Source organism: Herbidospora sp. RD11066, from assembly GCF_054661255.1.
In genome coordinates, this window is record NZ_BAAGDO010000003.1 from 1 (window position 1) to 54,161 (window position 54,161).

Here is a 54,161-nt window from a genome sequence, read left to right on the forward strand (position 1 = left end):
CACCACATCCGGAGGTCTTCCATTTGATCAAGCATCAGCTACGGCGAGTCACCAACCTGATGGCCGAGTACATCTAGCGCCTCGTGAAGTCCATGGTCCAGTTGGTCACCCAGGTCTGGCCGCCGTCCTGGGAGAAGGCCTGCTCCCAGTGGGCGGAGTCGGCGGTGATGTCCGACCAGATGAAGCGGGCGTAGATCTCCTCGTCGGCGTAGAGGTCGTGTCCGAAGAACTCGCCGACGCCGCCGGTGAAGGTGCCGACCACGGGCGGCTGGAGCACCCCGTACTTGGAGTTCGACCAGTAGAGCGACCACTCCTTCTTGTCGACGTCGAACAGCCGCAGTGTGACGCCGGTGAACGTCGGGCAGACGATCTCGTCGATGTTGCCGCCGCCCTCGAACAGGCGCCGGCTGGTGGAGTGGCCGGTGAACTCCTCCCACTCGCTGTTCGCGTCGACGAAGTTCAGGCGGCGGCGGTTGAGGACGGTCCAGTCGCCGATGAGAAAGTCGAAGTCGGTCATCTCAGCCTCTTTCCGGGAGCGAGTCGGCCAGGTAGGCGGCCAGGTCGGGGTGGTCGGGCGCCAGGACATGGCGGACCCAGGCGTCGCGTTCGTGGGTGATGGGCGGCAGTTCGTACACGCAGCCGATGAAGTCGGGCGCCAGCCTGACGAAGTTGGCCGGGTCGTCGTCGGGACAGCCGAGGAACGGCTGGCCCCCGGCCGCCCCCGCGAACCGGAGGGCGTTGTCCCAGGCCCACGAGTAGACGTTGAGGTAGGCGCCGGTGTCACCGCCCCGGTGCAGCACGACGAACGAGGCGGGCGGGGTGCCGTCGGGCTCGGGCAGCAGGTCGGGCAGCAGCGCGTAGGCGGCCTTCTCCACCTCGGGCTCGGCGGTCCCGACGTGGTAGCGCTTGATGTGACGTCCGGCCACCTCGATCGGCGGCGGCACGGTGAAGGCTTTCTCCCTGAAAGGCATGCCTGGACGATAAGGAGACTCCACTGCCAAGGTGTGTCAGTGAAGTCGAGCCGACTGCTCGCGACGGTCCTGCTCCTCCAGACGAAGGGCCGCCTGACCGCCGCCGAACTCGCCGAAGAACTCGAGGTCTCGGTACGCACCGTCTACCGCGACGTCGAATCCCTGCACGCCGCGGGCGTCCCCATCTACGGAGACGCGGGCCACCAGGGCGGCTACCAGCTGGTCGCGGGCTACCGCACCCACCTGACCGGCCTGAACCCGGCGGAGGCCGAGGCCCTGTTCCTGTCGGGCCTCCCCGGCCCCGCGGGCGAACTCGGCCTGGGCGGCGCCCTGGCCGGAGCCCAGCTCAAACTCCGCGCCGCGCTGTCCCCCGACCTCCGCGCGCAGGCCGACCGGATGCGCGCCCGCTTCCACCTCGACGCGCCTGGCTGGTACGCCAAGGACACCTCGGTCCCTTTCCTCCAAGAGGTCGCCGACGCGGTCTGGCGCGGAAGAGTATTGGAAGTGCGTTACCGCAGATGGAAGGCGCCGGAGGAGGTCGACCGGGTGCTGGAGCCGTATGGCCTCGTGCTGAAGGCCGGACGCTGGTACCTGGTCGCGGCCCCCGGCCCGCGCACCTACCGCGTCGACCAGATCCTCGGGCTGCGCACCTCGCCGACGGAATGCGACGTACCCGACGACTTCGACCTCCCGGCCTACTGGCGCGACCACCAGGAACGCTTCCACGCCTTCCTCCACCAGGGCGAGGCCCGGGTCGTGATCGACGGCGCCGAGCAGATCGTCCCCATCGAGTCGATCCCGAAGGCGGCCCGCCACTTCCTGTCGCTCGGCCCGTCGGTGGAGGTCCTCGAACCTCGTGAGCTGCGCGAAGAGGTGGCCCGACTCGCGACCGAGGTGGCCGCGCTGTACGCCCCGCGCGCCTAACGTGAACCCGGTGCAGACCTTTCTGCCCTACGCCGATTTCACCGCGACCGCCCGCGTCCTGGACGACCGCCGCCTGGGCAAACAGCGCGTCGAGGCGATCCAGGTCCTCCGGGCGACGTCCATCGACGACTACGGCTGGCGCCACCACCCGGCGGCGAAGATGTGGCGCGGCTACGAGGAGGCGCTGGTCCGGTACGGCCTGGAGATCTGCGCCCAGTGGTGTTCGACCGGCCGCGCCGACACGTGCGCGGCGACCCTGCGGGAGGACCTCGGGCGGCTGAAGAGCATCACGAAGATCCGCACCCAGGCCGCCCTCGCGAAGGCGGGCCGGTTGCCGCCGTGGCTGGGCGACCCCGCGTTCCACCTGAGCCACCGGTCGGCGCTGCTGCGCAAGGAGCCGGAGTTCTACCGCCCGCTGTTCGGGGACGAGCCCGACGATCTGCCCTACGTCTGGCCCTAGCCTGGTGGCATGAGCGAGATCGAAGAGGTGGCGGCCCGGCTGCGGGCCTTCGCGGCGGCCCGCGACTGGGAGTCCTTCCACACGCCGAAGAACCTCGCGATGGCGCTGGCGGGCGAGGCGGGCGAACTCCTCGCCGAGTTCCAGTGGCTCACCCCCGAGGAGGCCGCGTCACTGGACGAGGAGTCCCTCGCCCGGGTGCGGTCGGAGATGTCCGACGTGGCCACCTATCTGATCCGGCTGGCCGACGTCCTCGGCGTCGACCTGATCGACGCGATCCACACCAAGATGGCCGAGGTCGAGATCAGGTATCCCCCGAAGGCGTAGTCTGCGCGGCCAGCAGGTCGACGACCGCCTTCGGCCCGCCCTCCGTCGCCGCCCGCCGCTGCCGTTCGGCCCCCGTGCCCGTTCGCCTGACCTCGGCCAGCAACCGCTCGACCTCGCCGAGTTCGCCTTCCTCCTCCAGCGCGTCCCGTACATGGGACAGCAGCCGGTCGAGCAGTCCCATGGCCGCCACCTCGCGTCCCTCGACCGGGCAGACGCCCACCCCGGCCAGCCCGTTGCGGGCCGCGTTGAACAGGGCGGCCGTGCCGACGGCCTCCGGGAGGTCGGGGCCCTCGCGTCCGGCGGCCAGGTCGGTCAGGGACGTCGCCACCAGGCCCCGGATGAGCAGCGCCAGGAGCAGGGCGTCGTCGACGGATCCGGCCGCGTCGGCGGCGCGGATCTCGATGGTCGGCTTGCGGACGCCGAGGCGGGCCAGCCAGAACGTCATCGCCGTGTCGACCAGGACGCCACCCTCGACGAGCTGGTCGATGGTGGCGTCGTAGTGGTCGGGAGAGGTGAAGCGGGGCGGGATGCCGGCGCCGGGGAACCTCATCTGCTCGGCGATCCGCCAGCTCGCGAAGCCAGAGTCGGCGCCCCGGTCGTACGGGGAATTGGCGCCCAGGGCCACGAGTGTCGGCAGCCAGGGGCGGACATGGTTGAGCACCGCGACGGCGGTGCCCCGGTCGGGGACGCCCACGTGGACGTGACAGCCGCAGCACTGGTAGTCGCTGATCGTGCCCCGATGGGTCCGGAGGATGTCGGCGTAGCGTTCACCGGCGGAGACCGGTGGGGCCGAGCCGGGCAGGACCGGGGTGCCGACCGAGACCAGGCGCAGGCCGTGGGAGTGGGCCGCTTCGGCCAGGACCCTTCGCGCACTACTGAGCTGTTCTCGCAGGTCGGCGAGGTCTTCGCAGATGCCGGACGCCGCCTCCACCTGGGTCTGGAACAGTTCGGCGCTGAAGATCCCGCCGGTGCCCGGATGGGGGCCGGCGTCGGCCAGCACCTTGTCGACTTCGGGGGCGGGCTGTCCCGTCACCCCGTCGACCAGCAGGAACTCTTCTTCGACGCCGAATGTCCGACTCATGCGGATCCCCTACCCCGTCCACGGGGGTTATGTGACGCGTAACCCATAGGTTACGCTTTTCCACATGGACCAGGCCGCTGAGGCGATCGCCGACCCGATCAGACGGGCGATTCTGCGCATGGTGCGCGACGAGCGGCTCACCGCCGGTGAGATCGCCGCCCGGTTTCCGGTCAGCCGTCCCGCCATCAGCCGCCATCTGCGGGTACTGCGGGAGAGCGGGCTGGTGCACGACGACCTGTCGGGGCGGCACCGCTACTACTCGCTCAACCCCCACGGCCTCGCCGACTTACACCAGTGGCTATCGACCCTCATGACCCCCGCGGGCTGGGAGCAGCGCCTCGACGCGCTGGAGACCGAGGTCCACCGCGCCCGTCGGGACAATCACGACAAAAGGGAGACCGCATGAGCCCGACCGGGCGCCTTTTCCCCACCGCCGAAGGTCACGACCTGCGCCTGACCCGCACCTTCAAGGCCTCCGCCGACGACGTCTGGGCCAGCGTCACCGAGTCGGAGCGCACGGCCCGCTGGTTCGGGCCCTGGCGGGGTGACGCCAAGCCGATGATCCAGGTCCAGATGACGTCCGAGGAGGGCGCGCCCTGGATGGACATGCGCGTCGAGGCGTGTGAGCCGCCCCGGCGGCTGGCGGTCACGTCGGTCGACGACCACGGGACCTGGCATCTGGAGGTCGTCATCACCGAGACCGACGGGGTGACCGAGCTGCTGTTCGTCCAGCACCTGACCAGCGCCGACGGCGTCGGGGACATCGGGCCCGGCTGGGAGTTCTACCTCGACAAGCTTGTCGCCTCGCGCGAGGGCGCGCCGGCGCCGGAGTGGGACGACTACTACCCGGCGATGAAGCCCTACTACGACGGGCTCCGGTAAAAGCGGCGGGGAGCCGCCCCAGGAGGGCGGCTCCCCAATCAGTGTTCGGGTAGATCCTGTGCGAGCCCACCTGCGGGCGGCTTCGGGGTGCGTGGCTCACGGACGCCCGCGGAACCGCCTCCGCGGTCGGTCATCCACACTTTGACTGTTCCCCAGCGCAGCACCCGGGCGCCCGGGAGTGGTTCCTGTTTGGTCACGATGCCGTGCATGACGGACTCTGGGCCATCGGGGTTCGGGCCGATCAGTAAGACGCCCGCGTCGTGGCCGAGAAGCCATGCGTTGAGTGCCTGCATGCCCCGGAAATCCGGGACTTGCACTTCGATCAGGTTCATGCAACCTCCCAAACCCGATCGTAAGTGCCATTTATGAACATGCACCCTTTTTAAGGAGTGGCCCTCCGGTCACCTTGTTGTCACACTTGATCGTGTTTCCGCCGACGGTGTCGTTGATTCCGACACCTCTTGCCCCGGAAAGATTGATGACGTTCTTCCGGAAGACGTTCCCGGTTCCCCAGCCGTCGACGATCTTGTGAGTCTGGAATCCGTCGAGCGGGGTGTTGCGGCCGCGGTTGCCCTCGATGACGTACTTGTTGCCCTTCACGTCGACCCACGAGTCGTTGGTGCCGTCGTCGACCAGCTGGGAGCCGTCGAAGACGTTGCCGACGATCCAGCCGCCGGTGGTGCCTTCTTTGATGTCGATCGCCTCGGCGGTCGACCTGATCTCGTTGCCGCGCACCCAGTTGCCGTCGCTCTGGTCCATGCGGCCGCCGGTGACGCTCTTCCAGTTCGACTCGGCGGTGCCGATGTAGACGCCCTCGCCGAACTTCGGTTTGCGCAGGCCGGTGTTGAAGATGCGGTTGTACTGGACGATGTTCGACCTGCTGAAATTGCGCAGATGAATGGCCTCGTCGCCGATGGAGTGCACGGTCAGCCCCTGGACGACCGAGCCGGTGGTGCGGTCGGCCATCACGCCTTTCTGGCTGTTCCTGACGGTGAATCCGACCAGGCGCCAGTAGTTCCCGCCATCGATGTGGAAACCGTAGCCGCCTTTCGGGCCGCCGCCGTCAATCACCGATGACGCGGTGCCGCAGACGAAAATGGGGCGGCTCTTGATGCCCGATTTCCTGGCCACGAATTTCCCCCGGTAGACGCCGGGCTTCAACTTGATCACATCACCGGCGCGGGCCGAGGCGAGCGCCCTGTCGAGCTGACTCGCGCTTCCCACGGTCTTGGTCGCACGCGGGCATTTCACCATTCCCGGCCCGGACGGCGCGGCGGCCTGGGCGGGGCCGGCGATTAAGACTCCACTGGCGGCAACGATCAGCGCGCCGGTCACATATTTGATCTCCACCTTCATCATCCTGTCAGTGGAGTCACATGAGTCACAAGTTTCGCCGGCCCCTGCGCATTATTAGAATCCTGGGAAAACCCTGCGAAGTTCGTCCAATGTGATCGAACCGGTGAGTTCGACGACGGGCGGGGTGTGCTCGGGCGCGTGCCGTCCGGTCACCAGTCGCAGCCACCATTCGGCGGGGGCGGTCAGCTCGCCGTCGGGCTCGGCCGGGACGTCCGTGATCTCGGCCTGCTCCCCGATCGCGAGCCCGAACGACCGCTCAGGGGCGGTCACGTGGACGGCCAGGGTGACCGCGCGGCCCAGCCGGTCGGCCTTGGCGGTCCAGCCGAGCATGCCGCCGATCCGGTCGAGCAGGAGGTCGGTGGCGTCCTCGCGGAGCGCGGCGGCGGGGTCGAAGGCGACCTGGACGTCCCAGGTGTGCAGGGCGAGCTCGCTCAGCCGGAACTTGGCGAAGTTCTCCACGTCGAGCGGGTCCATCGGGAACCACAGGGCGACGCGCAGGGTCTCGCGGGTCTCCGGGTCGAGCCCTTCGAGCCGGGCGATGTGGTTCTCGTTGGCGTCGAGGAAGGCGTTGGCGCGCTCGACCGGGGTCATCGCGTCCCAGCGGGCCCAGATGGCGCGGATCGCGTCGCCCTCGGGGGCGCCGGTGCCGTTGAGTGCGCCTTCCAGGGCGGCGAGGTTGATCTCCGCGCCGCTGCCGAGGTGACTGAGCACCTGGGAGACGTCCCAGTCGGAGGCGCCCGACTGGCGGACGAGGTCCTCCGGCGCGAAGGCGCGGACCTGAGCGGCGAGCTCGTCGTAGGTGGAACGCAGGGTTTTCGTCGCCTGGTCGGTCATGGGTGGAAATCTCCGTGTACGGGGGGAAGAGAGGGGTCCACAACGCGAACGTCACGAACCCCCCGGATCATCCCTAGATCTTCACCTCACGGACGAGCCGCGACGTCCACGGGCACCAGTGGCAGCCGGGCAGGAACGCGCCGCAGGCCTCGTCGAGGTGCTCTTCGAGGTAGGCGGTGTCGGAGTCGCAGACCTCGATCGCCATCTCGAAGAAGTTGATGGTGGCGGGGTCGAGGTGGAAGCTCCACCTCGGGTTGTAGGGCGCCGTGCGCTTCACGATGCGGCCGTGGACGTGGACCCGCTGCTTCTCCTCACCCTTGAGGATCTTCCTGGCGTGGTCGATCAGCGCCTGGTCCTCCAGCTTGATCGTGAACGGCTGCCCGGGGCGGGTCTCGAACTCGAAGTAGACGGGGGCGGCGGCCCTGCCCTTGATCGGCACGGCCGTCGCCTCGGCCGTCTGGGCCGCCTTACACGTACCGGAAGTGACCGCGACGGCCGGAGCCGCCGTGACGAGCGCGCCCGCGAGGACGGCGAGGGCGACGACAGAGGCCTTCAGCATGCAAATACTCCAAGATCAGGGGTCTCGTGGGCGGACCCACCGACCCCTGTCTCCCTCCGTCGCTCCAGCCTCACACGTCACTTGACCAAACCCTGATCAACAACCGAGCGCGGCGCCGATCCGGGCCCGGGGGTCGGTCGCGCCCGCGAGCATCCCCGAGGGCAGCACGTCGATCAGGTGGGCGTGGCCGAAGCCGTCGCCCCAGTTCTCCTCGATGACCCGGTGACCGCGCCCGGCCAGTTCCGGCCCCCACGGCGCGCCCGCCTCGACCTCGACGACCTGTTCCTCGGTCCGCCAGGTGTCGAAGCCGGTCTCCGAGCCGAGCACCCAGCGGGCCGCCCCGATCACCTCTCCCGGAGTCTGGTGGTGGACGAGCAGCCGGGTCACCAGCTGGAGAAGGATCTGCGGCTGGGCGTCACCGCCCATCGTGCCGATGACGGTCCGCAGGGAGCCGTCGGCGTGGGTGATGAGGGCGGGCGAGAGGGTGTGCGGCGGGCGGCGGCCCGGACCGTATTCGGCCGGGTGGCCCTCCTCCAGGGAGAAGCCGATGCCGCGGTTGTGCAGGTTGATGCCGGTGGACGGCTCGAACAGCAGGCTGCCGAACCCGGCGGCGTTCGACTGGATGAGCGAGACGCCCATGCCGTCGGCGTCGACCGCGCACAGGTAGGTGGTGTCGCCCTTCCTCCCCGGGGCGGTGAGGCCGGGCGTGCCGACCAGTGCCCGCCGGGCCTCGGCGGAGTCGAGGGGGGCGGTCGCGTTTTCGTACAGGACCTCGAGCCGGTCGTGGCCCGCCGCGCGGGCCGACCCGATCAGCAGGTCCGCCCAGGCGGGATCGGCCGGGTGGACGGGGACGTCGAGCCCTTCCAAGATCTTGAGCGCGAGCAGCAGCAGGTAGCCCTGGGAGTTGGGCGGGATGGTGTGGACGTCGTGGCCGAACACGCGGGCCGACAGCGGCGTCACCCAGTCGGCCTGATCCCTGGCCAGGTCGTCCTCGGTGTACTCACCGGCGCCCAGCTCCAGCAGTCCGTCGCCGAATTCGCCCTGGTAGAACCCATTACGCCCGTCCTTGGCGATGGCTTCGAGCGCCCGAGCCGCACCCGGCCTCCTGATCGGGTCGCCGACCGTCCGCACCGACGCGTAGTCGCTCTGCAGCGAGCCGATGAACGCGGCGCCCGGCGCCAGCAGCGGCGAGGCCGGGAAGCCGGACGCCGCCAGGCGGATCGCCGGGGCCAGCACGTCGGCGAGCGGAAGACGGCCGAACCGGGTGTGCAGCGCGAGCCAGCCGTCGACGCAGCCGGGCACGGGGACGGATCTGATGTCGTGCAGATGCGGCATGGTCGCGTGCCCCTCGGCCCGCAGCCGCTCCGGGTCCGCGCCGCTGCCGGCGCGACCCGAGGCGTTGAGGGCGTGGACGCCGGATCCGTCGTGGACCAGCGCGAACAGGTCGCCACCGAGCCCGCACATGTGCGGCGCGGTGACCGCGAGCACCGCGTTGGCCGCCACCGCCGCGTCGGCGGCGCTTCCACCTTTCTCCAGTACGGTCACGCCTGCGGCGGACGCGAGGTGATCAATAGTGCAGACCATGCCGTTCGGTGCATAACGGGTGGAAGTCATGAAATGACCCTAGGCCCACTCTGACATCGTGAAGAAGTGAGCTTCAGCATCTATGTCGGCCTGGTGAGGAGCGGCACCGTTCGCCACCCCCTGCGCGTCTCCGCACTCCGCTGCGCCGTCTCGCGCTACCGCCCGCTCGGCTTCCACGCCACCTGGGACTACCTCGTCAGCCGCGCCGGCCGGGTCAACAGAGACGAGGCCGCCCTGCTCCGCGCCCTGGAGACCCTGCTGACCAGCAGGAACGCATGGCTGGCCGAAATGGCCGACTACGCGGCCCACCGCAAGGTGGCGAAACGGACCCGCCGCGTCCCACCCCCGGGCGAGTATCGCCGCCTGACGGGCTTCCGCTGGCCCGGACCGGACGCGCACGACGCCACCCGATACACGGTCGAAGCCCTGTCGGCCCGGCTCCGGGAGGCGTCGTACTCCGACCCCCGTTCGGCGGAACTCCACCGGAGAGCCATGACCTGCGCCTCGGCCTATCTCGACGGCCGGCCCCACGACGACCTGCACGCCTGCCTGGCGGACCTGGACGGCGTGCGACTCGACTACCGCACCGAGGAGTTCGGCCACTTCCGCCGGCTCGGCAAGATGGTCGAACTCATCGTCCACGACACGCCATGAGCCCGGAACGCCTACCTCATACGTACGGTGACCAGATTCAACCGACGGTAAGTGCTTAAACTGACGAAATGGAGTTCGACGACGAGAGCTCGGACGCCCACGCCGAGTCCCCCGACTTCGCGGAGCTTGCGCCGCACCTCGCCGCGTTGATCGGGGCGCTACAGGGGCCTGCCGACCTGGGCGCCAACCATGATCGTTATCTCACCTATCCTCATGACGAGGATTCCGAACTGGTCCTCTCGTTGCGGCCTTCAACAAAGCCGACATGGATCACAGCCGCTGTGTTCGCTTCCTGACACAGAACTGGAGCAGGCTGGTGGTGCCGTCGCTTGCGGTGACGGAAATCTGCCATTTGCTTGCCGATCCGGTCCGACGTGGTAGCCCTCTCCTCGCGGCCGGGTTTTGCGCCGCCATCGCCAGCGACGAACTCCGTGTGATCGAGGTGACGCCTCACGACTACCGCCGGGTGTCCGAACTGATTTCGAGCTACGCCTCACTTCGGCTGCAAGTGGTCGATGCCTCCGTGATCGCTCTGGCCGAGCGTTTCGACCTACGTGAAGTCGCCACGCTGGATCAGCGCGATTACCGTGTCGTCCCTCCTCGTCATCTCCCCAGAGGGCAGCGGCTCACCGTTCTACCCGGCGACTGACGTACACACTCGGAAAAGAAAACGGGCCCGGCGGTGAACCGCCGGGCCCGTTCCTTGGAAGGTGTTACTGGACGGTGATCTTGTCCACTTCCTGGGTGACGCCCTTGACCTGGTCGGTCACGACCGAGGTCGTCACCGAGCCGACGCCGGTGATGGCGCCCTTGACCTTCATCGTGTAGACCAGCTTCTCGCCGGGCGCGCCCGGCGTGCTGTTGATGGAGTAGTCGGAGGTGACGCCGGTACCGGCCGGGATCTGGCTGCCGGCGGTGCCGTCACTGTTCTCCGCACCCACGGTCAGGCCGTAGACGTCGCCCGGGTAGGGCAGCGGGCCCGGGTAGGCGAACGAGACGTCCTCGACGCCGTTCGTGCCGATCCACGTCTGGAACGTCCGCACGCTGTTGGTGCCGTACAGGTTCAGACGCCACTCGACGACGATCCAGTCGTCCACGCCGTCGGTCAGGACCGTCGCGTAGACACCGGGGGCGCCGGTGCCGTCGAGGTCGGTCCAGTACGGGGCGAGCACACCGTTCGGGCGGGTGGCGTCGGGCAGGGTCTGCGGGGTGAACTGGATGTCCGCCGAGCCATTGCTGCCGCCGGCCACCAGGTAGCCGTTGGACGTGATGCCGACCCGGTTGAACGTCTGGCCCGCGTAGATGAACGACGGGACGGTGAAGTTGATCGCCTGCTCGTCGCCGATCGGCTGGGCGCCGGTGAACAGGTCGAGCGGGATGTAGCCGAACAGGCCGCCGGGGGTGATGACGGGCTTGTCGGGCTGGCGGCCGTGCAGCGTCGTGGTGACGCTGGCCTCCTGGGTGCTCACCTGGGTCGCGCCGGTGACGCTGTTGAGGCGCAGCTTGCCGTCGAGCACGCTGGTGGCGGTGACCTCGGTGTCGTTCAGGGTGCCGTTGTCGACGGTGACGGTGCAGGTCGTCTCGGCGTTCTTGGCGATGGTGCTCGGCGCGCAGGTCTGGTCGACCGGGATCGTGCCTTCCTGGCGGTAGAACGCCACCGGGATGCGGTGGTCCTTGTTGCCGTCCTCCTGGCGGAGGTCGATCTCACCGAAGTACTGGCCGTCGGCGACGTCCGGGGCGCTGATCGTGATGGTCAGCTCCTGGGTGCCGCCCGCGGGGACGGTGAAGCGCGCCGGCGTGACGTCGATGCTGGTGCCGGGGGTGGTGGTCTTGCCGCGCGAGGTGTACTCGACCTCGTCACCCGTGACGTTCTTGACGGTACGGGTGGTGGTGATCTGGCCCGGCATCGTGGGCGCGTTCACCGAGGGGATGTTGAGGTCGATGCGGTTCAGCGGGTCGTCGGCGGAGGCCGCGAAGTCGGCCGCGGTCTCGTCGATGGTCAGAACCGAGTTGTACGCCTGGCTCAGGTCGATGCGGCCGCCGCCCATGTCGAACGGGTCGGCCGGGGTGACCCGGTCCTGCTTGAGAACGTTGGTACGGGCCGTCGTCTCCAGAGCGGACTTGACCTGACCGGGGGTGAAGCCGGGGTTGGCCGCGAACACCAGCGCCGCCGCGCCCGCGACGTGCGGGGACGACATCGAGGTGCCGGCGATGACCTGGTAGAGGTTGCCGGGCGGGCCCTCGAGCGGGGACTCGGGGGTGGGGGTCTGACCGGCGAGGATGTGCAGACCAGGGGCGGTCACGTCGGGCTTGAGGAAGTCGCCGCCGGGGCCACGCGAGGAGAACGTGGTGATGACGTCGCGCTGCCACTGGGCCTTGGTGCCCTGGGTGAAGCTCGCGGTCGCGCCGGGGGTGGCGGCGAGGTGGGCGAGCAGGATGTCGGTCTGGGGCTTGTCGATGTGGACGGTCGGCAGCCAGTGGTTGTCGGTCATCACGTCGAGCGGCGTGGTGTTGTACAGGATCATGCCGGCGGCACCACCCTGACGCACGCTGAAGCCCTTGAGCACGCGGTTCGGGCCACGCTCACACGCCACGATCTTCCCGGTGAAGATGCCGGGAGGAGCCGGGGTGAGGCACAGCGGGTCGTTGTACGGCGGAGCCGAGGCCAGCACCACCGGGCTTGCGGTCGTGACGCCGGCCGTGATCGAGGCGCCCTTGATGACCGGGCCGCCACCACTGAAAGTGATGGTCGACTCGAAGAGGCGCTTCTGGGTGTTGGCCGCCACCGTGGTCACCCACGGCGAGCGGTGGTCGGTCGTCGAGGCGCCCGGGCCCGAGTTGCCGGCCGAGGCCGCGACGAACACGCCGGCCGCGTAGGCGTCGAGGAACGCCAGCTCGACCACGTCGGTGTACGGGCTGGCGCCACCGGAGATGGAGAAGTTGATGACGTCGACGCCGTCCAGGATCGCCTGGGCGACGGCGGCGGCCGAGTCGGTCGAGTAGCAGCCGTCGGCGCCACAGACCTTGTAGACCGAGATCATCGCGGCGGGCGCGACACCGTGGATCGGGCCGCGCGAGATGCCGAGCGGGTTGGCGTCCGCGACCGGACCACCGGCGGCGGTGGTGGCGGTGTGGGTGCCGTGGCCGTTCGAGTCACGCGCCGAGTCGGGGTAGACGTCGCCACCCACGAGCAGGTTGTACGTGTCCAGGAACGGCTGGCCGCCGATCAGCTTGTTGTTGCAGACGAAGACGTCGGTGGCCGGGGTGAGCGGGTTGTCACCGAAGTCGCAGGTCCGCGGGGTGCCGTCGGCCTTGGCCGGCGGGGTCGGCAGGCCGGGCTTGTCGGCGACCATCGGGTGCTCCGGCCAGAGACCCGAGTCGAGGATGCCGACGATGACGCCCTTGCCGGAGTTCGGCGCGCCGCCGAGCGCGTTGTAGACCGGCGTGGCGTCGATGGCCTCGCTCTCGTCGGTCGACAGCGGCTGCTCAAGGGTGTCCTTCTGCACGGCGGCGACGCCGGGCAGCTTGAGCAGGTCCTTGGCCTCGTTGGCCGGGACGGTCAGGGCGATGCCGCCGTAGACCGTCCGCAGCTTCTGACCGACCTTGGCGCCGGCGACCTCACCGGGCAGGGCGGCCAGGAACTTGTTCTCGATGCTCTCGATGTGCTCGACGTACTTCTCGGCCGCAGCGCTGTCGGGGTCGAGCTGCTTGCCGGTCGCGCTCGGGCTGGTCGCCGCGTAACCGCTGACACCGCCCTTGTACGCGGCCAGCGAGTCGTAGTCGAGTTTCACCGCGATGTTCACGGGGTCCGTCGAGGTCGCCTTGAGCAGCGACTCGTCGCTCTCGGCAAGCTGGCCGGTGAGCGACTTGGCCCCGTAGACCATCTCAGGGCTGGTCAGCGGGATCGCGGTGAACTTGCTCGGAGACGGCGTGGGATCGGCGATGGCCGACCCAGCCGGGACCAACGCTGCCACCAGGCCGACCGCTGCGGCCGTGGCGACGGTCAGTCTTAACCTTGACACGAAACCTCCATGGGTGCTGAGGGACTCGTCACCACAGCAGGAGAAATCGCGGCACCCCCGGGCAGCGTCCAAAATGGACACGCAAAAGGGCCGCAACCCTCCCCGGCTGGTTGACGATAACCGGACCGTTCGGCTTAGAACGTTCCGATCACTCACGGAGTTTAGTTAGCTGTCATATGTCCCGCTAGATGAGATATTGCCAACGAGGTGTCCAGATTGGGACGTTGCGCGGCTCACCTAACGGATAGCGTTCTACCTGCTGCTTTGTGTATTGACAGGCGGTGTGTCGACCACGGGTAAGACGCGTCGGCAGGCAGCATGGGAGCGTGACCAAGCGTTCGAGTGAGCAGATACTGCCGAGGCGTGACTGCGCCGCGACGGTATTGGGCGGCCCCACGACCGTCATCGACATGGGCGGCCTGCGCATCGTCGTAGACCCGACTTTCGACGACCCCGGCCCGCACGGCTATCTGACCAAAACCCTTCCTCCTGTGGTGGACGAGACGGCGTTGGGCCCCGTCGACGTGGTCCTGGTCAGCCACGACGCCCACCCTGACAACCTTGACGACCGGGGCCGCGCCTTCGCCTCGGCGGCCCGCCTGACCCTGACCGTGCCGAGCGCCGCTCCGGCCCTGAACGCCCGCGGCCTGGAACCGTGGTCGACCTTTACGGTCCTGCGCCCCGACGGCGGCGGCGACCTTTTCTTTCTCACGGTTCCGGCCGTTCACGGCCCGGAGGACGGCGAACGCGACTCTTCCGGCTTCGTCAACTGCGAAGTGACCGGTTTCGTCCTTTCTGGACGGGGACTCCCCACCGTTTATGTGAGTGGCGACAACGCCTCTATGCGCGTGGTGGGCGAGATCGCCCGGGGCGTACCGGAAATCGACGTGGCCGTGTTGAACGCCGGCGCGGCCCGCGTCAAAGGCAAGTTCCGCGAACGCCCCGTTTCGATGGACGGAAGCCGGGTGGCGGCGACGGCTGCGGTACTGGGGGTGCGCAGCGTCATTCCCGCGCACTATGACGGCTGGACGCATTTCACCGAGGGCCGGATGGAAGTGGAGAAGGCTTTCGACGAAGCGGGCCTGTCGGAGGTCCTGTGTGTGGCCGACCACGGCATCTGGACCGACCTACGCGACTGACCTCACGCCGGAGTCCGCGAACCGGTGGTTTCACCGATGCTACGCACCGGAGCGTCGGAGATCATCCCGACGTGCGGCCGCCGAGCCGGTCGTGCGGAAGGAGACAAGCGCATGGTGACAACGGCCAGAGCCGTCCTGACCACTGTGCTCGTGGCCGGTCTCGCGGTCGTGCCGGCCCCCGCCGCCCGCGCCGCCGCCCCGGTGCCCGTGCCCGTCGTCGAAGGGCCGCTCCCCGGTGAGGTCCCGGGCGATCCCAAGGCTTCCGACGTTCGTGACACCTATCCCTGGATGTCGACCGACGAGGATCTCGCCGCCCGCGGCTACGTCGAGCAGGAGTTCACCCTGTCGGGTGCGGCCGACGCCTATGACACGACCGGCCGGCTGCTGGCCTCCGATGTGCCGTACACGACCAGGATCGTCGTGCGCCGGCCGGCGCACCCCCTCGCCTTCAACGGCACGGTGCTGACCGAGTGGCAGAACGTCACCGCGGGCTATGACCTGGACGCCCTGTGGAGCCCCGACCTGATCATGCGCGGCGGCTACGCCTGGGTCGGGGTGTCGGCCCAGCGTGTGGGCGTCGACCAGCTCCGGGGCTGGAGCCCGGCTCGCTACGGCACCCTCGACGTCACCGGTGCGGGACGGTTCACGACCGACCAGCTCTCCTACGACATCTACTCGCAGGCCGCCCAGGCGATCCGCGCGGGCAAAGCGCTCGGCCGGTTGAAGCCGAAGCGCGTGCTGGCCATCGGGGCCTCCCAGTCGGCGGGCCGTATGGCGATCTACTACGACGCCGTGCTCCCCCAGATCGAGCCCGTCTTCGACGGTTACGCGAACATCGTCGGCCAGGCTCCCACCCGCGCGGGCGCCGAGCCGGTGTTCCAGGTGATGTCGGAGACGGACGTGCGCACTCCCGTCCGCCCCGCCGACACCGACCGGTTCCGCCGCTGGGAGGTCGCCGGGGCCGCGCACTCCGGCTGGGCCGGTCAGGACTACCGCCGCCCCATCCTCACCCGCGACCTGGGCGCCGCCCCTGAGTACACGTGTGGACGGCCGCCGTTCAGCCGCGTCCCGCTGCAGCACGTGCTCGCCGCGGCCTACGCGCACCTGTCCCGCTGGGTGACGAACGGCACCCCGCCGCCCACGGCGCCGCCGCTGGAGTTCAACCCCGACGGCACCAAGGCCCGCGACGAACTCGGCCTGGCCAAGGGCGGCATCCGCCTGTCGCAGGTCGCCGCCCCCACGGCGTTGAACACCGGCGAGAACACCGGCGAGACCTTCTGTGTCCTGTTCGGTACGCACATCCCGTTCGACGAGGCCCAGCTCAAGAAGCTCTATCGGAGCAGGGCCGCCTATCTGGCGAAGGTCGTCGTGACGGACGCGTCCAACATCCGCAAGGGCTACCTCCAGCCGGCCGACGCGATCCAGAACCTGCGCTGACCGTCAGGCGCGCCGGCGGATCAGGTAGGCGCAGGCGGCGACCCCGAGGGCGGCGCCCCAGACCACCCACAGCATCCCCGGCACGTTGACGGCCCACATATTGGGTTCGACGCCCATCCAGACGTTCATCAGCCCGGCGGGTATCAGCACGATCGCCACGAGAAGGGCGGGGACCACGGCCAAAGCCACCGGAACCCGCCGGCCCGCCCTGAACCAGATCCAGCGCGGATAGACCTCGCCCCACCGGCTGACCAGCCCGTGGGTGAGAACGGATCCGCAGATCGACGCGACGGCACCCCCGAGGCCGACTTCCAGCATGCCGGGCGTCTCCCGCATCATCCGGGCGAACTCGTCGGTGATGCCGAGGGGGATCCCGAAGTACCAGGCGATCCGGGTGATCTCGTAGGGCACGGGGGCGAGGCAGGCGACGTACACGGCCCATCGCCCCCAACGGCGGGTCCAGGTGAGGTCGGGCCGCTGGTAGGCGAAGGTCGCCAGCGCCCACAGCAGCCCGCCCACGAAGATGACGATCAGGTTGACCCGGTGCCAGTAGAGGATGTCCCCGATGCCGTCCTGCGGGCCGGGCACTCCCGTGAACGCGAACACCAGCAGCAGCGGCGCGAAGGCCACCAGCCCGAGCAGCGTGTAGTCGGGGATCACGAGGGTGAGCGTCCCGGCCAGCACCCAGCCGAAGACGGCCATCGCCGTGCGGGTGCCGCCCTGGCCCCACTTCCGCGCCATCGCCAGCGCCACGACCGCGCCGGCCAGTCCGACGACGGCCATGCCCGGCGCGACGACCCCGGCCCGGCTCCCCTCCAAAATCGAGCCCGTCGCGCGGTCGTCGTCGACCGGCGCGAACGGGAATCCGTCTCCGCCCAGCGCCCAGTAGAGCCCGAGCGCCCCATAGGTCAGCGACCACCCGGCCGCCGGGTATCCCGACCATTTCGACCAGCGGAACATCCGCCCACCACCTCCTCGATCCAGCGTCGAGGAGGCCGGGCCGCCGGCGCAGATGCCGAAAAGCCTGGTCGGAGCGGGACCTGGCCGGGTGAAATGTGCCGTTCGGCACGGGCGCGGGGGCCGCCGGATACCTAGGCTCGGGTCATGCGCACACGAAGCCCGATCGCGACGGTCGCCGGCGGCGCGGGGCTGGTGTCACTGGCCGCGACCGCCGCCGTCGTGCTGCTCGGTGCGCGGTCCCCCGCGACCGGCTGGATCGTCGGTGAGTCGGCGGTCCTGCTCGTCCTGATCGTCGTGGTGGTGCGCACCGCGCCCGCCCGCGCCGCGCTGGTAGCCGCGGGTCTCGCGGGCGTGGCCACCCCGATGCTGCTGCTCCGGTACGGTCTGGGCCCCCCGACCGTCGCGGCCCTGGCCGGATTCACCGTCTGGGCCCTGTCGGCCGCCCTCGCCGCCATGATCGGGCTCTACCTTCGTTCTCTGGACGACCACCGCACCCGCTCCATCGACGAGGCCCGCCGGGCCCAACGCACCCGGCTCGCCCGCGACCTGCACGACTTCGTCGCCCACGACGTCAGCGGCATCCTCGCCCTGGCCCAGGCCGGCCGCATCCTCGCCGACCAGGACCCGCAACGGACGGCCGCGGCCTTCGAGCGCATCGAGCAGGCCGCACTCCAGGCGTTGACGTCGATGGACCGGACGGTACGGATGCTGCACGACCCCGGCCGCACCCCGCTCCCGACCCTGACCGACCTCCAAGAGCTGGCCGACCGGTTCACCGTGGCCGTCGACCTCGACGTCGACACGGGCCTCGACGACGTACCAAGGGAGGTCACCGCCACGGCCTACCGCATCGTCGTGGAGGCGCTGACCAACGTACGCCGCCACGCGCCGACGGCGACCCGGGCGCAGGTGCGGGTCCGCCGGACGGGCACGACACTGGAGGTCACGGTGACGGACGACGCCCGAAGCGGCCCGGCTCCCACCCGGCGCGGCGGCGGTCTCGGCCTGGCCGGGCTGGCCGAGAGCGTCGAGGCGCTCGGCGGCACCCTGGCCGCGGGCCCGAATGATCCGTGTGGCTGGCGGCTGGCCGCCACCCTGCCGTTGGTGGCGGCATGATCCGCATCCTGATCGCCGACGACCAGGAGAACATCCGGCACGCGTTCCGGATCATCCTGGACGCCCAGCCCGACATGACCGTCGTCGCCGAGGCCGCCTGCGGGGTCACCGCCGTGGAACAGGCCCGCCATCTGCGCCCCGACGTCGTGCTCGCCGACATCAGGATGCCCCGCCTCGACGGGCTGGAGGTCACCCGCCTGCTCGCCGGGCCGGAGGTGGCCGACCCGATCCGCGTCGTGGTCGTCACCACGTTCGACCTCGACGAATACGTCCACACCGCGCTGCGCAACGGCGCCTGCGGCTTCCTGCTGAAGCGATCGAGCCCGACGATCCTGGCCGAGGCCGTCAGGGCCGCCATGTCCGGTGACACGCTCATCAGCCCGCAGATCACCGTGCGGCTCCTGCGCGATCTCACCGCGCGGCCCCAGCCCACGACCGCCCGGCTGACCGGCCGGGAACTCGAGATCACCCGCCTGGTCGCCCAGGGTCACACCAACGCCGAGATCGCGACCGCCCTGTTCATCTCCCCCGGCACGGTCAAGAACCACATCGCCGGGATCCAGCGCAAGCTCGGCGCCCGCAACCGGGTCGGCATCGCCTCGTGGGCCTGGTCGACCGGCCACGCTCAGCCGAAGTAGCGGCCCGCGACCAGGTCGTCCAGGAGAGTGGGCCCGACGGGCTCCCACGGCAGCAGTTCCCTGGTGAGAGTGCTCGACGCGGCGGCGTCCATCCCGATGATCGGCCCCAGCCAGCTGTACGACGCGGCGGCCTCCTCCGGCGCGAGCTCCACCACAGGCAGCCCGAGCCCCTTCCCGACGGCCTCCGCCACCTCCCGGAACGGCACCCCCTCATCCTGTACGGCGTGCAGAACCGCCCCGCCCGGAGCCTCCTCCAGCGCGAGCACGAACAACCGCGCCGCGTCCGACCGGTGCACGGCGGGCCAGCGCGCGTCCCCGACGAACCCGGCCGCCCCCGCCGCCCGCGAGAAGGCGACGTACGCGGCGATGAACCCGGGGTCGCCCGCGCCGTGCACGGTCGGCGGCAGCCGGAGCACGGAGGTGCGGACCCCGGTCTCCGCGAGCAGCCGCACCCGCCGGGCGGTCGCCATGCGCCCCTGGGCCTGCTCGGGCACGTCGCGCTCAGTGCCGACCCGCCCGGGAGCCAGCCCGAGCAGCCCCGACGCCAGCACGAACGGCCGCCCCGTGCCCTCCAGCCCGCCGACCATCGCCTCGACGGCCACCAGGTCGGCCTCGGTCGCCTCGGCGAAGCCGCCCGAGAAGGCGATGTCGTGCTTGAACGCCAGATGCACCACCCCGTCGGACGCCGCCGCCGCGTCCCGGAGCAGGTCGAGATCGTCGAGGGTCCCCCGCACGACCTCGGCCCCCGCCTCGACGAGCGCCTCGGCGGAGGCGTCGGACCGGGCGAGCCCGACGACGCCGTGCCCTCCGGCCAGCAGTTCCGGCACCACGGCCGACCCGATCCACCCCGACGCCCCTGTCACGAACACGCGCATGATCACTACCTCTTTCGATGTCATGAACTGACATCAGGCTATGCGATGTCAGTTCATGACATCAAGATGACAGTGACTGACATCGTCTAAACTTCGCGCATGGCGAGATGGGAGCCGAACGCACGCGGCAGACTCGAAGACGCGGCTCTCGACCTCTTCACCGAACACGGCTTCGACAAGACGACCATCGCCGAGATCGCCCAGCGCGCCGGCCTCACCGAACGCACCTTCTTCCGCCACTTCGCCGACAAACGCGAAGTCCTGTTCAGCGGCTCGGCCCTCCTGCGCGACCTCCTCACCGAAGCCGCCACCGAGGCCCCCGCCGGCACCCCGCCCCTGGGCGCCGTGGCCGTGGCCCTGGAGAAGGCGGGCGACCTCCTCCAGGAACGCCGCGCGTACGCCCGCCGCCGCCAGGCCACCATCAAGGCCAACGAGGAACTCCTCGAACGCGAACTCGTCAAGCTGGCGAGCCTGGCCGAGGCCTTGACCGAGGCCCTGAGATCCCGGGGCGTCCCCGCCCCCGAGGCCTCCGTCGCGGCGGAAACGGGCATCGCCCTGTTCCGCGCGGCCTACACCAGCTGGCTGGAGGAAGACGACACCGCCGACCTCCCCACCTGCATCCGCGCCGCCTTCACCACCCTCCGCACACTCATCTGACGTCGTCTTCGTCGATCACCTGGTCGGCGGCCGGAGCGGTGACGACCAGCGGAAATCCCCAGTCGCGGTAGCGGGTGTCGAAGATGGCGCCGAGCCTCTCGTATCCGCTGCCGGAGACGTCCCTGGTCCGGAGCCGGGTGGGCAGGCCTTGGGCGTCGGTCCACAGCCACCAGTCGATCTTGTCCTTGGGCCGGAAGCGGGAGGAGTAGCCCACCTGCTCGAGGGTGGCGGCACCGCGGTAGACGTACCCGCCGGGGACCGCTTTGCCGGTGACGCCCCGCAGCAGGCCGCGCAGCATCTTCGCGTCGAACAGGTCGACCGGCTGATCCGTGAAGTCCTGGGCCCAGGTACGGCTCGGCGCCTCCCGCACCCACGACTTGGCGCCGGGGAGAACACCGGCCTCGTAGTGCAGATATCTGACCCCGCCGACATAGGTGACGTCGTCCCAGTCCATCCCGGCGAAGGCGGCACGCTCGTCGACCTCCCGCGGATCCGCGCCCGGCCGAGGCATGGAATACCAGGAGGCGTCGTAGGCGACCGGCCCGCGGGGGCTCAGCTGGACCTGGGCGTGCATGCGGTCCAACGGACTGTGGTCCGCCCCGAAGATCCCCACGCTGAGCTCGGACAACCGCACCCCGTGGCCGTGACGCAACTGCTTCTGCACGGCCTTCACCGGATCGGGCGCCCCGGACCCCGCGACCGCCTCAACGGGAGCGGACACCACCACGGCCAGCAGGGTGGCCACGGCGCATCGCCATCTCTTAAAGATCACGAATGGCCATTATCACACCCGAATGATCCGGACCGTAATCGGCCTTTTCGCATAGCCGAAGGGTTGGCACACATAGTCAATGTTTGTCTTGTGAGTTTGTCGCATGATGGTCCCGTCGAGCCGAAGAACTCGACGGGGGAAATTCACCGAGGCTCCACCGAGAAAGCCCAAGGAGATTGGCAGTGAACCGACGGGGACGCATCATCGCCGCAATCGGGGCCGCCATACTGGCCCTGACGACCATGTTCACCGGAATCGGCAGCGCATTAGCGGAGACCCAGAATCCCGCACCGGCGCCCGCGCTCACCGATTCCCAGAAGCAGTCGCTCCAGGCGGAAGTGAACAAGCACCTGAAGGACTACGGCGGCGGCAGGCAGATCGCCATCAACGAGATCGCCTACCAGAACGACCGCCTCATCCTGACCCTGCCGCTGCCCGGCGAGAAGAAGGCACGCTCGCTCAGCGAGCCGGTGACCACCCTGGGCACCGCCAACTGCTCGTTCGAGTACGCCTGCCTGTGGACGAACACCAACTTCGAGGGCACGCGACTCTCCAGGTACGCCTGCGAGACGGTCACGCTGGCCGCACCCTTCACCTCCAGCGTGGGCTCGATCCACAACAACCAGACCACCGGCACGCAGACGATGCTCCTCAACGCGTCGCGCCAGATCCTGAACGCGACCCTGGCACCGAGCCGAGTCAACGACACGGGGGTCGGAACCCGTTACGCGTCCCGCTTCTGGGTCGTCTGCTAACGGACACGTAAAAGGCTCTGGCCGAGAGTGGCACCGCCACCTCGGCCAGACCCATTCCGCGATTCGGCCATTGCTGAGAAGTTCACAGTAAATGGGGAACGCGAATTCCCCGGCGAATACGGTGCGGGGTAGCGAAGCCATTCACGCACGCGGCCCACCGTGTCCGAAAATGCATCTCCCCGATCATGACCTGACTTCCCAGAGCACGCCGATGCCCCCCGACTACTGGATGGTCATGCGGAAGCCATGATCGGCGGACCGGGGACAGAGGAAAATGGTCAGGGCCGCGTAGCGACCGAGCCGGAGCGTGGTCGGTCTCACCGACTCCTTATATTCAGTCGAGCCCCTTTCGAGGTGGCGTTCTTCCATCGGACGCCATCGGGGGTCGCTACCGCCGTCCCATTCCGAGCTGTCCACTTTGAGAAGCGGCTCGGTTTCGGTGCCGCAAACGCCGCAGGGCAATGCGTACATGTCGGTGAGGTGCCAGGACTCCCACCCGCCGATCTTGCAACCCGGAGCAATGGACAACAGGAATGAGTAGGCGTAGCCGAACTCACCATCCCACGCCTTCAGCGCCACCTTGAGGCGCTCGGGAAGCTCATCGGCATGGGGATATTCGGTGACCCGTTCAGGGTGCAGCACGCAGGGACGCGGCAGGTAGCTCTCAGAGCCGAAATCGCCCGCCGGGGCGCCGTCGTCCCGCATGGGCGGTTCGACGAGGACGTCGGTGAGGTCGTCGGCGCGGCGCCACACCAGCATCGGGGCGGGCCCGGGCCCGATGTCCTCCATGTCGTGCTCGCCGGGACACCACAGCACCTGGAGCAGATCGGCACCCTCCGGAAAAGGGATCTCGGGGATGTCGCGTGCGTAGAACTGAGCGACGCCGACCATGGGGATCGGACTCTCGGGGACCCGATCCAGCATCGTCAGCCAGCCCCGCTCGCGGAAGGGCGCGGCCGCCACCTTGACCGTCCGCCCACACGTAGGCCACGGCTCATCGGACGGCCAGATCAGCGGTCCGCCCATATGACTGTCGTGCATGCTCGGTTTCCCCGGCCGAGGATGGAGACGGACGGCCGTCCTCGAGTACGCGTCCAGTACGGGAAACACGGCGGTGATGTCGACCGGCGGGCCGGGAGTGGTGCGAGCCATGCGCTGGAGCCTAGAGCTGTGACCATGTGACCCACGATCTACCGCCGGATCGGCCAGGATCGAGGTCGCCCGTCAGAGGCCGGTTGCCGCGCTCTCGTCGAGCGCGAGGAATGGCACGTCTTCCGGACCGAGCCTGGTGCGTTCCACCTAGCGGGGTCATGATCAGGCTGCTCTGTCCAGGTGAGTGTGGTGCCGCAGGCGCGTTCTCGGGGGCCGTTGCTCAACCGTGGGCGGGGCCGAGGTCGTGGACCGCCTGGGCGAGCGCTCGGATCAGGTCGGTTTCGGCCTCGGTCTGCCATACCAGGGCGTAGGTCAGATGTGGCATGTCCGGCATGGGGAGCCACTGCAGGTGTGCCATCGCCCAGTATCGGGTGACGTGGGCGGGGAAGCTGTGGACGATCTCGCCGGTGCTGACCAGGTTGATCAGCTCGTCGGGGTTGGTGATGGTTTCGACCCGTTCGATGGTCTGGCCGCGCGGGGTGTGGAAGGGGAGGTAGCTGTTCTCCCAGTAGTCCGGCATGTGGGGGGCGGCGGCGTGCCGGAAGCCGCCGAGCGCTTCCAGGGGCACGGAGGACCGGCCGGCCAATTCGTGCTCGGCGGAGACGGCGAGGACTCGCGGGTCGACGAACAGGGTCGGGCCCACGGTGAGATCGGGTTCTTCCACAGGTAGCCAGGCGACCAGTACGTCCATGTCGCCGTTGCGGAGCCCGGCGAAGGTGTCGACGAAGGAGGCACGGCGCAACTGCAGTTCCCATTGCGGGTGCCGGGCGCGGAAGGCCCGCCAGTAGGGATGCAGGTCGTGGACGTTGAAGGGCAGCATGCCCACCCGCAGCCGCGCCATGATGCCGCGGGCTGCCATCCGGGCGCGTTCGAGGCTTTCGTGTAGGCCGGCGTAGATCGGGAGCAGGTCGTCACGCAACTGTCGGCCGACCGGGGTCAAGCGGACCTGACGGCGGTTGAAGCGGTCGAACAGCGAGGTACCGATGCGGCGCTCCTGCTGGCTGATCGCCTGGCTGACCCGCGCCTGGGACACGTGGAGCCGGGCGGCCGTCCGGCCGAAGTGCAGTTCCTCGGCCAGGGTCAGAAAGATCTCGATGTCCCTGATTTCCATGGCGTCCCTCGTCGCGTCATAAGCGCCAAGTTATCGGATCGCCCGGAATCTCACGTTGATGCCGGCAGGCCGCCACTCCACAGTTGAGAACGCCCAAGCCCACCGTTTCTCATTAATGGAGTACGACATGAAGGCACACGTCAGCTCGATTCTTCTCGGCGTCCGGGACATGGCCCGGGCCAAGGAGTTCTACACCGAGGGGCTCGGCTGGAAGATCGAGAACGACTTCGGGGTCTCGGTGTTCTTCGCCTCCGACGGCGCCTCGCCCGTCGGCTTCTACGGCCGTGAGGGCCTGGCCGCCCAGGTGGGCACCGACCAGCAGGGCAGCGGTTTCAGCGGACTGGTCCTGACTTACGTCGTCCGCAGCGAGACGCGGGTCGACGAGATCATGGCGGAGGCCGAGAAAGCCGGCGCGACGATTCTCAAGCCCGCCGGTGCTCTGCCGTGGGGCGGGTACGGCGGCACCTTCGCCGACCCGGACGGCTACATCTGGAGTCTCGGCTACAGCGCCCAGGGCGCCGATCAGCCCTACGCGGAGTAGCCGCGAACGATGTCACGAAGGCACGGCAGTGCCCAAAGGATCAACAGGATGAGCGACGCCATCTGCGCCCATGACCACGCCTGGTCACCCGCGACAACGCAGCCCGCGCCCTGGACTCGCTGATACCGAACTCACCGAGCGGGGCCGTCAGCAGGTGCCGCAGATTCGGCCCGGCCCGCGCCCGGGGGCTCTGACATCGTCCGCCGGTACGTGGACATTTACGCCCGAGCTTGCCTCACGACTCAGGCACGGCCATCTCGCCGAGAAGTGACCAGTCGTCCTGCGGAAGCGTCGCGTTGACGATCCGGGGGGTCTCGGCAAGATGGCGGGGCAGCGTCTGCTGCGCCTTCCTGAAGTGATCGGACTGGACGTGCGCACCTCCCGCATCGCCATCCCGGAATGCCTCGACGAGGACGTACTCCGCCGGGTCCTCGACACTGCGCGACCAGTCGAACCACAGGCAGCCGGGCTCACCGCGAGTGGCCTCGGTGAACTCGCGTGTGATCTCCGGCCACTGGTCGGCGTACTCGGGCAGCACGTGGAACTTCGCCGTAATGAAGATCATGGAATGTCTCGCAAGTCAGTGAGATGGCATGGTACGACCGGCGTGACCGGCGCGTGATCCGCCGAGTCTAACCAGACGACCTCCACCCGCCAACGCCGGAGAAAATCGTCGCCGAACACACGTCTGGCCCAAGATCAGCTCCACTCACGGAGCCGACCAAGGGCCAGCAGTTCAGGCTAAAGCCGCAGCTCTACGCCTCACCAGAAGTAAGACCGACAGGGCAGGAAACCCCGGTCCCGCCGATCCCGCAGTACCCTCCCGGATTCTTGAGGAGGTACTGCTGGTGATAGTCCTCGGCATAGTAGAACTCCGGCGCCGGCCGCACCTCGGTAGTGATCGCCCCATACCCCGCAGCCGTCAGCACCTCCTGATAAGCCGCCAGCGAAGCCGCCGCCGACTTCTCCTGCGCCTCAGAGTGCGTGTAGATCGCCGACCGATACTGCGTCCCGACGTCGTTCCCCTGGCGCATCCCCTGCGTAGGGTCGTGGTTCTCCCAGAACACCTTCAGGAGCTCCTCGTAGGACACCCGCGAAGGATCGAACACCACCCGTACGACCTCGGTGTGCCCGGTGAGCCCCGAACACGTCTCCTCGTACGTGGGATTGGCGGTGAACCCGCCCTGGTATCCGACGGCTGTGGAGAGCACCCCGTCGGTCTGCCAGAACTTGCGCTCCGCGCCCCAGAAGCATCCGAGACCGAAGTCGGCGACCTCGGCCCCCTCGGGCCAAGGCGGGGTGAGCGACCCCCCGAGCACGAGATGCTTCTCAGCCACCGGCATCGCCGTAGACCGTCCCGGGAGCGCGTCGGCGGCGCTCACCATGGAAGCCTTGTTCGTACCGAAGATCCAACCCATGTCTACCTCCTGACCACCTCAACCATGCCACGGCAGGCTTTGTTCCGTTAGAACCACTTAACCATCAAGCCAACATCACTTATTTGTAATAAACAAGGTAAGCAGCCAAACTAGGGTTCATGCCTGATTTGCGCCGTGGAGTCTGGTACGGCATCGCCGCCTACGCCCTCTGGGGCCTGTTTCCCCTGTACTGGCCGCTCCTGAAGCCCAGCGGTGCCGTCGAGATCCTCGCCCACCGCATGTTGTGGTCCCTCGCCGTGGTGGTCGCCATTCTCGCGGTCACCCGGAACTGGTCGTGGATCAGGCGGATCTCCCGGCGGCAACTGCTCCTGCTCACCGGCGCGGGCGCGCTCGTCTCGGCCAACTGGGGCGTCTACATCTACGCCGTCAACAGCGGCCACGTGGTGGAGAGCGCCCTCGGCTACTTCATCAACCCGCTGGTCAGCATCCTGTTCGGTGTGATCATCCTCGGTGAGCGCCTCAGGCGGTGGCAGTGGGTCGCCGTCGGCCTGGCGGCGACGTCGGTCGTCATCCTGACCCTCGGCTACGGGCAGCTCCCCTGGATCGCCCTCACGCTGGCCTTCTCTTTCGGTCTGTACGGGCTGGTCAAGAAGAAGGCCCAAGTAGGTGCGGCCGAAAGCCTCACGATCGAGACCCTCGTCATGCTGATCCCCGCCGGGATCTACCTGATGACGCTCGGGAGCGGCAACACCTTCGGCAACCACGGCGCGGGCCACGCGATCCTGCTGATCAGCTCGGGCGTGGTGACCGCCGTGCCGCTGCTGTTCTTCGCGGCCTCGGTCATCACGGTGCCGCTGACGATCGTCGGGCTGCTGCAGTACATCGCGCCGATCCTGCAGTTCCTCGTCGGGGTGCTGATCATCAAGGAGACCATGCCGGCCGAGCGCTGGCTCGGGTTCGGGGTGGTCTGGCTGGCGCTGGCCGTGTTCACGTGGGACAGCCTCCGGCACGGTCTCGCGAAGAAGCCCGTACCGGAGAAGGAGCTGGCGAAGGTCTAGGCCGAGCGGTCGACCACGAAGTCGCACAGCGACAGCAGCGCGGCGCGCGCGGGGATGTCGGGCAGCTCGGAGAGCTGGTCCTTGGCGCGCGCGGCCCAGCGCTCCAGCTCGGCCCGCGCCATCTTCAGCGCCTCGGAGGCGCGCAGCAGCTCCAGCGCCTCCTCGATGTCGGCCTCGGGCACCGGGCCGGAGACCAGGGCGCGCAGCCGGGGGTCGTCGTCTGAGGCGAGGGCGTACAGGACCGGGAGGGTGCGGATCCCCTCGCGCAGGTCGGTGCCGGGTGTCTTGCCCGAGGTCTCGGAGGCGACGTCGATGATGTCGTCGCCGAGCTGGAAGGCCACGCCGATGGCCTCGCAGGCGGCCGTCAGGCGCAGCACGACGTCCTGGGGGGCGCCCGCGAGCATCGCGCCCAGGCGGCCGCTGGTGGCGATCAGGGAGCCCGTCTTGTCGGCCAGGACGTCGATGTAGTGCTCGATCGGGTCGACGCCCTCGGCGGGGCCGACGGTCTCGCGGATCTGGCCGCGGACCAGTCGGGCGAAGGTCTTGGCCTGGATGCGCACCGGCTCGGGGCCGAGGTCGGCCATGATGTCGGCGGCCTGGGCGAAGACGTAGTCGCCGGTGAGGATGGCCACCGTGTTGTTCCACCGGGCGTTGGCCGACGGCTTGCCGCGGCGCTCGGTCGCCTCGTCCATCACGTCGTCGTGGTAGAGCGTGGCCACATGGGTCAGTTCCATGACGACGGCGCCCGGGATGACCCCGGGCGCCGTCGGGTCGCCGAACTGGGCGGCGAGAAGAACCAGCATCGCGCGGAAGCGCTTGCCGCCGGCCTCTATGAGGTGCTTGGACGCGTCGGTCACGAACGCGTCGTCGCTCTCGACGGCCGAACGGAGTTGCTTCTCCACAGCCGCGAGGCCGTTGGAGATGTCCTCGGCCAGCCGCTCGTCGGCGACGGGCAGGTCAACAACGGGCGGCGCGGCCATAGAAAAGCTCCCTTATTGCACGAACAACGTCTTCGCAGCCGATTCCGCCAGATCAAGGACAGGCTGCGGGAAAACCCCCAAGGCTACCGTAGCGAATGCCGACAGTCCGACCACAGTTGACGTGGCCCACGACGGCGAGACGACGGTGGGACCGTCGGCCGAGGGGTCGCTGAAGAACATCAGCACGATCACGCGGACGTAGAAGAACGCCGCCGCCGCCGAGGCGATGACCGCCAGCACGACCAGGATCGTCAGCCAGGTCGAACCCACGGCGACCGCCGAGTTGAACACGGCGTACTTTCCGAAGAAACCGCTGGTGAGCGGGATTCCGGCGAAGGCCAGCAGGAAGAACGCGAACAGGCCCGCCAGCTTCGGCGACCGCTTGCCCAGGCCCGCCCAGCGCGACAGGTGCCACGCCTCGCCGCCCGGGTCGCGCACCAGCGTCACGATGGCGAACGCGCCGACCGTCGTGATGCCGTAGGTGAGCAGGTAGAACAGCAGGCCCGACAGGGCCAGCCCGTTCTGCCCGGCGTCGCCGACGGCCATGACGCCGATCAGCAGGAAGCCTGCGTGGGCGATCGACGAGTAGGCCAGCATGCGCTTGATGTCGGTCTGGGTGATCGCCAGGATCGAGCCGACGATCATGGTCAGGGCGGCGACGCCCCACATGACCGGGCTCCAGTCCCAGCTGTTGTTGCCCAGCGCGACCCAGAAGACCCGCAGCACGGCGCCGAAGGCGGCGACCAGGGTTCCGGAGGCCATCAGCGCGGTGATCGGGGTCGGGGCGCCCTGGTAGACGTCGGGCTTCCACGCCTGGAAGGGCGCGGCGCCGATCTTGAAGAGCAGGCCGACGCCCAGCATGGCCATGCCGACGGTCAGCAGGGTGCCGTTGCCGTTGGCGACGGCCAGGGCCTGGTTGATCGCCGACAGGTCGACCGAGCCGGCGAAGCCGTACAGGAGCGCCGTGCCGTACAGGAAGAAGGCCGAGGAGAACGCGCCGAGCAGGAAGTACTTGACCGACGCCTCCTGCGACAGCAGGCGGCGGCGCCGGGCCAGACCGCACAGCAGGTAGAGCGGCAGCGACATGACCTCAAGGGCGACGAACATGATGAGCAGGTCGTTCGAGGCCGGGAAGAGGAGCATGCCGCCGATGGCGAACAGGGCCAGCGGGTAGACCTCGGTGTGCGCCGCACCCTCGGTGATCGCCTGCTCCTCCTCGGCGGAGCCGGGGACGGCCGCCGCCGAGGGCACGAACTGGTCTTCGTCGTTGATCAGCAGGACGCTGACGAACGACAGCACCAGGATCGTGCCCCAGATGAACAGGGTCGGGCCGTCGACCGCGACCGCGCCCATCGCCGACGGGGCGGTCGGGACGCCGCGGATCGTCTGCAGGACGACCAGCGCGAACGCGCCGACCAGCGACAGCAGCGTCAGCGGGATGTGGATCGCCCGCCGCAGGTAGCGAGGCGCGAACGCCTCGACGAGGACTCCCACGATGGCCGCGCCCAGGATGACGAGCAGCGGCGCCAGTTGGAAGTACTCGATGGTGGGAGCCGTGATCACTGGCCCTCCTTAACAGCGACGACCGGAGCCGGGTCGGTGACCTTCACGTTGACGAGCGACTCCTTGACGGCCGGGTTGATCACGTCGAGAAGCGGCTTGGGGAAGAAGCCCAAGACCACGATCAGGGCGATCAGCGGCGCGACGACCCAGCGTTCGCGACCGTTGAGGTCCTTCATCTCGGCGACCGACTCGGCGGTGGGGCCGTTCATGGTGCGCTGGTACATCCACAGGATGTAGATGGCGGCGAGGATGACGCCGGTCGTGCCGATGATGGCCGGCACGGCGTAGCGCTGGTAGGTGCCCAGGAGCACCATGAACTCGCTGACGAACGTGCTCAGGCCCGGCAGCGACAGACCCGACAGACCGGCGATGAGGAAGGCGCCCGCCAGCAGCGGGGCGACCTTCTGCACGCCGCCGTAGTCGGCGATGTACTGCGAACCGCGGCGGTAGATCAGGAAGCCCGCGACCAGGAACAGCACACCGGTCGAGAAGCCGTGGTTGACCATGTAGAGCGTCGCACCCGAGGCCGCCGTGGTGGTCATCGCGAACACGCCCATCGTGATGAACCCGAAGTGCGAGATCGAGGTGTACGCCACCAGCCGCTTGATGTCGGTCTGGCCGATCGCCACGATGGCGCCGTAGACGATGCCGATCACCGACAGCGCGATGACGACCGGGGTCGCCCACTTGGCCGCGTCGGGGAACAGCTCCAGGCAGAACCGCAGCATGCCGTACGTGCCGACCTTGTCGAGCACGCCCACCAGCAGCACCGCGGCGCCGGCCGGGGCCTGCGCGGCGGCGTCGGGCAGCCAGGTGTGCACCGGCCAGAGCGGGGCCTTGATCGCGAACGCGATGAAGAAGCCCAGGAAGAGCCACTTCTGCGTCGTCGGGTCGGTGACCGCGCCGATGAGGTCGGGGAACAGGAAGCTGTTCTTGTCGGCCACGTTGTAGAGCGCGATCACGGCCACCAGCATCAGCAGGCCGCCGAACAGCGAGTAGAGCAGGAACTTGACCGCCGCGTAGGACCGCTGCGCGCCGCCGTACGACCCGATCATGAAGTACATCGGGATCAGCATGGCCTCGAAGAACACGTAGAACAGGAAGACGTCGGTCGCCGCGAAGACGCCGATCATCATCGCTTCGAGAACCAGGAGCAGCGCGAAGTAGGTGCGGACCGAGCGCTTGCCCTGCTCGGCGTCGTGCCAGGAGGCCAGCACGACGATCGGCACCAGAATGGCCGACAGCAGGATCAGCACCAGCGCCACGCCGTCGACGGCCACCGCGTAGTGGACGCCGAAGGAGGGGATCCAGTCGTAGGTCTCAGAGAACTGGAACCGGTCGCCGTTGGGGCTGAAAGTGACCGTCATGACCACGGTCAGCGCCAGCACGAGCAGCGAGACGCCGAGCGTCGCCTGCTTGGCGAGCTTGTCGTTCTTGAGGAACGACACGCCGAGCGCGCCCAGGACGGACACGCCCATCAGGATCGAAAGCCACGGGATGGCGGTCATCACAGGGTCCCAACCACGAACCAGGCGCCGACCAGCACGGCGGCACCGACGAAAATGGACAGGGCGTACGACCGCACGTAACCGGTCTGGATCTTCCGCAGCCTGCCGGACGATCCGCCGACACCCGCGGCCAGGCCGTTGACCACGCCGTCGATGCCCCGGTTGTCGAAGAAGACCGCAAAGCGGGTCAGCCACTGGCCGGGGCGCATGAACAGCGCCTCGTTCAGGGCGTCGCCGTAGAGGTCACGACGGGCGAAGACGGTGAGGAACGAGCCGCGCGGCTGCACGACGGGCACCTCGGCGCGGCCGTACTTGGCGATCGCGATCCCGGCGCCGATGGCGACCAGGGCCAGCGTCGTCAGGCCGGGCACGCTGAACGGGTGGAAACCGGGGAGCTCCGCGGGCAGGCCGACGGCCGGGCCGAGGAAGACCATCAGGCGGTTGCTGAGGATCAGGTAGGCGCCCAGGCCGATCGAGAAGACCGACAGGATGATCAGCGGCCAGGTCATCACGGCCGGTGACTCGTGCGGGTGGGCCTTCTCGTCCCAGCGCTTCGGGCCGAAGAAGGTCATCACCACCATGCGGGTCATGTAGAAGCCGGTGATGCCGGCGCCCACCACCGCGAGCCAGCCGAGGATCGCGTTGTGGTGCATGACCGACTCGATGATGCCGTCTTTGGTGAAGTAACCGGACAGCAGCGGGAAGCCGATGATCGCCAGGTAGCCGATGAAGAAGGTGACGAAGGTGATCGGCAGCAGCTTGCGCAGGCCGCCGTAGCGCCGCATGTCGACCTCGTCGTTCATGGCGTGCATGACCGAACCGGCGCCGAGGAACAGGTCGGCCTTGAAGAAGCCGTGCGAGATCAGGTGGGCGATCGCGAAGGCGTAACCGGCCGGGCCGATGCCCGCGGCGAGCATCATGTAGCCGATCTGCGACATCGTCGAGCCGGCCAGGCCCTTCTTGATGTCGTCCTTGGCGGTACCGATGATCGCACCGGCGAGCAGCGTGGCCACACCGACGATCGTCACGACCAGACCGGCCGTGCTGCCCTCGGGGAAGAAGGCGGCGCCGGAGCGGACGACCAGGTAGACGCCGGCGGTGACCATCGTCGCGGCGTGGATGAGGGCCGAGACCGGGGTCGGGCCCTCCATCGCGTCGAGGAGCCACGACTGGAGCGGGAGCTGCGCCGACTTGCCGCACGCGCCGAGCAGGAGCAGCAGGCCGATCGCGGTCGACACACCCTGGGTGGCCTGACCGGCCGCCGGGAAGACCTCGGCGAACTGCAGGGAGCCGAACTGGGCGAAGATGATGAACATCGCGACCAGGAGGCCGAAGTCACCGACCCGGTTGACCACGAACGCCTTCTTCGCGGCCACCGCCGCCGACGGCTTGTACTGCCAGAAGCCGATGAGCAGGTAGGACGCGAGGCCCACACCCTCCCAGCCGATGAACAGGGCGACGTAGTTGTCGGCCAGCACCAGCAGCAGCATCGCCGCGACGAACAGGTTCAGGTAGGCGAAGAAGCGCCGCCTGTCCGGGTCGTGCGACATGTAGCCGATGGAGTAGATGTGGATCAGCGAGCCGACGAACGTGATCAGCAGGCAGAAGCTGATCGACAGCGGGTCGATCAGCAGCCCGATGTTCGCCACGCCGGGGATGAACTCCCAGAGGTTCACCGACTGGCGGCGCTGCGCCGGGTCGAGCCCGATCAGCTGGAAGAACGCGAGGGCGGCCACCACGAAGGCGCCGACCGACATGAGCACTGCGAGAAGGTGGCCCCACTTGTTCGTGGCGCGGCCACCGATAAGGAGAATCGCTGCGCCGACGAGCGGAAGCGCGATCATCAGCCAGGCCAGGCTGATCGCACCGCCCCCGGTGTGCGACAGAATCTCTACGGGTTCCACGGCCGCCTCTTAGTACTTCAGCAGGCTGGCGTCGTCGACCGACGCTGACCTGCGGGTTCGGAAGATCGTCACGATGATGGCCAGGCCGATGACGACCTCGGCGGCGGCCACGATCATCACGAAGAACGCGATGACCTGACCGTCGAGATTGCCGCTCTGGCGGGCGAAGGTCACGAACGCCAGGTTGCACGCGTTGAGCATGAGCTCCACGCACATGAACACGACGATCGCGTTGCGCCGGACGAGGACGCCGATCCCGCCGATCGCGAACAGCAGCGCGCTGAGCACGAGGTAGTGGGTGGTCACTTGTCCTCACCTTCCAGGATCTCGGCCACCTTCGGGTCGATGGTGCCCTCTTCGGCCTCGTACCTGGCGATGTAGCGGTTGACCGACAGCTTGGCGATCTTGCCGTCGGGCAGCAGCGCGGGCATGTCGATCGCGTTGGCGCGGGCGTAGGTACCGGGGCCGGGCAGCGGGGACGGGTCGATGCCCTCCTCGCCGAACTTGACGAAGCGCTCGCGGGACAGCTCCCGCTGGGTGGCGCGCTGCTCCATGCGCTCGCGGTGGGCCAGCACCATGGCGCCCAGCGCGGCGGTGATCAGCAGCGCCGAGGTGACCTCGAAGGCGAACACGTAGCGCGTGAAGATCAGCTCGGCCAGCGACGGGACGTTGCCCGCCGCGTTCACCGCGGCCAGCCCGGTCGGCGGCGCGAAGGCCACGTTGCCGATGCCCAGCGCCAGCAGGGCGGCGAAGCCGAGCCCGGCCACGACCGCCCAGAAGCGCTGGCCCCTGATCGTCTCGACGAGCGAGTCGGACGAGTCGACGCCGACCAGCATCAGCACGAACAGGAACAGCATCATCACGGCGCCGGTGTAGACGATGATCTGCACGGCGGCGAGGAACGGCGCGTCCTGGACGGCGTAGAGAACCGCCAGCGAGAGCATGACCACGCCGAGCATCAGGGCGCAGTAGACCGCTCTGCGGCTGAAGACGAGCCCGAGTGCCGCGCTGACCGAGACGACGGCGAGCACCCAGAACGTGATGGTCTCACCCATTGTCGCGTCCCAGTCGGTAGTAGTCCTCTTCGGTCTCCCCGAGACGCATCGGGTGGGGCGGCTGCTCCATGCCCGCCATCAGCGGGGCGAGCAGCATCTCCTTGGTGTAGATGAGCGCCTCGCGGCTGGAGTCGGCCAGTTCGTACTCGTTGGTCATCGTGAGCGCCCGCGTCGGGCACGCCTCGATGCACAGGCCGCACAGGATGCAGCGCGCGTAGTTGATCTGGTACGTCCGGCCGTAGCGCTCTCCGGGGGAGAAACGCTCCTCGTCGGTGTTGTCCGAGCCCTCCACGAAGATCGCGTCGGCGGGACACGCCCAGGCGCACAGTTCACACCCGACGCACTTCTCCAGGCCGTCGGGCCACCGGTTGAGCTGGTGACGCCCGTGGAAGCGCGGCGCGGTGGGCCGCTTCTCCTCCGGGTAGTTCACCGTGACCGGCTTCTTGAACATGTGGTGGAAGGTGACGCCGAACCCCTTGACGGGGTTCAGCCAGTCGAAACTAGGCACTGGGGACCTCCTTGCGATTCGCCCCGTGGTAGTGCGGCAGATCCAGCGGCGGGACCGGGAATCCACCGGCGGTGGGCTCCTCGCGGAGCTGCTCGTACTCCTCTTCGACCTGCGCGGCGCGGGCCTCGCGGCGGCGCTGCTGCACGGTGTCGAAGCGGAAGAAGACCGCGAGTGCGCCGATGACCACGATCGCCATCAGGGCGATGACCGCGGGGCTGTTGTCGACGCGCAGCGCGCGGAAGGTGGCGACCAGGAGGATCCAGGCCAGGTTCAGCGGGATGAGGACCTTCCAGCCGAAGTGCATCAGCTGGTCGTAGCGGACGCGCGGCAGCGAGGCCCGGACCCACACGAAGAAGCAGAACAGCAGCACGAGCTTGGTGAAGAACCAGAGCATCGGCAGCCAGCCGACGTTCGCGCCGTCCCACAGCGAGATGGGCCAGGGGGCCCGCCAGCCGCCGAGGAACAGGGTGATCGCCACGCCGGAGACGGTGAACACGTTCACGTACTCGGCGAGCTGGAACATCGCGAACTTCAGCGACGAGCTGTATTCGGTGTGGTAGCCGGCCACCAGCTCGCCTTCGCCCTCGGGGAGGTCGAAGGGCACGCGGTTGGTCTCGCCGAACATCGTCAGCATGTAGATCAGGAACGACGGGATCAGCAGGACGGCGTACCAGCTCGGCAGCGGGATGTCCAAACCGAACAGGGTCGCGGTGCCGCCGTCGGCCTGCTTGGCCACGATCTCCGAGGTGGAGAGCGTCCCGGCGTACAGGAAGACCGCCACGAACGACAGGCCCATCGCGATCTCGTAGGAGACCACCTGGGCCGAGGAGCGCAGACCGCCGAGGATCGCGTAGGGCGACTTGGACGACCAGCCCGCCAGCACGATGCCGTAGACGCCGATCGAGGACATCGCCAGGATCCACAGCACGGCCACGGGCAGGTCGGTGAGCTGGAGCGGGGTCTTGACCCCGAACATCGAGACCACCGGGCCGAACGGGATGACCGAGAAGGCCAGGAACGCCGGCACCGAGATGATCACCGGTGCCAGGAAGAAGATGACCTTGTCGACCTTGCGGGGCATCAGGTCTTCCTTGAGCCCCATCTTCAGGCCGTCGGCGACGGTCTGGAGCAGACCGAACTTGCCGGCTCGGTTGGGGCCGTAGCGGTGCTGCATGCGCGAGATGAGCTTGCGCTCGGTCCACACGCCGAACAGCACGCCCAGCATCAGGAAGACGAACAGGAAGACGGCCTTGATGATGCTGATCCACAGCGGATCGTGGCCGAAGTCTTCCGGAAACGACGAACCGGGGCTCGCCGGGCTGGCCAGGAGGATCATGAGGCACTTCCGATCGTGACGACGTCGCCCGCCTCGGCCCGCAGGTCGCGGGTGACCGAGACGCCGCCGGAGTTGGCCGGCACCCAGACGACCCGGTCGGGCAGGTCGGCGATCCGCAGCGGCAGGGTGGAGCCGTTGACGGTGACCTTGTCGACCGCGCCGATTTCGGCGGCGGTGGCCGGGGACAGCAGCGCGACCGCGTCGCGGGCGGTGCCCGCGAGGAACGGCTCGCCGTCCTGCAGCTTCCCGTCGTCGAGCAGCAGGTGCCAGCTCGCCAGGACGGCCTGACCCTGACCGGGCGCGGCGGTGGTGCCGCCGGTGACGCTCGGCGCGGCCGGGCGGACGCCCTTGTAGATGCCGAGCGAACCCAGCTCGCGGCGGACCGCGGCGATGTCGGGCAGACCCAGGTGGACGTCCATCGCGTCGGCGATCGCGGTGATCGCCCGCAGGTCGCTCATCACACCGGGCTGCGGGGTGGCCACCTCGAAGGACCGGCCACGGCCCTCCCAGTCGACGAACGTGCCGGCCTTCTCGGCGACCGCCGCGACCGGCAGCACCACGTCGGCGCGGTCGGTGACGGCGCTGGCGCGGATCTCCAGGCTGACGATGAACGGCGTGTTCTCCAGGGCCCGCAGGGCGAGCTCGGGGTCGGGCAGGTCGTCGGGGTCGACGCCCGCCACGACCAGCGCGTCGAGCCGCTCGTCGAGGGCGGCCCGGAGGATGCCGTCGGTGTCGAGGCCGATCTGGCCCGGCAGCGAGGAGACGTTCCAGACCCGGGCCACTTCGGCGCGGGCGGCCTCGTCGTCGACCGGACGTCCGATCGGGAGCAGGTTCGGCAGCGCGCCCGCCTCGATGGCGCCGCGCTCACCGGCCCGGCGGGGCACCCAGGCCAGCCGGGCGCCGGTCGAACCGGCCAGCCGGACCAGCGCCGAGAGCGCGCCCTTGGAGGAGGCCAGCCGCTCGCCGGCCATGATGATCGTGCCCGCGGGGAGCTTGACGCCGTCGGTGATCAGCTCGCCGATGGCCTCGGCCTCACCGCCGGGGACGGTGCGGATGAGCGTGCCGCCCATCTTGGCCAGGCCAGGCGTGGCGAAGGGCGCCAGCGAGTAGACCGTGAGGCCCTTCTTCTGGGCGGCCTTGCGCAGCCGGAGGAAGACGCTGGGCGACTCCTCTTCCGGCTCGAACCCGGCCAGCAGCACCGCGGGGGCGTTCTCGAGGTCGGTGTAGGAGATCTCGATGCCCTTGCCCGCCACCGAGTGGGCCAGGAACTGGGCCTCCTCGGCGGAGTGGGGCCGCGCCCGCATGTCGATGTCGTTGGTGCCGAGGGCGACCCGCGCGAACTTGCTGTAGGCGTAGGCGTCTTCGACGGTGAGACGGCCACCGGCGAGGACTCCGGCCCTGCGGCCCGCGAGCCCGGCAGCGGCGGCGGCCAGCGCCTCCGGCCAGGAGGCGGGCACCAGCACGCCCTCTTCGTTGCGGATCAGCGGGGTGCGCAGCCGGTCGGACTGGGTCTGGTAGGCGAAGGCCCAGCGGCCCTTGTCGCAGTTCCACTCCTCGTTGACCTGCGGGTCTTCACCGGCGAGCCGGCGGGTGACCTTGCCTCGCCGGTGGTCGGTGCGCAGGGCGCAGCCGGAGGCGCAGTGTTCGCAGGTGCTCGGCGTGGAGACCAGGTCGAACGGGCGGGACTGGAACCGGTAGGCCGCGCCGGTCAGCGCACCCACCGGGCAGATCTGGATCGTGTTGCCCGAGAAGTAGGACTGGAACGGCTCGCCGTCGGCGACGCCCACCTGCTCCTTGGCCCCGCGCTCGAAGAACTCGATGAACGGGTCGCCGGCGATCTGGTCGGAGAAGCGCAGGCAGCGCGCGCACTGCACGCAGCGCTCACGGTCGAGCAGCACCTCGGTCGACAGCGCGACCGGCTTCTCGAACGTCCGCTTGGTCTCCTGGAAGCGCGACTCGCCCTGGCCGTTGGACATCGCCTGGTTCTGCAGGGGGCACTCGCCGCCCTTGTCGCAGACCGGGCAGTCGAGCGGGTGGTTGAGCAGCAGCAGTTCCATCACGCCGCGCTGCGCCTTCTCGGCGACCGGCGAGGTGAGCTGGCTCTGCACGACCATGCCCTGCGCGACCTCGATCGCGCACGACGGCTGCGGCTTGGGGAAGCCCCGGCCGTTGCCCGCGTCGGGGATGTCGACCAGGCACTGGCGGCAGTTGGCCGCCGGGTCGAGCAGCGGGTGGTCACAGAAGCGGGGGATCTGGATCCCCAGCAGCTCGGCCGCCCGGATGATCATCGTGCCCTTCGGCACGCTGACCTGGAAGCCGTCGATGGTGAGAGTCACCATCTCGACGACCGCCCGCTCCTCGGGGTGGGTAGCTTGAATGGTCACTTGGTCCCCCACACAGTGGCGAGTGCGGGATCGAACGGGCAGCCGCCGATCTCGAAGTGCTTGAGGTATTCGTCGCGGAAGTGCTGCACCGAGGAGTAGATCGGGCTCGTCGCGCCGTCGCCCAGGGCGCAGAACGACCGGCCCAGGATGTTGTCCGCGATGTCGGTGATCGTGGTCAGGTCGTCTTCGTTGCCCTGACCCTTCTCCAGCCGCTTGAGCACCTGCTTGAGCCAGAAGGTGCCCTCACGGCAGGGGGTGCACTTGCCGCACGACTCGTGGGCGTAGAACTCGGTCCAGCGCAGCACCGAGCGGACCACGCAGGTGGTCTCGTCGAAGATCTGCAGGGCGCGGGTGCCGAGCATCGAGCCCTTGGCGCCGACCGACTCGAAGTCGAGCGGCACGTCGAGGTGCTCGTCGGTGAAGATCGGCGTGGAGGAGCCGCCGGGCGTCCAGAACTTCAGCCGGTGGCCCTCGCGGATGCCGCCCGCCATGTCGAGCAGTTCCCGCAGCGTGATGCCGAGGGGTGCTTCGTACTGGCCGGGGCGGGTCACGTGGCCGCTCAGCGAGAAGATGCCGAAGCCCTTGGACTTCTCGGTGCCCATGCCGGCGAACCAGTCGGCGCCGTTGGCCACGATCGAGGGGACCGAGGCGATCGACTCGACGTTGTTCACGACCGTCGGCGCGGCGTAGAGGCCCGCGATGGCCGGGAACGGCGGCTTGAGCCGGGGCTGGCCCCGGAAGCCCTCGAGCGAGTCGAGCAGGGCGGTCTCCTCGCCGCAGATGTACGCCCCGGCGCCGCTGTGCACGACGATCTCCAGGTCGTAGCCGCTGCCGAAGATGCCCTTGCCGATGTAGCCCTTCTCGTAGGCCTCACGGACCGCCGCCTGCACCCGCCGGATGACGTGGACGACCTCGCCCCGGACGTAGATGAAGGCGTAGTTGGCCCGGATCGCGTAGGCGGTGATGATGACGCCCTCCACCAGCGAGTGGGGGTTGGCCATCATCAGCGGGATGTCCTTGCAGGTCCCCGGCTCCGACTCGTCGGCGTTGACGACGAGGTAGTGGGGCTTGCCGTCGTTCTGCGGGATGAAGCCCCACTTCATGCCGGTCGGGAAGCCCGCGCCGCCACGGCCGCGCAGGCCGGAGTCCTTCACCGACTGGATGATCGCGTCGGGGTCCATGCCCAGCGCCGAGCGGGCGGCGGAGTAGTCGCCGTAGCCCTCCAGCGTGAACGAGTTGGGCAGGTCCCAGTTCTTGGTGAGGACCGGAGTCAGCGTGGTCACTTGGGAGCCTCCCAGCCGTTGGCCTTGGCGACGCGCAGACCCTCGAGCGAGGCGCCGGCGGCCGAGGGGCCCTCACCGGCGAGCTCGTCGGGCAGGCCCGCGAGCACCCGGGAGGTCTCCTTGAACGAGCAGAGCCGCGACGGCCCGCGCGTCGGGACGACGGGCTTGCCGGCCCGCAGGTCGTCGACGAGCTGCTTGGCCGAGTCGGGCGTCTGGTTGTCGAAGAACTCCCAGTTGACCATCATCACCGGCGCGAAGTCGCAGGCCGCGTTGCACTCGATGCGCTCCAGCGACACCTTGCCGTCGGAGGTGGCCTCCTCGTGCCCGATGCCGGTGTGCTCGCTGAGTTCGTCCCAGATCTGGTCGCCGCCCATCACCGCGCAGAGGGTGTTGATGCAGACGCCGACGTGGTATTCGCCTGCGGGCTTGCGCTTGTACATCGTGTAGAACGTCGAGACGCCCACGACCTCGGCCTTCGACAGGCCCAGCATCTCGGCGCAGAACTCCTGGCCGGCGTCGGAGACGTAGCCGTCTTCCGACTGGACGAGGTGGAGCAGCGGGAGCAGCGCCGACCTGGTCTTGGGGTACTTGCCGATGATCTCTTTGGCGTCCAGTTCCAGACGCTCGCGGACCTCTGGGGAGTAGGTCATCGGTCCACACCTCCCATGACGGGGTCGAGCGAGGCGACCGCCGAGATGACGTCGGCGATGTATCCGCCTTCGCACATGGCCGGCACGGCCTGCAGGTTCGTGAAGGACGGGTCGCGGAAGTGGACCCGGAAGGGCCGGGTGCCGCCGTCGCTCACCACGTGGGCGCCGAGCTCGCCGCGGGGCGACTCGACCGGCACGTAGGCCTGGCCGGCCGGCACGCGGAAGCCCTCGGTCACCAGCTTGAAGTGGTGGATGAGGGCCTCCATCGAGCTGCTCATGATGTGCGCGATGTGGTCGGGCGAGTTGCCGAGGCCGTCGGGGCCGAGCGCGAGCTGCGCCGGCCAGCCGATCTTCTTGTCCTCGATCATGACGGGCTGGTTCTTCAGCGGCCCGGTGAGCCGGTCGAGCGCCTGCTCGATCAGCTTCAGGGACTCCTCCATCTCCGAGACCCGGACCTGATAGCGCCCGTAGACGTCACAGGTGGTCTGGGTGGCGATGTCGAAGTCGTAGGTCTCGTAGCCGCAGTAGGGCTGCGACTTGCGCAGGTCCCACGGCAGGCCGGCGGCCTTCAGCACCGGGCCGGTGATGCCCAGCGCCATGCAGCCGGTCAGGTCGAGGTAGGCGATGTCCTTGGTACGCCGGGTGTAGACCGGGTTGGCGTCCAGGATCTTGCGCATGTCCTTGATCCGCTCGGGCATGACCTTGAGCAGCTCGCCGATCTTGTCGACGGCGCCGGCCGGCAGGTCGACGCTGACGCCGCCCGGCCGGATGTAGGCCATGTTCATCCGGAGACCGGTGATGTACTCCATGATGTCGAGCACCATCTCGCGCTCGCGCAGGCCGTAGAGGAACGGGGTGGTGGCCCCGAGCTCCATGCCGTAGGTGCAGATCGCCATCAGGTGGGAGGAGATGCGGGTGAGCTCCATCGTGAGCACCCGGATCGCCTGCGCCCGGTCGGGGATCCGGTCTTCGATGCCGAGGAGGCGCTCGACGCCGAGGCAGTAGGTCACCTCGTTGAAGATCGGCGACAGGTAGTCCATGCGCGTCACGAAGGTGACGCCCTGCGTCCAGGTGCGGTATTCGAGGTTCTTCTCGATGCCGGTGTGCAGGTAGCCGATGACGGTCCGGGCCTCGGTCACCGTCTCACCGTCGAGGGTGAGCACGAGCCGGAGCACGCCGTGGGTCGACGGGTGCTGCGGGCCCATGTTGATGACCAGCCGCTCCTCGGACGACTCGGCCACCGCCTCGGTGAGCTTGTCCCAGTCCTGACCGGCGACGTCGTAGACCTTGCCCTCGGTCGCTTCCGTGGTCATGCGTACGACCTCCTCTGGTCCGGCGCGGGGATCTCGGCGCCGCGGTATTCGACCGGGATGCCGCCCAGCGGGTAGTCCTTCCGCTGCGGGTGGCCCTCCCAGTCGTCGGGCATCTCGATCCGGGTGAGCCCGGGGTGCCCGTCGAAGATGATGCCGAAGAAGTCGAAGGTCTCCCGCTCGTGCCAGTTGTGCGTCGGGTAGACCGAGACCGTCGACGGCACGTGGCGGTCGTCGTCCGGCGTCGAGCACTCCACCCGCACGCGGCGGTTGTGGGTGATCGAGCACAGGTGGTAGACCGCGCGCAGCTCCGACCCGGCCTCGTGGGGGTAGTGCACCCCGGAGACGCCCAGGGACAGCTCGAACCGCAGGGCGGGGTCGTCGCGCAGCTTCTTCATGACCTCGACGAGGTGCTCGCGCGCCACGTGGAGGGTCAGTTCGCCCCGGTCGACCACGACCCGCTCGACGCCCTCGTGGTCGAGGCCGTCGACGATCTCGTCGAAGTAGCTCCCGTAGGGGCGCGGGGTGGAGACGGGGACGGGCCGCCGGACGACCAGGCCGCCGTAGCCGGAGGTGTCGCCGGTGCCCGAGGCGCCGAACATGCCGGTGCGGGCGATCGGCTGCTCCGGAACCTCAGGAAGGTTCTCGCTCATTTGTGCCCTCCCTGGTCGATGAGCGGCAGGGTGCGCAGCGCCTGGAGTTCGAGCTCCTGGACCTGCTTCTCCCGGTGGGCGCCGAACTTCATGTTCTGGATCTTGTCGTGCAGCTTGACGATCGCGTCGATGAGCATCTCGGGCCGCGGCGGGCAGCCGGGCAGGTAGATGTCGACGGGCACGACGTGGTCGACGCCCTGGACCACCGCGTAGTTGTTGAACATGCCGCCGCTTGAGGCGCACACGCCCATCGAGATGACCCACTTGGGCTCGGCCATCTGGTCGTAGATCTGGCGCAGCACCGGCGCCATCTTCTGCGAGAGGCGGCCGGCCACGATCATCAGGTCGGCCTGGCGGGGCGACGCGGACGCGCGCTCCATGCCGAAGCGGGCCAGGTCGTGCTTGGGGCCACCGGTGGACATGAGCTCGATCGCGCAGCAGGCGAGACCGAAGGTGGCCGGCCAGACGGAGTTCTTGCGAGCCCAGCCGGCGACCTGCTCGACGGTGGTCAGCGCGAAGCCGCTGGGCAGTTTCTCTTCAAGGCCCATTAGTCCCAGTCCAATCCGCGACGCCGCCACACGTAGGCGTACGCCACGAGCACGGTGACGATGAACAGCACCATCTCGACCAGACCGAAGACCCCGAGCTTGTCGAAGGCCACGGCCCACGGGTAGAGGAAGATGATCTCGATGTCGAAGACGATGAAGAGCATCGCGGTGATCATGTACTTCAGCGGGAACCGGCCGCCGCCGATCGGCTGCGGAGTCGGGTCGATACCGCACTCGTAGGCGTCGAGCTTGGCGCGGTTCCACCTCTTCGGCCCGGTGAACGGGGCGATGCTCACGGAGAAGACGGCGAATCCCGCCGCGAGAACCGCGAGCACCAGGATGGGGGCGTAGAGCTCCATCGCTTAAGGCGTCCTCTCGGTGATTGTGGTCATGATTCTTCGGTCCAGTGGTCTCATGCCGACGGCGCGACCTTCGACAGGGCGTTGATGATCCGGTCTGACGCGTCGCCACCGTGGTCGGTGAGGTTGCCCAGGAGTTTCAGGCTGAACTTCATCAACTGGGGGTGCGGCAGCGCGTGTCGCGTCAGGAAGTTCATCACGCCCGGCTTGCCGATCGCCTCGACGAAGGCACGCCCCAGTGTGAAATAGCCGCCGTACGCGTCTTTGAGGATTCCCGGGTAGGCCCGCAGGACCCGCTCGCGCGCGGCGGGGGTCGGCTGGGCCAGCGCGGTCACCACGGCGTCGGCCGCGATGCGGCCCGTTTCCATCGCGTACGCGATGCCCTCGCCGTTGAAGGGGTTGATCATGCCACCGGCGTCGCCGACGAGGACCAGGCCACGCGTGTAGTGGGGCTGCCGGTTGAAGGCCATCGGCAGCGCGGCACCACGGATCGGGCCGACCATGTTCTCTTCGACGAAGCCCCACTCGGCCGGCATGTTCTTGGTCCAGCGCCGGAGCAGGTCGCGGTAGTCGATCTTCTTGAAAGCCTCGCTGGTGTTGAGCAGACCGAGGCCGACGTTGGAGGTGCCGTCGCCGACGCCGAAGACCCACCCGTAGCCGGGCAGCAGGCGGTCGCCGTCGAACAGCTCCAGCCAGGTCTCGAGGTAGTCGTCGGTGTGACGGGGGCTCAGGTAGTAGGTGCGGACCGCGACCCCTATCGGGCGGTCTTCGCGCTTGTGCAGGCCCATGGCCAGGGAGATGCGGGTCGAGTTGCCGTCGGCCGCGATCACCAGGCGGGAGCGGTAGACGTCGCCGGAGGCGGTCTTCACGCCGACGACGTGGCCGCTGCGCTCGTCGATCACCGGGGCGGTCACGTTCACGCCCTGGAGGAGGGTGACGCCCTTGCCCACCGCGTGGTCGGCCAGGATCTGGTCGAAGTCCTTGCGGGTGCGGACCAGCCCGAAGTCGGGGAAGCTCGACAGCTCCGGCCAGTCGAGCTCGAACGACAGGCCGCCGCCGACGACGCGCAGGCCCTTGTTCCTGATCCAGCCGGGGGCGTTGACGTCGACCCCCATCGAGAGCAGTTCTTTGACCGCTCGCGGGGTGAGGCCGTCGCCGCAGACCTTCTCCCTGGGGAAGGTCGTCTTCTCCAGCAACAGGACGGACAGCCCGGACTGCGCCAGATAAAACGCGGTCGTCGATCCGGCGGGGCCGGCACCGACGACGATCACATCGGCATCGGTCTCGCTCCGCCTGGCCGCAAGGGCTGGCTCGCTCACGAGGGGACCTGTCCTGTCCTTTTGAGTTCTTTCGTGCCTTTGTGAACTACTTCACAAACTTGTCGCGCCGCAGTCTAGTCCCTCCCCCGACACGTTCGTCAGGGGGTAGAGGGCTACCGGCGGGTAAACATGCACCTTCCTGGCGAAAAGATCGCCTGGCCTGGCGCCGCCGTGCAATTTTCATGACATTTCCGGTCGGATTGCGCGGTGCAGCGCCACGATCCCCATGCTCAGGTCACGCCACGCCACACGCTTCCACCCGGCGCCCTGGATCACCGTCGCCAGGCTCCGCTGGTCGTGCCAGTCGCGGATGGACTCGGCGAGGTATTCATAGGAGTCGGGGTTGGAGCTGACCGCGCGCGCCACCACCGGCAGCAGCCGCATCAGATACTGCGTGTAGACCGTGTCGAACGCCTTCGGCTTCGGCCGTGAGAACTCGCAGATGACCAGACGCCCGCCGGGCCGGGTGACCCGCAGCAGCTCTTCGAGCGCCTGGGTGGTGTCGGCGACGTTGCGCAGCCCGAACGAGATCGTGACGGCGTCGAACACCCCGTCGGCGAACGGCAGCCTGAGCGCGTCGCCCGCGACGAACGTCACACCCGCGACGCCGCCGGTCAGCCCCGAGGAACCCCGGCGCTCGACGCCCGTGCGCAGCATGCCGAGCGAGAAGTCGCAGGCGATGGCGCGCGCGCCGAGCTGGGTGAAGGCGTCGGTGGAGGTGCCGGTGCCGGCCGCGAGGTCGAGCACGAGTTCGCCGGGCCCGGCGTCGATCGCGGACGCGGTGGCCCGCCGCCACAGCCGGTCCTGGCCGAGCGACAGCACGTCGTTGACGAGGTCGTAGCGCGCGGCCGTGCGGTCGAACATGGCCGCGACCTCATGGGGCTGTTTGTCCAGCGAAGCGCGCGTCATGGTGCCCAGCCTAGGACTCCCTCACACACCGTCATGCCACGCCCGGTCGAATGTGCACAACGTAGTGCGTTGATTACTCTGCGTCTGCTAGGACTTGGCCATGCGTGCCAGATTCATGATCACAGTAAGCGCTCTCGCGCTCGTCGCCACCCCGGCCTCGGCGGGCGTCCGCCACACGTCGGTCGTGTCGGCGAACCCCGCGAACTCCACGCCCCACGTGTTAGACGGCATCGTCAACGCGTTCGCGCTGGTGGGGAACACGGTGGTGGTCGGCGGAGAGTTCTCCTCGGTCAAGTCGGGCAGCGCCACCTTCCGCCGCACCAACCTGTTCGCGTTCGACCTGACGACCGGCCGCGTCTCCCCCTTCGCCCCCTACCTCGACGGCCCGGTCAACGCGCTGGCCGCCGGGGTCAACGGCACCGTCTACGCCGGCGGCTCCTTCTCCCGGGGCGTCGCCGCGCTCGCGGTCCCGTCGGGCGCCCCGCTCGCGTCGTTCGGGGCCACCGCCTACGGCGGCGAGATCACCTCTCTTGTACGTCACGGCGCGCACCTCTACGTCGGTGGTGATTTCTCCCACATCGGCAGAGCCCAGCGCACCGCCCTCGCCCGTCTCGACACCACGACCGGCGCGGTCGACCCCGCGTTCACCGTCACCCCCGGCGACAGCCGTTCGGAAGGCGACCCGAAGGTCCACGCGATGGCCGCGACGAAGGACCGCCTGATTCTCGACGGCTCGTTCACCACCCTCGACGGCAAGCCGCGCGACCAGCTCGGCCAGATCGACCTCACGACCGGCAAGGTGGCCCCCTGGCGCACCAACGCCTATGTCCCCCATTGCCGCGACGGATTTCCCTCTTATGTACGCGGTCTCGACGTCTCCCCCGACGGCAGCTATTTCGTGGTCGTCACGACCGGCGGCGCCGCGCCGAAGACGGGAAAACTCTGCGACACGGCCGCGCGCTTCGAGACGTACGCGAAAGGCGCCAACGTGAAGCCCACGTGGGTCAACCACACGGGCGGAGATTCGCTCTACAGCGTCGCCGTCACCGGCAAGGCCGTTTACGTCGGGGGCCATCAGCGGTGGATGGACAACCCGCTCGGAAACGACTCGGCCGGGCGCGGAGCGGTCCCGCGAGAGGGCATCGCCGCGATCCATCCGAGAACTGGAATGGCGCTCGGGTGGAATCCCGGCCGCGAGAGAGGAATCGGGGTGAAGGCCTTTCTCGCGGTAAAGAAGGGTCTTTTGGTGGGAAGCGACACCACGAAGCTCGGCCACGAGTACCATGCCCGAGTCGGAATGTTCCCGATGCCTGACTAGCTCTCGGGCTGGTCTCCCTTCCTGCTCACGCGCTCGCTGATCACGTCCCGCTGCTTCGACAGCAGAACGTAACTGGCGAGACCGCTGACCAAGACGGCGACGGCGAACAACGCGAAGTCCCGTAGACCCAGCAGCGCGAGAACGCCGAGAGTCACGGCGAACAGCGCCAGGCGGGACAGGGTGTAGACGATTACCGGATGCACGCCGTAGAGGTTACGTCACTGTCCCGTATGGCGGACTCTCTTCGCATCCGTCGCGAGCGCTGCTAGTGTGCCCATCACGGCGCTTTCGTAAAGAAACACCCACGAGCGCCCCAAAGAGGCTCTATCATATAACAATCGGGCACTGAGCCGGTAACATCCCGTGATCTTCTCTGAAAACCACGGATAAATCAGGCTTCGCTCGGCACACTGGTTACCTGTCCGCCCGCTGCAGGACGCGGGATGCGAGGGGGAGAGATTGTGGAGAGTAGCAGCGAGCGACTGCTGACCCCTGGAGAGGTTGCCGCCCTCTTCAGGGTCGACCCGAAGACCGTGACTCGCTGGGCCGCGGCGGGGCGAATCAGCAGCATCCGTACCCCCGGAGGGCACCGGCGTTTCCGCGAGTCGGAAGTGCACGCCCTTCTCCGTGGAGAGGACGTCCTTACGGCCGACAAGCCGAACGGGTAGCTTCGCGGAAGAGACGCAGTAAGGCGCGGCAGACCAAGAGCCGCGCCTTTTCTGTTTTCCAGGCTCTGTTGTCGGGGCGTCAAAACGCGCCGGCAACAGAATGGACTTATAAAATATTACCCATTGGTCGTGTCCTGTTCCGCCTTGAAGGCCAGGAATTCACGTTCCAGCTCGTCGTTCTCTTCTTGCCATCTGCGCCGCCGCTCGGCTTCTTCCTCCTCGGTGATGGACTCGCCGAGCCACTGGTCGTAGTCCGGCTCGCCGGGCGCGATCTCGACATACGCGTTGCCGATCAGGCGGCCGTCGTCGCTGGTCAACGACTGCGGGACCCGCAGCGTGCCGTCAGCGAGCCGGATCACGAACATCGGGGACCTACCTAGATTCCGTAGCGCCTGTTGAAGAAGAGCATGACGTTGAGTGCGGTGCGGGTGTCCCCGCCCAGCATGTCTACCAGGGCGGGACGCTGCCTCGACGCGATGGCGGCGAAGGCGTCGGCGAAGAACTCCTTGCGGCCGAGTTCTCCGGACTGCTTGTGGAAGGCCGAGGCCAGATGTGGGATGCACTCGTCGTAGAGAGCGGCGAACTCGGGTGAGTCCGAGACCCACTCTCCCGGACGGGAGTCCACGTCGTCCAGCGCATGACCGACTTCGTGCATCATCACATCGGGCGTGGGGCTCGGGCGGTCACCGACGACGATCTTGCGGTCGCCGTACGCGCCGGCGCAGATGTCCCAGGTCGCACGGCCACTCGGGAGCGGGGCGCCGCGCAGGTAGCCCATGTCGTCGAGGTCGGGAACGCCTCCCGGGCCGATGTAGATGCCGTCGAGCCCGTTCGCGAGCGTCTCCTTCAGCCGGTCGGGCAGCCGGGCCAGGCTGTCGACCGCGCGGAGGATGTCGGGCGGCGGTGGGCCGTCCATGGCGTCCCACTGGCGATAGAGGATGGTCTCCAGGGCGCCACAGTTACGGCGGCCGTCGCGGTAGTCGGGGCTGTCGGGGTGGTGCGGTTCGGCGCGCGCGGGCTGGTCGTCCAGCTCGAAGTCGCGCCAGGTGTACTGAGGCCGGTCGAGGACGGGGGCGGTCACCGGGGTCTCGACGACTCGGGGTGCGTCGGCCCAGAAGTCGGTCCGTTCGGTGACTTTTGTCTCCATGCGTTCCTGCGTTGCCTCGGCCTTGCGACCCGAGACATAGCTGGCTTCTGCGTGGCTCCGCTGCCACCACCGATTCCCTCGCCGGTGGCGGCCTCTGTCGCCCTGCTGCGCCATCGCACCTCTCTCTAGGTCGGGAAGGTGCTGTACCGGTCCACCGTACGATGCCCGTCTGGTCCGAGTCATCCCGCTTCGTCGGTCGCTATGCAAGACGCAACACGATCAGCCCGCGGCATGGCATACCGTGTTGGGATGGCGAACGTGGTTGTCGGCCTGGCGTTGCTGGCCTTCTGGCTCTACTGCCTCTTCGACGTCATCACCACTCCCCCGGAAATCGTGCGGACCCTCCCCAAGGCCGCATGGGTCCTGGTCGTGATGATTCCGGCGATGGGCGGAGTGTTGTGGCTGCTCGCGGGCCGTCCGGTGCCCGAAGCGGTCACCCCCGGGCAGAACCTTCTCCCCTCGCCGCCGCCCGAGGCGCCGAGGGGTCCCGATGACGATCCCGACTTCCTGCGCAGCCTCGAACGCAAGCTCCGCGACGAGGACTGACCGGTCTTACTTGACGTCGGCGTAGGAGTGCATGCCGCCGATGAAGATGTTCACCCCGACCAGGTTGAACATCAGGCAGGCGAAGGCGATGAGCGAGACGATCATCGCGGCCTTGCCCTTCCACCCGGCGGTCGCGCGGGCGTGCAGGTAGGCGGCGTAGGCGACCCAGGTGATGAACGCCCAGACCTCTTTCGGGTCCCAGCCCCAGTAACGGCCCCACGCCTTGTCGGCCCACAGCGCGCCCGAGATGACGGCGAACGTCCAGATCGGGAAGGCGATGACGATGACCCGGTGGGTGACCCGCTCGAGGTCGGCCCGCGAGGGCAGCCTCGACGGGCCGTCCTTGCGAATCAGGAACAGCGCCGCGGCGACGCCGCCGACGATGAACAGGCCGCTGGCCGCGATGGCGGCGGTGACGTGGATGGCCACCCAGTAGGAGTCGAGCGCGGGCACGACCGGGCCGGCCTGCGTGTAGAGCACCCGCACCGAGAAGCCGAGACCGATCGCGCCGACCACGGCGACGAACGCGCCGAGGAACCTGACCGGGTAGCGGAGCTGGAGGAACAGGAACACCGTGACCGCCGCGAGCAGCATGGCCACGACGAATTCGTACATGTTGCCCCACGGCCAGCGGTCGACCGCCAGGCCGCGCGTGAGCGTGCCGCCGAGGTTCGCGGCCCAGCCGAGCCACATGGCCGCGGTGCCGACGAGACCCGCTTTGGGCGCCCAGGAGGCGGGTTCCGGCGCGGCGGGGGCCTCGGGGGCCTCCTCCTCCGGCGGACCGCCGACGGCGACCAGCTTCCGTTCGCGCACCGTCTCGGTGACGCGGCCGAAGGCCAGTTCGAGGGCGTAGCCGACCATCGCGGCCAGATAGAGGAGAATGGCGGCCAGCACGAGCTGGTCGCTCAATGTGGCCAGGCGATCAGGGGACATCCTTCACCTCTGCGCGAGCGTGCTGTTCCAGGGCTTGGGTCAGTTCGGCGAACTCCTCGCCGAAGTCACCGCCCTCGGTGCGGGTCAATCCTCCCACTGTGACCCCTCCGTCCCTCAGCCGCACCCACACGCGACGGCGGTGGATGAGCAGGGACAGCAGCAGGCCGAGGATCGCGGCGCCGGAGGCGAGCAGGGCCGGGAAGCGGCCCGGGTCGTAGGTGGTCTGGAGGGTGATCCATTCCTTGACGCCGGTGAACTCGATCTTCCCGGCGCCCTCGGGCAGGTCGATGGTCTCGCCGACGGCCATGGGCTTGGGCGAGGCGGTCATCTGGCCGAGGGGCTTGAGGTTCTGGTGGGCGCCCAGGTCGTACACCGACTGAGGGGTTCCCGCGTCGAGACCCAGGTCGCCCTTGAACGGCCAGATCTGCACGGTCGGGTTGGCCGCGCCCGGGAAGATGGACAGCCATTCGGTGCCGTTCGGCACCGTCGAGGGCAGGAAGCGGCCGAGGAAGGCGAGCTGCTCGGGGGCGGCGTCGGGCACCTTGATGACGCACTCGGACTCGAAGGTCGAGGTGTTGTTGACCAGGCAGGGCACCGCGCCCTCGAAGGCCACCTTGCCGTCGCCGCCGGTAATGCGGAACGTGGGGGCGTAGCCGTGGCCGATGAGATAGGTCAGGGTGCCGTCGGCGTCGAGGGGTTCGTTGACCCGCAGGTCGAACTCGCGCTCGGGACCGCCCGGCAGATCCTGCACGGCGAGCTTGGCGAAGTAGTCGAGCGGCTGGCCCTGCTTCTCGTGACCGGGGCCGACGTAGGTCGCCTGGAAGTCCTTCAGCGTGAACGAGAACGGCTGGAGGTCTTCCGGCGACACCTGCGACCCGGGCAGGTAGCGGTCGTAGGCGGCCACCGTGTTGGAGAACCCGTCGCCCTCGACGACCAGGACGTTGCCCCGGTAGCCGAACAGCCCGCCCGCGCCCACCGCGACCAGCAGCACGAGCAGCGCGACGTGGAAGAGCAGGTTGCCGGTCTCACGCAGGTGGCCCTTCTCGGCCGACACCCAGCCGTCGCCGGTCGCCACCCGCCAGCGCCTGGAGCGCAGGTAGGCCTCGGCCGAGGCGAGGTCGCCCTCGATGTCGGCGCTGTGCGGCAGCCGCGACAGGTTGCGCGGCGCGGGCGGAGGAGTGCGCCGGATCTCCTTCAGGTGCACGCCCAGGCGCGGCACCACGCAACCGACCAGCGACAGGAACAGCAGCAGGTAGATGGCCGCGAACCAGGGCGCCTTGAAGACGTCGAACAGCCAGAACCGGTCGAGCCACTCGGCCTTGACCGGGTCGTTCTGGAAATAGCGGGCCACCGCGCCCGGATCGACCCCGCGCTGCGGGAACAGCGACCCCGGCACGGACGCCAGCGCCAGCAGGAACAGCAGGATGAGGGCGGTGCGCATCGAGGTGAGCACCCGCCAGCCCCAGCGCAGCCAGCCGACCGGGCCCAGCCCCATCGGGCGGCCGGCGGTTGTCTTCTCTTCGGTCAGCGTCATATCACCGGCTCGAATCCGCCGATCCACACCTGCAGACCGGCGATGAGCTCGCCCCACAGACCGGTGACCAGCAGCAACCCGACGGCGACCAGCATGGCTCCTCCGATCCGCGTGATGAGCTGCGTGTGGCGGCGCACCGCCTTGAAGGTGTGGAGCGCCTTGCGGTAGGCGAGCCCGGCCACCACGAAGGGCAGCCCGAGCCCGAGGGCGTAGCCGAACGCGAGCAGCGCGCCCCTGGCGGCACTGCCCTGGTCGACCGAGAGCGTCAGCACGACGGCCAGCGTCGGGCCGATGCACGGTGTCCAGCCGAGCCCGAACACGATACCCAGCAGCGGCGCTCCCGCGAGCCCGGCCGCCGGCATCTTGTGAATGCGGAAGTCACGCTGCATCCCCGGGATCAGCCCGATGAACGCCAGCCCGAGCACGATCGTGACCCCACCGAGCACCCGCGTGATCACCTCGGCGTTGCCGAGCAGCGCCGACCCGAGCCCGCCGAACAGCGCGCCGCCCAGCACGAACACCAGGGCGAACCCGAGCACGAACAGCACCGAGCCGAGCAGCAGCCGCCCCCGCTTGGGGTCGGCGCTCATGCCGGTCACGTACGACAGATAGCCCGGCACCAGCGGCAGCACACATGGCGACAGGAACGACACCAGGCCCGCGAGCAGCGCGATCGGCAGGGCGACCAGCAGCGAGCCCGAGGCGACGGTGTCAGCGAGATTCACTGGAGACCTTGGTCACGGCGTCGAACAGCGCCTGGTATTTCACGGCGCCCAGCGCGCGGGCCGCGATCCTGCCCTCTTTGTCGATGATGAGCGTGGAGGGGATGGCGGCGGGCGGGACCGTACCGGAGAAACCGAGCAGGACCTTTCCGGCCTGGTCGTGGATGCTCGGGTAGCCCGGGGCGAGCTGCGAGTCGTAGGCCGTGGCGGCGGCCTTCTGGTCTTTGAAGTTGATGCCGAGGAAGTCGACACCGTTTGCCTTGGTGCGGGCGGCGACGTCTTTGAGCGTCGGGCCCTCGGCCCGGCACGGTGCGCACCACGAGGCCCAGAAGTTGATGACGGTGACCCTGCCCTTGGCCATCGTGGCCGCAGCGCCTTCGAGGGTCTGGCCCTCGACGACCGGCGCGGGCTTGCGGTCGGCCGCCGCGAAGATCTGCACCTTGCCGTCACCGGCGACGAAGCGGGTGTCGTCGGACTCCGGCTGCCCGCTGCCCCCGACGTTCCCGGCGCACCCGGCCAACACCAGCACCGAGCACACGGCGACGACGGCACGCGAGAAGGGGGACATGGAGGAGATCTCCTTGAACTACAACCGGTAGAGCGACCAGCCTACCGGGGAGATGCCGTGGTCCCTCAAACGCCCTTCAGCAACGCGGCGGCCGGTTCGGTGTAGCCGACGCTGACCAGCCGATCACCGTCGAAAGTGAAGGTCGTCAGGCTGCACAGGCTGCACTGACGGCGGCGCGGGTCGTGCCAGAGGCGCTTGCTCTCGGTGGCCAGGCGGATGATCCAGATCGGGAGCTGGTGGGAGACCAGCAGCGCCTCGTGGCCCCGCGACGCGGCGCGCGCGTCGTCGATGACCGACTTCATGCGGGCCACGACGTCGCGGTAGGGCTCGCCCCACGACGGGCGGCGCGGGTCGCGGAAGTGCCAGAAGTTGCGCGGATCGCGGAAGAAGGCGCGGTTGTCGTTCTGGACCTTCTTGCCCTCGAAGACGTTCGCGGCCTCGATCAGCCGCTCGTCGAGGACCATGGGCAGCTTGAGCACCTCGGCCGAAGCGGCCGCGGTCTCCTGGGCCCGCTCCATCGGCGAGCTCCACAGGGTCACGATGTCGCGGTTGGCCAGGGATTTCGCCGCCATGTCGGCCATCGCCCGGCCGTTGTCCGACAGGTGGAAGCCGGGCAGCCTGCCGTAGAGGACCCCGGTCGGGTTGTACACCTCACCATGGCGCAAGAGGTGAACGACGGTCGTCTCAGTCATGGTGGCGCCAGCCTACTCGGACGACATGACGAGACGGCGTCAGGCCAGCCGAAGTGAGGTCTCCAGTTCCCCGCTGACCGCCCGCAGCGCCTCGACGGCGGCCCGGATGGCCGGACGGCGGGCGGCGTCGGTCCGCCACAACGCGTAGATGCGCCGGGTCGGCCGGGGCAGGATCGGGATGATCCGCACCCCTTCGGGCACCGGGCCCCGCCCGAGCCTGGGGATCAGCGCGTGGCCGTGACCGGCCGCGACCAGGGCGAGCTGGGTCGGATATTCGTCGGCCATGCAGACGATCTCGGGCTCCTTGCCGGCCGAGCGCACCAGGAACAGCAGGAAGTCGTTGCAGACCGTGCCCGCGCCCGAGGTGATCCAGCGGTCGTCGGGCAGGTCGGACAGCGAGATCTCGCGCCGGTCGGCCAGCGGGTGGTCGGCCGGGACGGCGATGTCGGCCACGTCGTCGAGCAGGGCGTGGCGCGACAGCCCCTCGGGCATGGCCATCGGGCGGTTCAGCCAATCTTGCACC

At 68.7% G+C, this 54,161-nt stretch carries 61 protein-coding genes (1 of these 61 running past the window's edge); 19 read left to right on the forward strand and 42 right to left on the reverse strand.

Annotated features, from left to right (window positions below):
- Positions 1-73: 73 nt before the first annotated feature.
- A complete protein-coding gene (locus ACYQ78_RS11380) occupies positions 74-517 on the reverse strand; it encodes a hypothetical protein (protein WP_459800753.1) in 444 nt (147 codons plus the stop codon).
- Position 518: 1 nt separating this feature from the next.
- Positions 519-971: a hypothetical protein gene (locus ACYQ78_RS11385; protein WP_459800754.1), complete on the reverse strand. Its 453-nt coding sequence runs from the start codon at positions 969-971 to the stop codon at positions 519-521.
- A gap of 39 nt (positions 972-1,010) precedes the next feature.
- Between ACYQ78_RS11385 and ACYQ78_RS11390 the strand changes: the two genes are divergently transcribed.
- Genes ACYQ78_RS11390 through ACYQ78_RS11400 form a run of 3 tightly spaced genes read left to right on the forward strand, consistent with a single transcriptional unit; the run spans position 1,011 to position 2,679 of the window.
- Positions 1,011-1,895 (forward strand): helix-turn-helix transcriptional regulator, encoded by an 885-nt coding sequence (locus tag ACYQ78_RS11390; RefSeq protein ID WP_459800755.1) that lies wholly within the window; start codon positions 1,011-1,013, stop codon positions 1,893-1,895.
- Positions 1,896-1,905: 10 nt separating this feature from the next.
- Positions 1,906-2,355, forward strand: a complete 450-nt coding sequence (locus ACYQ78_RS11395; protein WP_459800756.1) for an MSMEG_6728 family protein — start codon at positions 1,906-1,908, stop codon at positions 2,353-2,355.
- 9 nt (positions 2,356-2,364) lie between these two features.
- A complete protein-coding gene (locus ACYQ78_RS11400; protein WP_459800757.1) occupies positions 2,365-2,679 on the forward strand; it encodes a nucleotide pyrophosphohydrolase in 315 nt (104 codons plus the stop codon).
- Here ACYQ78_RS11400 and ACYQ78_RS11405 read toward each other — a convergent pair.
- Positions 2,657-3,760: a carboxylate-amine ligase gene (locus ACYQ78_RS11405; RefSeq protein WP_459800758.1), complete on the reverse strand. Its 1,104-nt coding sequence runs from the start codon at positions 3,758-3,760 to the stop codon at positions 2,657-2,659. The two genes, ACYQ78_RS11400 and ACYQ78_RS11405, sit on opposite strands and share 23 nt — an antisense overlap.
- Before the next feature lie 64 nt (positions 3,761-3,824).
- Between ACYQ78_RS11405 and ACYQ78_RS11410 the strand changes: the two genes are divergently transcribed.
- Together ACYQ78_RS11410 and ACYQ78_RS11415 are read left to right on the forward strand one after the other, a co-directional pair.
- Positions 3,825-4,166: a metalloregulator ArsR/SmtB family transcription factor gene (locus tag ACYQ78_RS11410; RefSeq protein ID WP_459800759.1), complete on the forward strand. Its 342-nt coding sequence runs from the start codon at positions 3,825-3,827 to the stop codon at positions 4,164-4,166.
- Entirely contained in the window at positions 4,163-4,642 is a 480-nt protein-coding gene (locus ACYQ78_RS11415; protein WP_459800760.1) for an SRPBCC family protein, read from the forward strand. Before ACYQ78_RS11410 ends, ACYQ78_RS11415 begins: the two co-directional genes overlap by 4 nt.
- A gap of 38 nt (positions 4,643-4,680) precedes the next feature.
- Here ACYQ78_RS11415 and ACYQ78_RS11420 read toward each other — a convergent pair whose 3' ends face one another.
- From ACYQ78_RS11420 to ACYQ78_RS11440, 5 genes are all read right to left on the reverse strand, one after another.
- Entirely contained in the window at positions 4,681-4,974 is a 294-nt protein-coding gene (locus tag ACYQ78_RS11420) for a PASTA domain-containing protein (protein WP_459800761.1), read from the reverse strand.
- 31 nt (positions 4,975-5,005) lie between these two features.
- On the reverse strand, positions 5,006-6,001 hold the full coding sequence (locus ACYQ78_RS11425) for a right-handed parallel beta-helix repeat-containing protein (RefSeq protein WP_459800762.1): 996 nt from the start codon (positions 5,999-6,001) through the stop codon (positions 5,006-5,008).
- A 51-nt stretch (positions 6,002-6,052) separates the two neighbouring features.
- The gene (locus ACYQ78_RS11430) at positions 6,053-6,832 is read right to left on the reverse strand and encodes a maleylpyruvate isomerase family mycothiol-dependent enzyme (RefSeq protein ID WP_459800763.1); all 780 of its coding nucleotides are present in this window, start codon (positions 6,830-6,832) and stop codon (positions 6,053-6,055) included.
- A 73-nt stretch (positions 6,833-6,905) separates the two neighbouring features.
- The gene (locus tag ACYQ78_RS11435) at positions 6,906-7,391 is read right to left on the reverse strand and encodes a BP74-related protein (protein WP_459800764.1); all 486 of its coding nucleotides are present in this window, start codon (positions 7,389-7,391) and stop codon (positions 6,906-6,908) included.
- Positions 7,392-7,487: 96 nt separating this feature from the next.
- The gene (locus ACYQ78_RS11440; RefSeq protein WP_459800765.1) at positions 7,488-8,936 is read right to left on the reverse strand and encodes a gamma-glutamyltransferase family protein; all 1,449 of its coding nucleotides are present in this window, start codon (positions 8,934-8,936) and stop codon (positions 7,488-7,490) included.
- Between the two features lie 105 nt (positions 8,937-9,041).
- Here ACYQ78_RS11440 and ACYQ78_RS11445 point away from each other — a divergent pair, with 105 nt between their 5' ends.
- The 3 genes from ACYQ78_RS11445 to ACYQ78_RS11455 all read left to right on the forward strand — a co-directional run bounded on the left by ACYQ78_RS11445 (position 9,042) and on the right by ACYQ78_RS11455 (position 10,278).
- On the forward strand, positions 9,042-9,629 hold the full coding sequence (locus ACYQ78_RS11445; protein WP_459800766.1) for a hypothetical protein: 588 nt from the start codon (positions 9,042-9,044) through the stop codon (positions 9,627-9,629).
- 68 nt (positions 9,630-9,697) lie between these two features.
- Positions 9,698-9,925, forward strand: a complete 228-nt coding sequence (locus tag ACYQ78_RS11450) for a hypothetical protein (RefSeq protein ID WP_459800767.1) — start codon at positions 9,698-9,700, stop codon at positions 9,923-9,925.
- Complete coding sequence (locus ACYQ78_RS11455; RefSeq protein ID WP_459800768.1) at positions 9,895-10,278, forward strand: type II toxin-antitoxin system VapC family toxin; 384 nt, start codon at positions 9,895-9,897, stop codon at positions 10,276-10,278. Before ACYQ78_RS11450 ends, ACYQ78_RS11455 begins: the two co-directional genes overlap by 31 nt.
- Before the next feature lie 64 nt (positions 10,279-10,342).
- Here the strand turns inward: ACYQ78_RS11455 and ACYQ78_RS11460 are convergent, their stop codons facing one another.
- Complete coding sequence (locus ACYQ78_RS11460) at positions 10,343-13,651, reverse strand: S8 family serine peptidase (RefSeq protein WP_459800769.1); 3,309 nt, start codon at positions 13,649-13,651, stop codon at positions 10,343-10,345.
- A 326-nt stretch (positions 13,652-13,977) separates the two neighbouring features.
- Between ACYQ78_RS11460 and ACYQ78_RS11465 the strand changes: the two genes are divergently transcribed.
- Together ACYQ78_RS11465 and ACYQ78_RS11470 are read left to right on the forward strand one after the other, a co-directional pair.
- Entirely contained in the window at positions 13,978-14,790 is an 813-nt protein-coding gene (locus ACYQ78_RS11465; RefSeq protein WP_459800770.1) for an MBL fold metallo-hydrolase, read from the forward strand.
- Between the two features lie 111 nt (positions 14,791-14,901).
- Positions 14,902-16,227, forward strand: coding sequence for an alpha/beta hydrolase domain-containing protein (locus tag ACYQ78_RS11470; RefSeq protein ID WP_459800771.1), 1,326 nt, complete (start codon positions 14,902-14,904; stop codon positions 16,225-16,227).
- Positions 16,228-16,230: 3 nt separating this feature from the next.
- On the opposite strand, the gene ACYQ78_RS11475 is transcribed toward ACYQ78_RS11470, so the two are convergent.
- Positions 16,231-17,187: a hypothetical protein gene (locus ACYQ78_RS11475; RefSeq protein ID WP_459800772.1), complete on the reverse strand. Its 957-nt coding sequence runs from the start codon at positions 17,185-17,187 to the stop codon at positions 16,231-16,233.
- Positions 17,188-17,331: 144 nt separating this feature from the next.
- On the opposite strand from ACYQ78_RS11475, the gene ACYQ78_RS11480 reads away from it, so the two are divergent.
- Entirely contained in the window at positions 17,332-18,303 is a 972-nt protein-coding gene (locus ACYQ78_RS11480; protein ID WP_459800773.1) for a sensor histidine kinase, read from the forward strand.
- A complete protein-coding gene (locus ACYQ78_RS11485) occupies positions 18,300-18,941 on the forward strand; it encodes a response regulator (RefSeq protein WP_459800774.1) in 642 nt (213 codons plus the stop codon). The genes ACYQ78_RS11480 and ACYQ78_RS11485 overlap by 4 nt, the downstream gene beginning before the upstream one ends.
- On the opposite strand, the gene ACYQ78_RS11490 is transcribed toward ACYQ78_RS11485, so the two are convergent.
- On the reverse strand, positions 18,929-19,816 hold the full coding sequence (locus ACYQ78_RS11490; RefSeq protein WP_459800775.1) for an SDR family oxidoreductase: 888 nt from the start codon (positions 19,814-19,816) through the stop codon (positions 18,929-18,931). The genes ACYQ78_RS11485 and ACYQ78_RS11490 overlap by 13 nt on opposite strands.
- Positions 19,817-19,915: 99 nt before the next feature.
- On the opposite strand from ACYQ78_RS11490, the gene ACYQ78_RS11495 reads away from it, so the two are divergent.
- On the forward strand, positions 19,916-20,473 hold the full coding sequence (locus ACYQ78_RS11495; RefSeq protein ID WP_459800776.1) for a TetR family transcriptional regulator: 558 nt from the start codon (positions 19,916-19,918) through the stop codon (positions 20,471-20,473).
- On the opposite strand, the gene ACYQ78_RS11500 is transcribed toward ACYQ78_RS11495, so the two are convergent.
- Positions 20,466-21,245 (reverse strand): hypothetical protein, encoded by a 780-nt coding sequence (locus ACYQ78_RS11500; protein ID WP_459800777.1) that lies wholly within the window; start codon positions 21,243-21,245, stop codon positions 20,466-20,468. The two genes, ACYQ78_RS11495 and ACYQ78_RS11500, sit on opposite strands and share 8 nt — an antisense overlap.
- A 182-nt stretch (positions 21,246-21,427) precedes the next feature.
- On the opposite strand from ACYQ78_RS11500, the gene ACYQ78_RS11505 reads away from it, so the two are divergent.
- Entirely contained in the window at positions 21,428-22,000 is a 573-nt protein-coding gene (locus ACYQ78_RS11505) for a hypothetical protein (protein ID WP_459800778.1), read from the forward strand.
- A gap of 222 nt (positions 22,001-22,222) precedes the next feature.
- Here ACYQ78_RS11505 and ACYQ78_RS11510 read toward each other — a convergent pair whose 3' ends face one another.
- Both ACYQ78_RS11510 and ACYQ78_RS11515 read right to left on the reverse strand, forming a co-directional pair.
- Positions 22,223-23,152, reverse strand: coding sequence for a hypothetical protein (locus tag ACYQ78_RS11510; RefSeq protein WP_459800779.1), 930 nt, complete (start codon positions 23,150-23,152; stop codon positions 22,223-22,225).
- Between the two features lie 220 nt (positions 23,153-23,372).
- Positions 23,373-24,263: a LysR family transcriptional regulator gene (locus ACYQ78_RS11515; protein ID WP_459800780.1), complete on the reverse strand. Its 891-nt coding sequence runs from the start codon at positions 24,261-24,263 to the stop codon at positions 23,373-23,375.
- A gap of 127 nt (positions 24,264-24,390) precedes the next feature.
- Between ACYQ78_RS11515 and ACYQ78_RS11520 the strand changes: the two genes are divergently transcribed.
- Entirely contained in the window at positions 24,391-24,804 is a 414-nt protein-coding gene (locus tag ACYQ78_RS11520; protein ID WP_459800781.1) for a VOC family protein, read from the forward strand.
- A 235-nt stretch (positions 24,805-25,039) separates the two neighbouring features.
- On the opposite strand, the gene ACYQ78_RS11525 is transcribed toward ACYQ78_RS11520, so the two are convergent.
- Together ACYQ78_RS11525 and msrA are read right to left on the reverse strand one after the other, a co-directional pair.
- Positions 25,040-25,369, reverse strand: coding sequence for a putative quinol monooxygenase (locus ACYQ78_RS11525; protein ID WP_459800782.1), 330 nt, complete (start codon positions 25,367-25,369; stop codon positions 25,040-25,042).
- A 190-nt stretch (positions 25,370-25,559) separates the two neighbouring features.
- A complete protein-coding gene (gene msrA / locus ACYQ78_RS11530; protein ID WP_459800783.1) occupies positions 25,560-26,222 on the reverse strand; it encodes a peptide-methionine (S)-S-oxide reductase MsrA in 663 nt (220 codons plus the stop codon).
- Positions 26,223-26,341: 119 nt separating this feature from the next.
- Between msrA and rarD the strand changes: the two genes are divergently transcribed.
- The gene (gene rarD / locus ACYQ78_RS11535) at positions 26,342-27,241 is read left to right on the forward strand and encodes an EamA family transporter RarD (protein ID WP_459800784.1); all 900 of its coding nucleotides are present in this window, start codon (positions 26,342-26,344) and stop codon (positions 27,239-27,241) included.
- On the opposite strand, the gene ACYQ78_RS11540 is transcribed toward rarD, so the two are convergent.
- The 17 genes from ACYQ78_RS11540 to ACYQ78_RS11620 all read right to left on the reverse strand — a co-directional run bounded on the left by ACYQ78_RS11540 (position 27,238) and on the right by ACYQ78_RS11620 (position 45,510).
- Positions 27,238-28,221 carry a polyprenyl synthetase family protein gene (locus tag ACYQ78_RS11540; RefSeq protein WP_459800785.1) on the reverse strand — a complete coding sequence of 328 codons (984 nt, stop codon included), beginning with the start codon at positions 28,219-28,221 and terminating at the stop codon, positions 27,238-27,240. The genes rarD and ACYQ78_RS11540 overlap by 4 nt on opposite strands.
- 12 nt (positions 28,222-28,233) lie before the next feature.
- The gene (gene nuoN / locus ACYQ78_RS11545; protein ID WP_459800786.1) at positions 28,234-29,784 is read right to left on the reverse strand and encodes an NADH-quinone oxidoreductase subunit NuoN; all 1,551 of its coding nucleotides are present in this window, start codon (positions 29,782-29,784) and stop codon (positions 28,234-28,236) included.
- A complete protein-coding gene (locus ACYQ78_RS11550; RefSeq protein ID WP_459800787.1) occupies positions 29,781-31,292 on the reverse strand; it encodes an NADH-quinone oxidoreductase subunit M in 1,512 nt (503 codons plus the stop codon). The genes nuoN and ACYQ78_RS11550 overlap by 4 nt, the downstream gene beginning before the upstream one ends.
- Positions 31,292-33,196: an NADH-quinone oxidoreductase subunit L gene (gene nuoL, locus ACYQ78_RS11555; protein WP_459800788.1), complete on the reverse strand. Its 1,905-nt coding sequence runs from the start codon at positions 33,194-33,196 to the stop codon at positions 31,292-31,294. Before nuoL ends, ACYQ78_RS11550 begins: the two co-directional genes overlap by 1 nt.
- Before the next feature lie 9 nt (positions 33,197-33,205).
- Positions 33,206-33,502 (reverse strand): NADH-quinone oxidoreductase subunit NuoK, encoded by a 297-nt coding sequence (nuoK, locus tag ACYQ78_RS11560; RefSeq protein ID WP_459800789.1) that lies wholly within the window; start codon positions 33,500-33,502, stop codon positions 33,206-33,208.
- Positions 33,499-34,251: an NADH-quinone oxidoreductase subunit J gene (locus ACYQ78_RS11565; protein WP_459800790.1), complete on the reverse strand. Its 753-nt coding sequence runs from the start codon at positions 34,249-34,251 to the stop codon at positions 33,499-33,501. The genes nuoK and ACYQ78_RS11565 overlap by 4 nt, the downstream gene beginning before the upstream one ends.
- Complete coding sequence (gene nuoI, locus ACYQ78_RS11570; protein WP_459800791.1) at positions 34,244-34,759, reverse strand: NADH-quinone oxidoreductase subunit NuoI; 516 nt, start codon at positions 34,757-34,759, stop codon at positions 34,244-34,246. The genes ACYQ78_RS11565 and nuoI overlap by 8 nt, the downstream gene beginning before the upstream one ends.
- Positions 34,752-36,095 carry an NADH-quinone oxidoreductase subunit NuoH gene (nuoH, locus tag ACYQ78_RS11575; RefSeq protein ID WP_459800792.1) on the reverse strand — a complete coding sequence of 448 codons (1,344 nt, stop codon included), beginning with the start codon at positions 36,093-36,095 and terminating at the stop codon, positions 34,752-34,754. The genes nuoI and nuoH overlap by 8 nt, the downstream gene beginning before the upstream one ends.
- Entirely contained in the window at positions 36,092-38,434 is a 2,343-nt protein-coding gene (locus ACYQ78_RS11580; RefSeq protein WP_459801763.1) for an NADH-quinone oxidoreductase subunit G, read from the reverse strand. Before ACYQ78_RS11580 ends, nuoH begins: the two co-directional genes overlap by 4 nt.
- A 41-nt stretch (positions 38,435-38,475) precedes the next feature.
- Entirely contained in the window at positions 38,476-39,762 is a 1,287-nt protein-coding gene (gene nuoF, locus ACYQ78_RS11585) for an NADH-quinone oxidoreductase subunit NuoF (RefSeq protein WP_459800793.1), read from the reverse strand.
- Complete coding sequence (gene nuoE, locus ACYQ78_RS11590; RefSeq protein ID WP_459800794.1) at positions 39,759-40,412, reverse strand: NADH-quinone oxidoreductase subunit NuoE; 654 nt, start codon at positions 40,410-40,412, stop codon at positions 39,759-39,761. Before nuoE ends, nuoF begins: the two co-directional genes overlap by 4 nt.
- Positions 40,409-41,725, reverse strand: a complete 1,317-nt coding sequence (locus tag ACYQ78_RS11595; protein WP_459800795.1) for an NADH-quinone oxidoreductase subunit D — start codon at positions 41,723-41,725, stop codon at positions 40,409-40,411. The genes nuoE and ACYQ78_RS11595 overlap by 4 nt, the downstream gene beginning before the upstream one ends.
- Positions 41,722-42,375: an NADH-quinone oxidoreductase subunit C gene (locus ACYQ78_RS11600; protein ID WP_459800796.1), complete on the reverse strand. Its 654-nt coding sequence runs from the start codon at positions 42,373-42,375 to the stop codon at positions 41,722-41,724. Before ACYQ78_RS11600 ends, ACYQ78_RS11595 begins: the two co-directional genes overlap by 4 nt.
- Positions 42,372-42,923: a NuoB/complex I 20 kDa subunit family protein gene (locus tag ACYQ78_RS11605; protein ID WP_459800797.1), complete on the reverse strand. Its 552-nt coding sequence runs from the start codon at positions 42,921-42,923 to the stop codon at positions 42,372-42,374. The genes ACYQ78_RS11600 and ACYQ78_RS11605 overlap by 4 nt, the downstream gene beginning before the upstream one ends.
- Complete coding sequence (locus tag ACYQ78_RS11610) at positions 42,923-43,282, reverse strand: NADH-quinone oxidoreductase subunit A (RefSeq protein ID WP_061300493.1); 360 nt, start codon at positions 43,280-43,282, stop codon at positions 42,923-42,925. The genes ACYQ78_RS11605 and ACYQ78_RS11610 overlap by 1 nt, the downstream gene beginning before the upstream one ends.
- Positions 43,283-43,335: 53 nt before the next feature.
- Positions 43,336-44,601, reverse strand: coding sequence for a geranylgeranyl reductase family protein (locus ACYQ78_RS11615; RefSeq protein ID WP_459800798.1), 1,266 nt, complete (start codon positions 44,599-44,601; stop codon positions 43,336-43,338).
- A gap of 180 nt (positions 44,602-44,781) precedes the next feature.
- Entirely contained in the window at positions 44,782-45,510 is a 729-nt protein-coding gene (locus ACYQ78_RS11620) for a demethylmenaquinone methyltransferase (RefSeq protein WP_459800799.1), read from the reverse strand.
- Between the two features lie 100 nt (positions 45,511-45,610).
- On the opposite strand from ACYQ78_RS11620, the gene ACYQ78_RS11625 reads away from it, so the two are divergent.
- Positions 45,611-46,828: an NHL repeat-containing protein gene (locus ACYQ78_RS11625; RefSeq protein ID WP_459800800.1), complete on the forward strand. Its 1,218-nt coding sequence runs from the start codon at positions 45,611-45,613 to the stop codon at positions 46,826-46,828.
- On the opposite strand, the gene ACYQ78_RS11630 is transcribed toward ACYQ78_RS11625, so the two are convergent.
- Positions 46,825-47,031: a DUF4229 domain-containing protein gene (locus ACYQ78_RS11630; protein ID WP_459800801.1), complete on the reverse strand. Its 207-nt coding sequence runs from the start codon at positions 47,029-47,031 to the stop codon at positions 46,825-46,827. The two genes, ACYQ78_RS11625 and ACYQ78_RS11630, sit on opposite strands and share 4 nt — an antisense overlap.
- Before the next feature lie 240 nt (positions 47,032-47,271).
- Between ACYQ78_RS11630 and ACYQ78_RS11635 the strand changes: the two genes are divergently transcribed.
- Positions 47,272-47,496: a BldC family transcriptional regulator gene (locus ACYQ78_RS11635; protein WP_030456135.1), complete on the forward strand. Its 225-nt coding sequence runs from the start codon at positions 47,272-47,274 to the stop codon at positions 47,494-47,496.
- Positions 47,497-47,612: 116 nt separating this feature from the next.
- Here ACYQ78_RS11635 and ACYQ78_RS11640 read toward each other — a convergent pair whose 3' ends face one another.
- Entirely contained in the window at positions 47,613-47,861 is a 249-nt protein-coding gene (locus ACYQ78_RS11640) for a hypothetical protein (RefSeq protein WP_459800802.1), read from the reverse strand.
- 11 nt (positions 47,862-47,872) lie between these two features.
- On the reverse strand, positions 47,873-48,643 hold the full coding sequence (locus tag ACYQ78_RS11645; protein WP_459800803.1) for a hypothetical protein: 771 nt from the start codon (positions 48,641-48,643) through the stop codon (positions 47,873-47,875).
- A 249-nt stretch (positions 48,644-48,892) separates the two neighbouring features.
- On the opposite strand from ACYQ78_RS11645, the gene ACYQ78_RS11650 reads away from it, so the two are divergent.
- A complete protein-coding gene (locus ACYQ78_RS11650; protein WP_459800804.1) occupies positions 48,893-49,189 on the forward strand; it encodes a PLDc N-terminal domain-containing protein in 297 nt (98 codons plus the stop codon).
- A 6-nt stretch (positions 49,190-49,195) separates the two neighbouring features.
- Here the strand turns inward: ACYQ78_RS11650 and ccsB are convergent, their stop codons facing one another.
- From ccsB to ACYQ78_RS11680, 6 genes are all read right to left on the reverse strand, one after another.
- The gene (gene ccsB, locus ACYQ78_RS11655; protein WP_459800805.1) at positions 49,196-50,122 is read right to left on the reverse strand and encodes a c-type cytochrome biogenesis protein CcsB; all 927 of its coding nucleotides are present in this window, start codon (positions 50,120-50,122) and stop codon (positions 49,196-49,198) included.
- Positions 50,112-51,656 (reverse strand): cytochrome c biogenesis protein ResB, encoded by a 1,545-nt coding sequence (resB, locus tag ACYQ78_RS11660; protein ID WP_459800806.1) that lies wholly within the window; start codon positions 51,654-51,656, stop codon positions 50,112-50,114. Before resB ends, ccsB begins: the two co-directional genes overlap by 11 nt.
- Positions 51,653-52,381 (reverse strand): cytochrome c biogenesis CcdA family protein, encoded by a 729-nt coding sequence (locus ACYQ78_RS11665; protein ID WP_459800807.1) that lies wholly within the window; start codon positions 52,379-52,381, stop codon positions 51,653-51,655. Before ACYQ78_RS11665 ends, resB begins: the two co-directional genes overlap by 4 nt.
- The gene (locus tag ACYQ78_RS11670) at positions 52,368-52,946 is read right to left on the reverse strand and encodes a TlpA family protein disulfide reductase (RefSeq protein WP_459800808.1); all 579 of its coding nucleotides are present in this window, start codon (positions 52,944-52,946) and stop codon (positions 52,368-52,370) included. The genes ACYQ78_RS11665 and ACYQ78_RS11670 overlap by 14 nt, the downstream gene beginning before the upstream one ends.
- 65 nt (positions 52,947-53,011) lie before the next feature.
- Positions 53,012-53,638, reverse strand: coding sequence for a histidine phosphatase family protein (locus ACYQ78_RS11675; protein ID WP_459800809.1), 627 nt, complete (start codon positions 53,636-53,638; stop codon positions 53,012-53,014).
- A 39-nt stretch (positions 53,639-53,677) separates the two neighbouring features.
- A protein-coding gene (locus ACYQ78_RS11680; protein ID WP_459800810.1) for a LysR family transcriptional regulator crosses the window boundary here: on the reverse strand, positions 53,678-54,161 show its 3' portion. Its footprint extends 437 nt past the window's final position; only the last 484 of its 921 coding nucleotides appear in the window; its start codon lies beyond the right edge, outside the window; its stop codon occupies positions 53,678-53,680.

Excerpts from the sequence above, each read along its gene's own strand:
- resB (WP_459800806.1), bottom strand. The coding sequence starts at position 51,656 with ATGACGCTGACCGAAGAGAAGACAACCGCCGGCCGCCCGATGGGGCTG.
- ACYQ78_RS11605 (WP_459800797.1), bottom strand. The coding sequence starts at position 42,923 with ATGGGCCTTGAAGAGAAACTGCCCAGCGGCTTCGCGCTGACCACCGTC.
- ACYQ78_RS11635 (WP_030456135.1), top strand. The coding sequence starts at position 47,272 with ATGCGAGGGGGAGAGATTGTGGAGAGTAGCAGCGAGCGACTGCTGACC.
- ACYQ78_RS11410 (WP_459800759.1), top strand. The coding sequence starts at position 3,825 with ATGGACCAGGCCGCTGAGGCGATCGCCGACCCGATCAGACGGGCGATT.
- ACYQ78_RS11420 (WP_459800761.1), bottom strand. The coding sequence starts at position 4,974 with ATGAACCTGATCGAAGTGCAAGTCCCGGATTTCCGGGGCATGCAGGCA.
- ACYQ78_RS11495 (WP_459800776.1), top strand. The coding sequence starts at position 19,916 with ATGGCGAGATGGGAGCCGAACGCACGCGGCAGACTCGAAGACGCGGCT.
- ACYQ78_RS11620 (WP_459800799.1), bottom strand. The coding sequence starts at position 45,510 with ATGACGCGCGCTTCGCTGGACAAACAGCCCCATGAGGTCGCGGCCATG.
- ACYQ78_RS11510 (WP_459800779.1), bottom strand. The coding sequence starts at position 23,152 with ATGGCTCGCACCACTCCCGGCCCGCCGGTCGACATCACCGCCGTGTTT.
- ACYQ78_RS11515 (WP_459800780.1), bottom strand. The coding sequence starts at position 24,263 with ATGGAAATCAGGGACATCGAGATCTTTCTGACCCTGGCCGAGGAACTG.
- msrA (WP_459800783.1), bottom strand. The coding sequence starts at position 26,222 with ATGGGTTGGATCTTCGGTACGAACAAGGCTTCCATGGTGAGCGCCGCC.
- nuoH (WP_459800792.1), bottom strand. The coding sequence starts at position 36,095 with ATGATCCTCCTGGCCAGCCCGGCGAGCCCCGGTTCGTCGTTTCCGGAA.
- ACYQ78_RS11450 (WP_459800767.1), top strand. The coding sequence starts at position 9,698 with ATGGAGTTCGACGACGAGAGCTCGGACGCCCACGCCGAGTCCCCCGAC.
- ACYQ78_RS11470 (WP_459800771.1), top strand. The coding sequence starts at position 14,902 with ATGGTGACAACGGCCAGAGCCGTCCTGACCACTGTGCTCGTGGCCGGT.
- ACYQ78_RS11645 (WP_459800803.1), bottom strand. The coding sequence starts at position 48,643 with ATGGAGACAAAAGTCACCGAACGGACCGACTTCTGGGCCGACGCACCC.
- ACYQ78_RS11490 (WP_459800775.1), bottom strand. The coding sequence starts at position 19,816 with ATGCGCGTGTTCGTGACAGGGGCGTCGGGGTGGATCGGGTCGGCCGTG.
- ACYQ78_RS11400 (WP_459800757.1), top strand. The coding sequence starts at position 2,365 with ATGAGCGAGATCGAAGAGGTGGCGGCCCGGCTGCGGGCCTTCGCGGCG.
- rarD (WP_459800784.1), top strand. The coding sequence starts at position 26,342 with ATGCCTGATTTGCGCCGTGGAGTCTGGTACGGCATCGCCGCCTACGCC.
- ACYQ78_RS11475 (WP_459800772.1), bottom strand. The coding sequence starts at position 17,187 with ATGTTCCGCTGGTCGAAATGGTCGGGATACCCGGCGGCCGGGTGGTCG.
- ACYQ78_RS11455 (WP_459800768.1), top strand. The coding sequence starts at position 9,895 with ATGGATCACAGCCGCTGTGTTCGCTTCCTGACACAGAACTGGAGCAGG.
- ACYQ78_RS11540 (WP_459800785.1), bottom strand. The coding sequence starts at position 28,221 with ATGGCCGCGCCGCCCGTTGTTGACCTGCCCGTCGCCGACGAGCGGCTG.
- ACYQ78_RS11485 (WP_459800774.1), top strand. The coding sequence starts at position 18,300 with ATGATCCGCATCCTGATCGCCGACGACCAGGAGAACATCCGGCACGCG.
- ACYQ78_RS11550 (WP_459800787.1), bottom strand. The coding sequence starts at position 31,292 with ATGACCGCCATCCCGTGGCTTTCGATCCTGATGGGCGTGTCCGTCCTG.
- ACYQ78_RS11675 (WP_459800809.1), bottom strand. The coding sequence starts at position 53,638 with ATGACTGAGACGACCGTCGTTCACCTCTTGCGCCATGGTGAGGTGTAC.
- ACYQ78_RS11430 (WP_459800763.1), bottom strand. The coding sequence starts at position 6,832 with ATGACCGACCAGGCGACGAAAACCCTGCGTTCCACCTACGACGAGCTC.
- ACYQ78_RS11610 (WP_061300493.1), bottom strand. The coding sequence starts at position 43,282 with ATGGAGCTCTACGCCCCCATCCTGGTGCTCGCGGTTCTCGCGGCGGGA.
- ACYQ78_RS11480 (WP_459800773.1), top strand. The coding sequence starts at position 17,332 with ATGCGCACACGAAGCCCGATCGCGACGGTCGCCGGCGGCGCGGGGCTG.
- ACYQ78_RS11525 (WP_459800782.1), bottom strand. The coding sequence starts at position 25,369 with ATGATCTTCATTACGGCGAAGTTCCACGTGCTGCCCGAGTACGCCGAC.
- ACYQ78_RS11385 (WP_459800754.1), bottom strand. The coding sequence starts at position 971 with ATGCCTTTCAGGGAGAAAGCCTTCACCGTGCCGCCGCCGATCGAGGTG.
- ACYQ78_RS11565 (WP_459800790.1), bottom strand. The coding sequence starts at position 34,251 with ATGGGTGAGACCATCACGTTCTGGGTGCTCGCCGTCGTCTCGGTCAGC.
- ACYQ78_RS11650 (WP_459800804.1), top strand. The coding sequence starts at position 48,893 with ATGGCGAACGTGGTTGTCGGCCTGGCGTTGCTGGCCTTCTGGCTCTAC.
- ACYQ78_RS11625 (WP_459800800.1), top strand. The coding sequence starts at position 45,611 with ATGCGTGCCAGATTCATGATCACAGTAAGCGCTCTCGCGCTCGTCGCC.
- ACYQ78_RS11435 (WP_459800764.1), bottom strand. The coding sequence starts at position 7,391 with ATGCTGAAGGCCTCTGTCGTCGCCCTCGCCGTCCTCGCGGGCGCGCTC.
- nuoE (WP_459800794.1), bottom strand. The coding sequence starts at position 40,412 with ATGACCTACTCCCCAGAGGTCCGCGAGCGTCTGGAACTGGACGCCAAA.
- ACYQ78_RS11580 (WP_459801763.1), bottom strand. The coding sequence starts at position 38,434 with ATGGTGACTCTCACCATCGACGGCTTCCAGGTCAGCGTGCCGAAGGGC.
- ACYQ78_RS11425 (WP_459800762.1), bottom strand. The coding sequence starts at position 6,001 with ATGATGAAGGTGGAGATCAAATATGTGACCGGCGCGCTGATCGTTGCC.
- ccsB (WP_459800805.1), bottom strand. The coding sequence starts at position 50,122 with ATGTCCCCTGATCGCCTGGCCACATTGAGCGACCAGCTCGTGCTGGCC.
- ACYQ78_RS11415 (WP_459800760.1), top strand. The coding sequence starts at position 4,163 with ATGAGCCCGACCGGGCGCCTTTTCCCCACCGCCGAAGGTCACGACCTG.
- ACYQ78_RS11595 (WP_459800795.1), bottom strand. The coding sequence starts at position 41,725 with ATGACCACGGAAGCGACCGAGGGCAAGGTCTACGACGTCGCCGGTCAG.
- ACYQ78_RS11640 (WP_459800802.1), bottom strand. The coding sequence starts at position 47,861 with ATGTTCGTGATCCGGCTCGCTGACGGCACGCTGCGGGTCCCGCAGTCG.
- ACYQ78_RS11520 (WP_459800781.1), top strand. The coding sequence starts at position 24,391 with ATGAAGGCACACGTCAGCTCGATTCTTCTCGGCGTCCGGGACATGGCC.
- ACYQ78_RS11670 (WP_459800808.1), bottom strand. The coding sequence starts at position 52,946 with ATGTCCCCCTTCTCGCGTGCCGTCGTCGCCGTGTGCTCGGTGCTGGTG.
- ACYQ78_RS11380 (WP_459800753.1), bottom strand. The coding sequence starts at position 517 with ATGACCGACTTCGACTTTCTCATCGGCGACTGGACCGTCCTCAACCGC.
- ACYQ78_RS11405 (WP_459800758.1), bottom strand. The coding sequence starts at position 3,760 with ATGAGTCGGACATTCGGCGTCGAAGAAGAGTTCCTGCTGGTCGACGGG.
- ACYQ78_RS11600 (WP_459800796.1), bottom strand. The coding sequence starts at position 42,375 with ATGAGCGAGAACCTTCCTGAGGTTCCGGAGCAGCCGATCGCCCGCACC.